This is a genomic window from Pantoea sp. VS1, from assembly GCF_002207995.1.
In the GTDB taxonomy this organism is placed as follows: Bacteria; Pseudomonadota; Gammaproteobacteria; order Enterobacterales; family Enterobacteriaceae; genus Pantoea; species Pantoea dispersa.
Map to the genome: position 1 here is coordinate 1 of NZ_NHZE01000057.1, position 57,671 is coordinate 57,671.

General features: G+C 57.9%; 45 protein-coding genes and 1 riboswitch (1 of these 46 running past the window's edge). Of the genes, 23 read left to right on the top strand and 22 right to left on the bottom strand.

What is annotated here, in order from left to right:
* Nucleotides 1-855 precede the first annotated feature (855 nt).
* On the bottom strand, nt 856-2,178 hold the full coding sequence (locus CBW22_RS21585) for an MFS transporter (RefSeq protein ID WP_088517834.1): 1,323 nt from the start codon (nt 2,176-2,178) through the stop codon (nt 856-858).
* Between the two features lie 401 nt (nt 2,179-2,579).
* Here CBW22_RS21585 and CBW22_RS21595 point away from each other — a divergent pair, with 401 nt between their 5' ends.
* From CBW22_RS21595 to CBW22_RS21610, 4 genes are all read left to right on the top strand, one after another.
* Entirely contained in the window at nt 2,580-4,424 is a 1,845-nt protein-coding gene (locus CBW22_RS21595) for an Ig-like domain-containing protein (protein ID WP_254919553.1), read from the top strand.
* Nucleotides 4,425-4,617: 193 nt separating this feature from the next.
* Nucleotides 4,618-6,939: an Ig-like domain-containing protein gene (locus CBW22_RS21600; RefSeq protein ID WP_088517837.1), complete on the top strand. Its 2,322-nt coding sequence runs from the start codon at nt 4,618-4,620 to the stop codon at nt 6,937-6,939.
* Between the two features lie 12 nt (nt 6,940-6,951).
* Nucleotides 6,952-8,757 (top strand): Ig-like domain-containing protein, encoded by a 1,806-nt coding sequence (locus CBW22_RS21605; protein WP_088517838.1) that lies wholly within the window; start codon nt 6,952-6,954, stop codon nt 8,755-8,757.
* Between the two features lie 192 nt (nt 8,758-8,949).
* A complete protein-coding gene (locus tag CBW22_RS21610) occupies nt 8,950-11,289 on the top strand; it encodes an Ig-like domain-containing protein (RefSeq protein WP_088517839.1) in 2,340 nt (779 codons plus the stop codon).
* A gap of 112 nt (nt 11,290-11,401) precedes the next feature.
* Here the strand turns inward: CBW22_RS21610 and exbD are convergent, their stop codons facing one another.
* Entirely contained in the window at nt 11,402-11,824 is a 423-nt protein-coding gene (gene exbD, locus CBW22_RS21615) for a TonB system transport protein ExbD (protein ID WP_021509588.1), read from the bottom strand.
* 5 nt (nt 11,825-11,829) lie between these two features.
* Nucleotides 11,830-12,558, bottom strand: coding sequence for a tol-pal system-associated acyl-CoA thioesterase (exbB, locus tag CBW22_RS21620; protein WP_031280126.1), 729 nt, complete (start codon nt 12,556-12,558; stop codon nt 11,830-11,832).
* A gap of 900 nt (nt 12,559-13,458) precedes the next feature.
* Between exbB and metC the strand changes: the two genes are divergently transcribed.
* Both metC and CBW22_RS21630 read left to right on the top strand, forming a co-directional pair.
* On the top strand, nt 13,459-14,649 hold the full coding sequence (metC, locus tag CBW22_RS21625; RefSeq protein ID WP_088517840.1) for a cystathionine beta-lyase: 1,191 nt from the start codon (nt 13,459-13,461) through the stop codon (nt 14,647-14,649).
* Between the two features lie 105 nt (nt 14,650-14,754).
* Nucleotides 14,755-15,414 (top strand): DedA family protein, encoded by a 660-nt coding sequence (locus CBW22_RS21630; RefSeq protein WP_021509591.1) that lies wholly within the window; start codon nt 14,755-14,757, stop codon nt 15,412-15,414.
* Between the two features lie 21 nt (nt 15,415-15,435).
* On the opposite strand, the gene CBW22_RS21635 is transcribed toward CBW22_RS21630, so the two are convergent.
* Nucleotides 15,436-16,353, bottom strand: coding sequence for an AraC family transcriptional regulator (locus CBW22_RS21635; protein WP_058771382.1), 918 nt, complete (start codon nt 16,351-16,353; stop codon nt 15,436-15,438).
* Between the two features lie 205 nt (nt 16,354-16,558).
* On the opposite strand from CBW22_RS21635, the gene dkgA reads away from it, so the two are divergent.
* Nucleotides 16,559-17,386 (top strand): 2,5-didehydrogluconate reductase DkgA, encoded by an 828-nt coding sequence (dkgA, locus tag CBW22_RS21640; protein WP_021509593.1) that lies wholly within the window; start codon nt 16,559-16,561, stop codon nt 17,384-17,386.
* A gap of 318 nt (nt 17,387-17,704) precedes the next feature.
* Here the strand turns inward: dkgA and ftsP are convergent, their stop codons facing one another.
* From ftsP to parC, 3 genes are all read right to left on the bottom strand, one after another.
* Entirely contained in the window at nt 17,705-19,132 is a 1,428-nt protein-coding gene (gene ftsP, locus CBW22_RS21645) for a cell division protein FtsP (protein WP_031280127.1), read from the bottom strand.
* A gap of 270 nt (nt 19,133-19,402) precedes the next feature.
* On the bottom strand, nt 19,403-20,140 hold the full coding sequence (locus CBW22_RS21650; RefSeq protein ID WP_058759788.1) for a 1-acylglycerol-3-phosphate O-acyltransferase: 738 nt from the start codon (nt 20,138-20,140) through the stop codon (nt 19,403-19,405).
* 38 nt (nt 20,141-20,178) lie between these two features.
* Nucleotides 20,179-22,452, bottom strand: a complete 2,274-nt coding sequence (gene parC / locus CBW22_RS21655; RefSeq protein ID WP_021509596.1) for a DNA topoisomerase IV subunit A — start codon at nt 22,450-22,452, stop codon at nt 20,179-20,181.
* Between the two features lie 408 nt (nt 22,453-22,860).
* Here parC and CBW22_RS21660 point away from each other — a divergent pair, with 408 nt between their 5' ends.
* From CBW22_RS21660 to CBW22_RS21685, 6 genes are all read left to right on the top strand, one after another.
* Complete coding sequence (locus CBW22_RS21660) at nt 22,861-24,420, top strand: BglG family transcription antiterminator (protein WP_088517841.1); 1,560 nt, start codon at nt 22,861-22,863, stop codon at nt 24,418-24,420.
* 17 nt (nt 24,421-24,437) lie between these two features.
* Complete coding sequence (locus CBW22_RS21665; RefSeq protein WP_010618474.1) at nt 24,438-24,908, top strand: PTS sugar transporter subunit IIA; 471 nt, start codon at nt 24,438-24,440, stop codon at nt 24,906-24,908.
* A gap of 23 nt (nt 24,909-24,931) precedes the next feature.
* A complete protein-coding gene (locus CBW22_RS21670) occupies nt 24,932-25,246 on the top strand; it encodes a PTS fructose transporter subunit IIB (RefSeq protein ID WP_021313325.1) in 315 nt (104 codons plus the stop codon).
* An 11-nt stretch (nt 25,247-25,257) separates the two neighbouring features.
* The gene (locus CBW22_RS21675; protein ID WP_058759786.1) at nt 25,258-26,349 is read left to right on the top strand and encodes a PTS fructose transporter subunit IIC; all 1,092 of its coding nucleotides are present in this window, start codon (nt 25,258-25,260) and stop codon (nt 26,347-26,349) included.
* Between the two features lie 9 nt (nt 26,350-26,358).
* Nucleotides 26,359-27,210, top strand: a complete 852-nt coding sequence (locus CBW22_RS21680; protein ID WP_058776532.1) for a class II fructose-bisphosphate aldolase — start codon at nt 26,359-26,361, stop codon at nt 27,208-27,210.
* Nucleotides 27,211-27,319: 109 nt separating this feature from the next.
* Nucleotides 27,320-28,183, top strand: a complete 864-nt coding sequence (locus CBW22_RS21685; RefSeq protein ID WP_021509600.1) for a ketose-bisphosphate aldolase — start codon at nt 27,320-27,322, stop codon at nt 28,181-28,183.
* Nucleotides 28,184-28,352: 169 nt separating this feature from the next.
* Here the strand turns inward: CBW22_RS21685 and CBW22_RS21690 are convergent, their stop codons facing one another.
* Entirely contained in the window at nt 28,353-29,117 is a 765-nt protein-coding gene (locus CBW22_RS21690) for a transporter substrate-binding domain-containing protein (RefSeq protein WP_088517842.1), read from the bottom strand.
* Nucleotides 29,118-29,279: 162 nt separating this feature from the next.
* On the opposite strand from CBW22_RS21690, the gene CBW22_RS21695 reads away from it, so the two are divergent.
* Both CBW22_RS21695 and CBW22_RS21700 read left to right on the top strand, forming a co-directional pair.
* On the top strand, nt 29,280-29,861 hold the full coding sequence (locus CBW22_RS21695; protein WP_010618479.1) for an NAD(P)H-dependent oxidoreductase: 582 nt from the start codon (nt 29,280-29,282) through the stop codon (nt 29,859-29,861).
* 36 nt (nt 29,862-29,897) lie between these two features.
* Nucleotides 29,898-30,206, top strand: a complete 309-nt coding sequence (locus CBW22_RS21700) for a putative quinol monooxygenase (protein WP_058759782.1) — start codon at nt 29,898-29,900, stop codon at nt 30,204-30,206.
* Between the two features lie 71 nt (nt 30,207-30,277).
* On the opposite strand, the gene CBW22_RS21705 is transcribed toward CBW22_RS21700, so the two are convergent.
* The 9 genes from CBW22_RS21705 to nudF form a co-directional block, all read right to left on the bottom strand.
* Nucleotides 30,278-33,400: an Ig-like domain-containing protein gene (locus CBW22_RS21705; protein ID WP_088517843.1), complete on the bottom strand. Its 3,123-nt coding sequence runs from the start codon at nt 33,398-33,400 to the stop codon at nt 30,278-30,280.
* 205 nt (nt 33,401-33,605) lie between these two features.
* Nucleotides 33,606-34,484, bottom strand: coding sequence for an OmpA family protein (locus CBW22_RS21710; protein ID WP_088517844.1), 879 nt, complete (start codon nt 34,482-34,484; stop codon nt 33,606-33,608).
* 47 nt (nt 34,485-34,531) lie between these two features.
* Nucleotides 34,532-36,655: an Ig-like domain-containing protein gene (locus CBW22_RS21715; RefSeq protein ID WP_088517845.1), complete on the bottom strand. Its 2,124-nt coding sequence runs from the start codon at nt 36,653-36,655 to the stop codon at nt 34,532-34,534.
* Between the two features lie 258 nt (nt 36,656-36,913).
* On the bottom strand, nt 36,914-37,813 hold the full coding sequence (locus tag CBW22_RS21720; RefSeq protein ID WP_058776526.1) for a LysR substrate-binding domain-containing protein: 900 nt from the start codon (nt 37,811-37,813) through the stop codon (nt 36,914-36,916).
* A gap of 272 nt (nt 37,814-38,085) precedes the next feature.
* The gene (gene parE / locus CBW22_RS21725) at nt 38,086-39,981 is read right to left on the bottom strand and encodes a DNA topoisomerase IV subunit B (RefSeq protein WP_021509608.1); all 1,896 of its coding nucleotides are present in this window, start codon (nt 39,979-39,981) and stop codon (nt 38,086-38,088) included.
* Between the two features lie 46 nt (nt 39,982-40,027).
* Nucleotides 40,028-40,609, bottom strand: coding sequence for an esterase YqiA (yqiA, locus tag CBW22_RS21730; RefSeq protein ID WP_058771368.1), 582 nt, complete (start codon nt 40,607-40,609; stop codon nt 40,028-40,030).
* Nucleotides 40,610-40,612: 3 nt separating this feature from the next.
* Complete coding sequence (gene cpdA, locus CBW22_RS21735) at nt 40,613-41,440, bottom strand: 3',5'-cyclic-AMP phosphodiesterase (RefSeq protein ID WP_088517846.1); 828 nt, start codon at nt 41,438-41,440, stop codon at nt 40,613-40,615.
* Between the two features lie 64 nt (nt 41,441-41,504).
* Nucleotides 41,505-41,930 carry a DUF1249 family protein gene (locus CBW22_RS21740; protein WP_021509611.1) on the bottom strand — a complete coding sequence of 142 codons (426 nt, stop codon included), beginning with the start codon at nt 41,928-41,930 and terminating at the stop codon, nt 41,505-41,507.
* Nucleotides 41,927-42,562 carry an ADP-ribose diphosphatase gene (nudF, locus tag CBW22_RS21745; RefSeq protein WP_021509612.1) on the bottom strand — a complete coding sequence of 212 codons (636 nt, stop codon included), beginning with the start codon at nt 42,560-42,562 and terminating at the stop codon, nt 41,927-41,929. The genes CBW22_RS21740 and nudF overlap by 4 nt, the downstream gene beginning before the upstream one ends.
* Before the next feature lie 213 nt (nt 42,563-42,775).
* Here nudF and tolC point away from each other — a divergent pair, with 213 nt between their 5' ends.
* The 3 genes from tolC to CBW22_RS21765 all read left to right on the top strand — a co-directional run bounded on the left by tolC (nt 42,776) and on the right by CBW22_RS21765 (nt 46,236).
* Nucleotides 42,776-44,248 (top strand): outer membrane channel protein TolC, encoded by a 1,473-nt coding sequence (tolC, locus tag CBW22_RS21755; RefSeq protein ID WP_021509613.1) that lies wholly within the window; start codon nt 42,776-42,778, stop codon nt 44,246-44,248.
* A gap of 141 nt (nt 44,249-44,389) precedes the next feature.
* Nucleotides 44,390-45,064 carry a DUF1190 family protein gene (locus CBW22_RS21760; RefSeq protein WP_088517847.1) on the top strand — a complete coding sequence of 225 codons (675 nt, stop codon included), beginning with the start codon at nt 44,390-44,392 and terminating at the stop codon, nt 45,062-45,064.
* Between the two features lie 8 nt (nt 45,065-45,072).
* Nucleotides 45,073-46,236: a glutathionylspermidine synthase family protein gene (locus CBW22_RS21765; protein WP_021509615.1), complete on the top strand. Its 1,164-nt coding sequence runs from the start codon at nt 45,073-45,075 to the stop codon at nt 46,234-46,236.
* Nucleotides 46,237-46,271: 35 nt separating this feature from the next.
* Here the strand turns inward: CBW22_RS21765 and ygiD are convergent, their stop codons facing one another.
* Nucleotides 46,272-47,042 carry a 4,5-DOPA dioxygenase extradiol gene (gene ygiD / locus CBW22_RS21770; RefSeq protein ID WP_390951346.1) on the bottom strand — a complete coding sequence of 257 codons (771 nt, stop codon included), beginning with the start codon at nt 47,040-47,042 and terminating at the stop codon, nt 46,272-46,274.
* A gap of 210 nt (nt 47,043-47,252) precedes the next feature.
* Here ygiD and zupT point away from each other — a divergent pair, with 210 nt between their 5' ends.
* A complete protein-coding gene (zupT, locus tag CBW22_RS21775) occupies nt 47,253-48,020 on the top strand; it encodes a zinc transporter ZupT (RefSeq protein ID WP_088517848.1) in 768 nt (255 codons plus the stop codon).
* 144 nt (nt 48,021-48,164) lie between these two features.
* Nucleotides 48,165-48,548: a cell wall hydrolase gene (locus tag CBW22_RS21780; protein ID WP_021509619.1), complete on the top strand. Its 384-nt coding sequence runs from the start codon at nt 48,165-48,167 to the stop codon at nt 48,546-48,548.
* A 53-nt stretch (nt 48,549-48,601) separates the two neighbouring features.
* Here the strand turns inward: CBW22_RS21780 and ribB are convergent, their stop codons facing one another.
* Nucleotides 48,602-49,258, bottom strand: coding sequence for a 3,4-dihydroxy-2-butanone-4-phosphate synthase (ribB, locus tag CBW22_RS21785; RefSeq protein ID WP_010618704.1), 657 nt, complete (start codon nt 49,256-49,258; stop codon nt 48,602-48,604).
* Between the two features lie 109 nt (nt 49,259-49,367).
* Nucleotides 49,368-49,517: riboswitch (FMN riboswitch) on the bottom strand.
* A gap of 171 nt (nt 49,518-49,688) precedes the next feature.
* Between ribB and ubiK the strand changes: the two genes are divergently transcribed.
* Entirely contained in the window at nt 49,689-49,994 is a 306-nt protein-coding gene (gene ubiK / locus CBW22_RS21790; protein WP_010618705.1) for a ubiquinone biosynthesis accessory factor UbiK, read from the top strand.
* 39 nt (nt 49,995-50,033) lie between these two features.
* Here the strand turns inward: ubiK and hldE are convergent, their stop codons facing one another.
* The 3 genes from hldE to CBW22_RS21805 form a co-directional block, all read right to left on the bottom strand.
* Nucleotides 50,034-51,458, bottom strand: coding sequence for a bifunctional D-glycero-beta-D-manno-heptose-7-phosphate kinase/D-glycero-beta-D-manno-heptose 1-phosphate adenylyltransferase HldE (gene hldE / locus CBW22_RS21795; RefSeq protein ID WP_021509620.1), 1,425 nt, complete (start codon nt 51,456-51,458; stop codon nt 50,034-50,036).
* A gap of 67 nt (nt 51,459-51,525) precedes the next feature.
* Nucleotides 51,526-54,384 (bottom strand): bifunctional [glutamate--ammonia ligase]-adenylyl-L-tyrosine phosphorylase/[glutamate--ammonia-ligase] adenylyltransferase, encoded by a 2,859-nt coding sequence (gene glnE / locus CBW22_RS21800; protein ID WP_088517849.1) that lies wholly within the window; start codon nt 54,382-54,384, stop codon nt 51,526-51,528.
* 33 nt (nt 54,385-54,417) lie between these two features.
* Entirely contained in the window at nt 54,418-55,728 is a 1,311-nt protein-coding gene (locus tag CBW22_RS21805; RefSeq protein WP_088517850.1) for a CYTH domain-containing protein, read from the bottom strand.
* A gap of 205 nt (nt 55,729-55,933) precedes the next feature.
* On the opposite strand from CBW22_RS21805, the gene CBW22_RS21810 reads away from it, so the two are divergent.
* Both CBW22_RS21810 and CBW22_RS21815 read left to right on the top strand, forming a co-directional pair.
* Nucleotides 55,934-56,557 (top strand): TIGR04211 family SH3 domain-containing protein, encoded by a 624-nt coding sequence (locus CBW22_RS21810; RefSeq protein ID WP_010618709.1) that lies wholly within the window; start codon nt 55,934-55,936, stop codon nt 56,555-56,557.
* Nucleotides 56,558-56,698: 141 nt separating this feature from the next.
* On the top strand, nt 56,699-57,671 hold the 5' portion of the coding sequence (locus CBW22_RS21815) for a multifunctional CCA addition/repair protein (RefSeq protein WP_021509623.1). It continues 260 nt past the right edge of the window; 973 of the gene's 1,233 nt are visible here — the first part of the coding sequence; its start codon is at nt 56,699-56,701; the stop codon falls past the right edge of the window.

Sequence of the window (57,671 nt, forward strand, 5' to 3'; positions counted from 1 at the left end):
GGTCTGCGAAACCGCACTGAACGGTTCCCTCTCCCGCATGCGGGAGAGGGTTAGGGTGAGGGCCAGCGGGCAGAGCAGGAGCTGGCTGGCACCCTCATCCCCCGCCTTCTCCCGCCAGCGGGAGAAGGGGCCGATCGCGCGGGTGTTGAGGTGAAGCGCAGGTCTGCAAACCCGCACCGAGCGGTTCCCTCTCCCGCGTGCGGGAGAGGGTCAGGGTGAGGGCCAGCACGCAGAGCAGGAGCTGGCTGGCCCCCTCATCCCCCGCCTTCTCCTGCCAGCGGGAGAAGGGGCCGACCGGGCGGGTGTTGAGGTGAAGCGCAGGTCTGCAAACCGCACCGAACGGTTCCCTCTCCCGCGTGCGGGAGAGGGTTAGGGTGAGGGCCATCGCGCAGAGCAGGAGCTGGCTGGCACCCTCATCCCCCGCCTTCTCCCGCCAGCGGGAGAAGGGGCCGATCGCGTGGGCGTTGAGGTGAAGTGCAGGTCTGCAAAACCGCACCGAGCGGTTCCCTCTCCCGCGTGCGGGAGAGGGTCAGGGTGAGGGCCATCGCGCAGAGCAGGAGCTCGCTGGCACCCTCATCCCCCGCCTTCTCCCGCCAGCGGGAGAAGGGACAGATCGCGCGGGTGTTGAGGTGAAGCAAAGGTTTGCAAAACCGCACCGAACGGTTCCCTATCCCGCGTGCGGGAGAGGGTTAGGGTGAGGGCCAGCGGGAGAAGGGGCCGATCGCGCGGGTGTTGAGGTGAAGCGCAGGTCTGCGAAACCGCTCTGAACGGTTCCCTCTCCCGCGCGCGGGAGAGGGTTAGGGTGAGGGCAAATGGGAAAAAGTTAAAGTGAGGACCAGCGCATACCAACTCTAACTACAGCGACGCGCCCACTACCGTTGCGCTGTGCCGCGCCTGGTACTGTTTCACCATGCGGCCAATCAGCAGCGAGCCCACCAGGCCGCACACCGCGGCAAACGACAGCCAGACGCCCGGCATCGCTTTATCGCCTGTAGCATGAATCAGATAGCTCGAAATCGCCGGCGTAAAACCACCAAACAGCGCGGTCGCCAGGCTGTAAGCCAGCGAAAAGCCCGAAGCACGCACTTCAGCCGGCATGATCTCCGCCAGATACACCACCATCGCGCCGTTATAGCTGGCGTACAGGAACGATAACCACAGCTCCGCTTCCACCAGGTGCGCGAAGGTCGGCGATCCCACCAGCCCGTGCAGCACCGGCCAGGTCGTCAGGATCATCAACACAGTAAAAGTAATCAGTAGCGGCCGTCGCCCAACGCGGTCCGACAGCGCGCCCATCACCGGCAGCCAGAACAGGTTGGAGATGCCGACAAACAGCGTCACGAGGAAGCTCTGTTTGTCACTCATCATCAGCACGGTTTTACCAAAGGTCGGGGTAAACGCGGTAATCATGTAGAACATCACCGTGGTGGTGACCACCATCAGCATGCCGGCCAGCACCAGCGCCCAGTTTTGTCCCACGGAACGCACAATCTGGCCCATCGACGGGTGTGATTTACGCTGGCTGAACGCTTCGGTCTCTTCCAGCATGCGGCGAATCCAGAACAGGAACGGCACAATCAGACAGCCGACCACAAACGGAATACGCCAGCCCCATTCGGTCACCGCGTCCTTCGCCAGCAGATGATTAAGCCCCAGCCCCAGCAGCGCGGCAAAGATTACCGCTACCTGCTGGCTGCCCGACTGCCAGCTGACGTAAAAGCCTTTGCGGCCTTTGGGGGCCACTTCAGACAGATAAACCGAAACGCCGCCCAGCTCCACGCCCGCCGAGAAGCCCTGAAGCAGGCGACCCAGCAGAATCAGAATCGGTGCCGCCGCGCCCAGCGTGGCGTAGCCTGGCACCAGTGCAATGGTCAGCGTACCGAGCGCCATCAGGCCGAGCGTCAGCAGCAGCCCTTTGCGCCGGCCGTGATGGTCAATGTAGGCCCCCAGTATAATCGCCCCGAGCGGACGCATCAGGAAGCCGGCGCCAAAGGTCATCAGCGTCAGCATCAGCGAGGCGAACGGATCGTCGCCCGGGAAAAAGGTTTTTGCAATGGCGGTGGCGTAGTAGCCAAACACCATAAAATCGTACATCTCAAGAAAGTTACCGCTGGTAACGCTAAAGATGGTTTTGGCACCGCCCTGCGATGACTTTTGTAAAGCGTGACTTGAGCTCATATCGTCCTTCCTGGTTTTTCTCCTGTTTTAGCCTGCCGGCGCGCGAATAGATGTGATCCTGTTCACCATTGCACTTTACAAAAGTACAAACAAAGGTAACAAACAGTTAACAAGACCGGTCCGATCAGCTTATGAGGAAAGTTAATAATTCTGGGCTTTCCAGGTGATATGTTCAGCACAGATTATCGACCTTACCAGTAGCATAAATTCAGCGATATCAAACCTCAGCAAGCAATATCATGAGCCTTATCCCGCTCTTTTTAATGCCTTTTTCATTAGCAAAACTTATTAAGATCAGTCTTAGAAACGAGACGATTCTGGTACATGACGCCATCCCCTCCCCCGTTATGCTGGGCAGGCAACGGTAATCACGCCGTTGTTGATTTTGGTGGAGAATACTTATGCTAACACCTCTCAGCTTTGACCCCTTTTCATCCATTAATACCTTGCGAGTGGGCACACCTTATCCGCTGCTGAGCGGCAGCCTGCCGGCGCAGGCCGGTGAAATCATTGAATTCATTATCAACGATCACCGCTACAGCACGCCGATTGCCGCCGACGGCAGCTGGTCATTTCAGCCGCCGTTCTCGCTGAGCGAAGGCAGCCACGACATGGTGGCGCGCATCGGCAACAGCGGTGAACCGCATCCGTTCTCTGTCGATGTCGCGCTCTCGGTGCCGGACAAACCGGCGATCACCGCGCTGTTTGACGACGTCGGCAGCGAAACCGGCCCGGTCGGGCGCGGTCACACCATTGATGACACCACGCCCAAAGTGCAGGGCTATGCGCTGCCGGGCAGCACGGTGCGGCTGTACGATCACGGCAGGCTGATTGGCAGCACCGTGGCCAGTAAAAGCGGCGAATGGTCGCTGGAGCCGCTGCTGGGCGCGGGCGGGCATCAGCTAACCGTCACCGCCACCGACGAGTTTGGTCGCGTCAGCGAACCCTCTGACCACTTCGACGTCACCGTGGTTGACAGCGGACCGGTGCCGCCAACCATCAGCTACGCCATTGACGATGTCGGCACCGTGCAGGGCCAGCTCGCCAGCGGTTCCACCACCGACGACTTCTCGCCGCTGATCGTGGGCCGCGCGGAGCCGAACAGCATCGTTTATCTGTTTGCGCAGAACGATCACGGCGGCATCGGCTATAAAGGCAGCGTCAAGACCGATGCCAACGGCGACTGGGTGATTCAGTCACGCGCGATGATCAGCGGTGACGGCATCTACACCTTCTATGCCTCCTACGAGAACAGCAAAGACGACTACCGCCCGGATTTCAGCCTTAATATGTCGGCGCTGGAAAATCTGCGTCCGGCTATCGACTGCGCGCGTGACGATACCGGCGCCCATACCGGCCAGGTGTACCATCGCGGTACCACCGACGATAAAACGCCGGTGCTGGAAGGTCGCGGTGCGCCGGGCAGCATCGTTGAGATTGAGTACAACCTGAGTAACAGCGGCTGGCACAGCGCGGGCAGCGTGATGGTCGATGCGCAGGGCAACTGGCAGTTCGCCGGCTTTGAACTGACCTATTTTGGCGAATGGGGTTTCCGCTCGCGCGGCGTGGCTGATGGCAAAGCCAGCGCGTGGAGCGATAAGTTCGAACTGCTGGTGATCCCCGGCGCGCCGCTGGAACCGACCATCGACTACGCCTGGGACAACGCGGGCCCGCTGCAGGGGCCGGTTTATCAGCACGACTCAACCGATGACACCACGCCCACGCTGCACGGCAGCGGCACGCCGGGCCAGGTGATTGAGATCGAATATGGCGTGCAGGGCGAAGGTCTGCGCCACGCCGGCAGCGTGCTGGTCGATGCCGACGGCAAATGGAGCTTCACCTCGCCGTATCTGCATCAGCCTGGCGTGTGGGAATATCAGGCGCGCGCCTCAACCGGCGAGATGAAGAGCAACTGGAGCAGTAAATTCGTGCTCGACGTCAGCCCGGACGCCGCGTTTGACCAGCAGGCGCAGGATGAAGCCCAGCCGGATGCGCTGACGCTGCACCAGCTGCTGAGCGAAGGCGGCAAGGGCCTGTTCATTGAGGATGACAGCACCCAGCTGCTGGTGAACGGCAAGCCGGGCGATAGCGTGCAGCTGCAGGATATTCTGCCGGCAGGTGAAGCGGTCGACGGCTGGACGCAGCAGACCGGCACGCTGACCATCGCCGGTACGCAATATCACGTCTGGAGCCACGGCGACGCCGAACTGCTGGTGCAGGACGGCGTGCAATTGCAACTGGTGTAACTCCCGATGCCGTGCGTGCAGCACGGCATCATCCTGCCCTCTTTCCCCGGTTTTTCACCTGCTCGGACTTTTCTCCCTTCGGGACAGGTCTCATACAGCGTTTTACGTCCTCTATTACAAAATGCGCCCTTTATAACAAGGCGCAGCGGCCCTCGCTGCAATGGACCCAACGTAAAATACAGGAATAATTTCCATGGAATTATTTGATTTCAAAGAGGTTAAGTACCTCGAGCGCGACACCAGCACCCCAACCTTTCTCGGTGAAATCAAGTCAGAAGCGGGCAAAGGCGGCCAGATAATGATTACCCTCGGCGACAGGAAATTCTTTGTCGACATCGATGCGAGCAACGGCAGCTGGAAGTGGACACCACCGGAAGCACTGGCCGATGGCGAATACAGCATCTCCTTTATGACCATCGACACCGCTGGCAACGTCAGTACGCCGACGCTGTGCACGCTGGTCATCGACACCACGCCGCCGGTCGCGCCGACCCTGCTTAACCTGTATGACGATCAGGGTGCCATTACCGGCAGCTTCGATGCAGGCAAAATGACTGACGACCGCCGCCCGACCCTGACCGGCATCGCCGAGAAAGGCACCGTGGTGTATCTGAAAGAGGGCAATACCGTGATCGGCAGCGCCAAAGCCGACGAGAAAACCGGCCTGTGGACGCTGGAGCCGACGGTGGATCTGGCGGATGGCCGTCACAACCTGACGCTGGTGGCGGCGGAAACTTTTGCGGATAAACTGCGCGAAGGTAAGCCCTCGGATGAATTCAGCATCATCATTGGTAAAGACGGCGACGTGCCGGGCGATCCAGGCGGCGTGGCCAAAATTATTGAGGCTATCGACAATGCTGGCAGCCTGAACGGCTCACTGAAAAGCGGCGGCATCACCGATGACACCACGCCAGAACTGCGCGGCAGCGCGCCGGAAGGCAGCGTGGTACGTATTCAGTACCGTAACGAGAAAGGTGAATGGATCGACGGCGGCAACGCGGTGATGAACGGAAACAGCTGGAGCTGGACGCCAAACCCGGCGCTGGCGGCCGGTAACTGGGAGTTCCGTGCCAACGCCGGCAGCGGCTGGACCGACGAATTCAAGCTGGATATCGATCTCGCGCCAGCGGCAAAAACGGAAATCACCCACGCTTACGATGACTTCGGCCCGTACACCGGCATGCTTGGCAACGGCGCCATCACCGACGACCGCACGCCAAACCTGCACGGCCGCGCCGAATCCAACAGCCTGGTGTATATCCACTATCGCAACGTATTAGGCGAATGGGATCTGCTGGACAGCGTGACTGCTGGCGCTGATGGCCGCTGGGAGTATGAGACGGATCGCGTGGCGGCAGGTGAATATCAATTTCAGGCTAGTAATTCATCTACACGGGATGTATCGCAGAAACCTTTCGATCTTAAAATAATTGTACCTAACAGTTTAACTCTTTCAGTTGAAAATGCATGGGATGATGTAGGTCAGGTAACAGGAAAATTAAAATCAGGCGATACTACTAATGACTCACAGCCCGATTTTTACGGTATCTATGAAGCAAATGCAAGTTTCTTTATCGTGTTAAAAAACACGAGTACAGGTGAGAGATTTAGTTATCCTGTCATGACAGATAATACTGGCAAATGGAAATTCACGCCTCCTAATGAACTTTCTAAAGGACAATGGACTGTTGACTTTAATGACAATCAATCGGCAAAACCTTTTGAGTTAAACATCACGAGTGAGATGGATAGATTTATAATCCAGGAAGATTTTAGTGAAGTACCTTTAGGAGTTATATCCTCACCAATATCCATAAATGGAGCGACACTTACAACCTACAGTGATGGAGCCTCCATAATAGACGAATCTGGCAAGCAAGTAAAAATAGGAAAGTCAGGAGGTACAACAACTGCAATGATAATCCTTGAACTTGACTATTATGCTAGCGAATTCTCATTTGACCTTCGAGGGATAGGAACTACGAATCCAGCATATATTCGTTTTTTCGGCCCGGATGGTGAAGAAATTCATAAGATTGATGCCAGGAATAACGGATGGAAAAAACATGAATTTATCGCAAAAGATACTCTCATAAGCAAGGTAAGCATTGCGGTTTACAGCGAGGAATCGGGAATTTATGTTGATAATATCCGTTACGTTGCAGCCGAGCCAAAATTAAATCAAAACAACCTTATTGATGAAAGTGAGCAAATCATTACCCAGGCACTTGATGGGATCGAAAAAGTTAATGATTTTGACCAGATCAATATCAGCGACATTTTGGCTAAGGGCAGCAAAAATCTTTTCATTGAAAATGACACAACCCAGCTGATGGTCAACGGCAACCAGGGCGATACCGTGCGCCTCGAAGACATCCTGCCGGAGGGCAGTGAGCAGAACGGCTGGGCTGAGCAGGCCGGCACCGTGACCATCGCCGGCACCCAGTACCACGTCTGGAGCAATGGCGACGCTGAGTTGCTGGTGCAGGACGGCGTGAAAACCGAGCTGGTGTAAGGGAGAGCCATCATGAATCAGATTCTTAATGCATCCTACCGCTACACCGACGACCCGCGCCGCGGCTACGGCGGCACCGCAGACCAGGCGCGTAACGGCTTCGCGGAAATCGCTATTGATGGCCAGCCGCCGTACACCGTCAAGGTCGACGCAGAGGGCCACTGGAGCTGGACACCTCCCGCCGACTGGACGCCGGGCGAGCACATCGTCTCGGTGCGCATGATTGACGCGGCCGGCAACATCGGTAATCCCACCCAGTTCATTCTGGTGGTCGACTACACGGCGCCGGACGCACCGCGCCTGCTCAATATGTACGATGACCAGGGCGACATCACCGGCAGCTTCGACGCCGGACGCATGACCGACGACCGTCGCCCTACCCTGACCGGCGTCGCCGAAAAGGGCACCGTGGTGTACCTCAAAGAGGGCGATACGGTGATCGGCAGCGCGCAGGCCGACGCCACCACCGGTATCTGGACGCTGGAGCCGGACGCCGACCTGAGCGACGGCACCCATCAGCTGACGCTGGTGGCGGTCGAAACCTTTAACGGCAAGCTGCGCGAGGGTGAACCGTCTGCGCCGTTTGAGCTGCTGATTGGCCGCGACGGTTCTGCCGCCACGGTGATTTCCCACGCGGTGGATGACGCTGGCCCGGTCACCGGCTCGCTGCTGAGCGGCGCGCTTACCGACGATGCCACGCCGCAGCTGCACGGCAGCGCCCCGGCGGGCAGCACGGTTTTCGTGCAGTACCGCAACGCCAACGGCGAATGGGTTGACGGCGGCGCGGCACAGATGGACGGCACCCGCTGGAGCTGGACACCACCGGCTGAGCTGGAGGCCGGCAGCTGGGAGTTCCGCGCCGGTCAGGAAGGCAGCTGGAGTGACAGCTTCGGGCTCGACATCGCCTTCGCCGGCAGCGACGCGCTGCATGCCACGCTGACCCACGCCACCGATGATTTCGGCCCGGTCACCGGCACGCTGCTGAGCGGCGCGCTCACCGATGACACCACGCCAACCCTTAGCGGGCGCGGCGAAGCCAACAGCACCGTGGTGGTGCGCTACGGCATTGCTGGCGAGTTCACCCATTCCGCAGTGGTGACGGTGGGCGCGGACAGCAACTGGAGCTTCACGCCGCCGGCGCTGGAGTACGGCATCTGGTCGTTTGCCGTGCAGGCACAGGGCGATAGCCAGTGGAGCGACACCTTTGAGCTCACCCTGATAACGGGCGGCCAGCACACACCGGAGATCCTCAGCGTGTACGACGACGTGGCGCTGTACATCGGCGAAGTCAGCAACGGCGGCATCACTAACGACCGCCAGCCGGAGCTGAGCGGCGTCGCTGAGGCTAATAGCGTGCTCAACGTCTACGACGGCAGCACGCTGATCGGCAGCGTGCAGGTCGGCGCAGACGGCAACTGGCGCTTTATCACGCCAGAGCTCAGCGACGACTCGCACAACCTCAGTGTGAGCTACGGTGCTTACGACGCTGGCCTGCCGGCGTACAGCATCGTCGTGGACGCCACGCCGCCGGGCGAGGTGGAAATCAACGCGCTCGCGCCGCTCGGCCTGACGCTCAGCGACGTGGTGGAAGCCGGTCAGCAGAGCCTGTTCATTGACGACGGCAAAACCCAGCTGCGCGTCAGCGGCCAGGCCGGCGACAGCGTGCAGCTCAGCGACATCCTGCCGGAAGGCGAAGCGGTCAGCGGCTGGACGCAGCAAACCGGTACCGTCACCATCGCCGGCACGCAGTACCACGTGTTCAGCCACGGCGACGCGGAACTGCTGGTGCAGGACGGCGTGAAAATCGAACTGGTGTAATCCCCCGATGCCGTGCGCGCAGCACGGCATTATCCTGCCTTTTTCCCCTGCTTTTTCTCTGCTCGGACTTTTCTCCCTTCGGGACGTGTCTCATACGGCGTGTTACGTCATCTATTAGAAAATACGCGCTCTATAACAAGGCGCGGCGGCCCTCGCTGCAATAAACCGACGACCAACACAGGAATATTTTCCATGGAATTGTTCAATTACGAAGAGGTGAAATACCTCGAGCGCGACACCAACACCCCCACGTTTTTTGGCAATGTAGATTCTGAAATCGGTAAGGGCGGTACCATGCTGATTACCGTCGGCAAAGAGACCTTTTCGGTGGATATCAACCCTGCCAACGGTTACTGGAGCTGGACACCTTCTACGCCGCTGGAGGATGGTTACTACAACATGTCTTTCCAGTCGGTTGATAAGGCGGGCAACGTCAGCACGCCAAGCCTGCGTACGCTGATTGTTGATACCACGCCACCGGCAGCACCGACGCTGCTGAACATGTATGACGATCAGGGCGACATCACCGGCAGTTTCGATTCAGGCAGAATCACCGACGACCGCCGTCCGACTCTGACCGGCATCGCGGAGAAAGGCGTGATTGTTTACCTGAAGGAAGGTGATACGGTTATCGGCAGCGCGAAGGCGGATGAAAATACCGGGATGTGGACGCTGGAACCAAACGTGGATCTGGCGGATGGCCGCCACAACCTGACGCTGGTGGCGGCGGAAACCTTCGCGCATAAGGTGCGTGAGGGTGAAAAGTCTGATGTGTTCAGCATTACCGTTGGTAAAGATGAGCTGCCACCGACTAATCCCGGTGAATCGGTTGAAATCACTCATGCACTGGATAACGTCGGAAGCGTGACCGGTTCACTGAAAAGCGGCGGACTGACAGACGACACCATGCCGGAACTGCATGGCACTGCAGCGGAAGGCAGTACGGTGCGCATCCAGTACCGCAATGCGCGAGGCGAGTGGGTTGACGGCGGCAACGCAGTGATGGACGGCACCCACTGGAGCTGGACGCCAAATCCGGCGCTGGGTGCCGGTAACTGGGAGTTCCGCGCCAACGCGGGCAGCGGCTGGAGTGACGAATTTACGCTGGATATTAATCTCTCCGCGTCAGCGCAGACAGAAATTACCCATGCCTGGGACGATTTTGGTTTATACACTGGGATGCTTGGCAATGGGGCCATCACGGATGACCAGACGTTAGATCTGCATGGCCGCGCGGAGTCGAACAGCGTCGTTTACATTCACAATCGTAATACGCTGGGCACCTGGCAGTTACTGGGCAGCGTTATCGCGGGTGCAGATGGTCGCTGGCAATTTGAAGCGCCTCGTCTGAGCTCCGGCAAATATGAATTTCAGGCGGACTCCTCAGCCACGCGCGATAGCAGCGGCAAACCGTTTGAACTGACCATTGCGGCATCAGGCAGCATCGTTCCGGAAATTCATTCAGCCTGGGACGATGCTGGTCTTTATCATGGCGTGATTAAAAATGGCGGTTTCACCGACGATACCACCCCCACCCTGTCAGGAAAGGCTGAAGCGAACAGTATCGTTATTATTGAATTTACGGATAACACTGTTACGCATACTGCGTCGGTGCAAGCTGATTACAAAGGAAACTGGTCTTATACGCCGGGACAGCTTGAAATTGGCACCTGGACGTTTTCGTCTCAAACCCAGGGAAGTAGTGGAAAGGGTGGTGATTATATTATCAACATTGAGAATAGGGAATATAACCATTCTGGTTGTAATTTTGACTTTATTCCTGCTGATTTAAACGAATATCTCCCTCCTTATGTTAACTCTGTTGGGAAAAAATTTATCGCGAACACAAGCTATGAATTTGACGATGGATTCTTTCTGAAGGCTTCAGGTGTTGTCAGATTAGCTAATGAGTACATGTTTGAAGGTAGTTGTTTAGAAATAGGTGAAGGTGCCAAAGTTGAGCTCACTGTACCCGTATCAAAAACATTTGAATTTGATTATTTTGGTGGAAGATCCGGTTCATACATAACAATTTCATTTTATGACGAAGAAGGTCGACAGGTAGATTTGCAGAGCGTAAGGGTACCTAATTTAGGACCATATCATAAAGAGTTCTCATTTGAAGATAAAACGATAACTTCCGTCATAATTGAAGTTCATGGCAGTACCCAACTTTATTTCGATAATTTCATCTGGAATCAAGAAGCCGTTTCTGTTAATAACATAGAAGACGGCGTATTATCTGTACTCGATTTGGATACGGATAATCTTCTCAAAGAGTTTTCAATTGAAGATATTCTTTCCAAAGGCCAGAAAGATCTCTTCATCGACGACGGCAAAACCCAGCTGCTGGTCAACGGCAATCAGGGCGATACTGTGCGTCTGGAAGATATCCTGCCTGAAGGCAGCGAGCAGAAGGGCTGGACTGAGCAAACCGGCACCGTGACCATCGCTGGCAGCCAGTACCACGTGTTCAGCCACGGCGACGCGGAACTGCTGGTGCAGGACGGCGTAACGGTGAATCTGGTTTAACCGCGGTTCGCCACCGCTCGTGACATGGCGGCCTGCTCGGGCCGCCACAATAAAAAAGGTCGTCATGAATGACGACCCTACAGATATGGTGGCTGGGTTTACGCCGGTGAAACTATTTCTTCACCGTCTCCATGCCCATCAAACCAATCTTCAGATAACCTGCTTCACGCAGCTGATCCATCACCGACATCAGCGTTTCATAATCGACTGATTTGTCCGCCTGGAAGAAGATGGTGGTCTCTTTGTTACCTTCGGTTTGCGCGGTGAGCGCATTAACCAGCGTCTCTTTGGTCACCGCATCGTTACCGATGTAAATCTGCTTATCCGCTTTGATCGACAGATAAACCGGCTTCTCCGGACGCGGCTGCGGCGCGCTGGTGGAAGCAGGCAGATTGACGCGCACATCCACCGTGGCGAGCGGCGCGGCGACCATGAAGATGATCAGCAGCACCAGCATGACGTCGATAAACGGCGTCACGTTGATTTCGTGCATTTCGCCATCGCCGACCGCATCATCGTTTAAACGCATCGCCATAATACTTATCCTACGCGCAGTTTCTGGGCCGCCGCCGGACGGTTAACTTCTTTTGCGGTATCGACGTTGCCGAGATCCAGATCGCGGCTCTGCAGCAGCAGTACCTGCGCCGCCACGTCGCCCAGTGAGGCTTTGTAGCTGGCAATCATGCGGGCGAAGACGTTATAGATAACCACCGCCGGAATTGCCGCCACCAGGCCAATCGCCGTCGCCAGCAGCGCTTCCGCGATGCCCGGTGCCACCACCGCGAGGTTAGTGGTCTGGGTTTTCGCGATACCGATAAAGCTGTTCATGATGCCCCACACGGTGCCGAACAGACCGATAAACGGCGCGACGGAACCGATGGTGGCGAGGAAGCCGTTACCGCGACCGGCATGGCGGCTGAAGCCCGCAACGCGACGCTCAAGGCGGAAGCTGGTGCGCTCTTTAATACCGTCGAGGTCTTCGCTGCCGGCGGAGAGTTCCAGTTCGTTACGCGTGTCGGCGAGCAGCACGGCGCTGTGGCTGTTGGCTTTGAAGTTTTCGGCAGCGCGATACGCGTCATTCAGTGAGCGCGCTTCGCCCAGCGCCAGCTGTTCGCGCTTCAGGCGACGTTTCGCCCCGCTCAGCTCCGCGTATTTGCCAAAGAAAATCGCCCAGGTGACGACCGAGGCCAGCAACAGGCCGATCATCACAATTTTTACCACGATATCGGCATGCTGATACATGCCCCAAACGGAGAGGTCCGTTTGCATCAAGTCACTGGCTACCACGCTGCGTCTCCGACTTCTGTTGCACCGTTCACGATTGAAGCGCGGATCATAGCAAAAAAACCGACCGAAGTGATAGTGGTTCTCATTACTATTTACAAAGCTGTAACCCGCTGAATTGATACGGCGCAATGTTTAGCGCGATAAATCGCGCCGCTACGGTTTGGTGCGGTTTGCGGAATGGAGCAACAGGCACGGTTGCGCGATGAATCGCGCCGCTACGGTTTGGTGCGGTCTTTGGGATGGAGCAACAGGCACGGTTGCGCGATAAATCGCGCCGCTACGGTTGGGTGCGGCTTGCGGAATAGAGCAACAGGCATAGTTGCGCGATAAATCGCGCCGCTACGGTTGGGTGCGGCTTGCGGAATAGAGCAACAGGCACGGTTGCTCGATAAATCGCGCCACTACGGTTGGGTGCGATTTGCGGAATGGAGCAACTGGCACGGTTGCGTGATAAATCGCGCCGCTACGGTTCGGTGCGGCTTGTGGAATGGAGCAACAGGCAAGGTTGCGCGATGAATCGCGCCGCTACGGTTTGGTGCGGTCTTTGGGATGGAGCAACAGGCACGGTTGCGCGATAAATCGCGCCGCTACGGTTGGGTGCGGTGTGCGGAATAGAGCAACAGGCACGGTTGCGCGATAAATCGCGCCGCTACGGTTGGGTGCGGTTTGCGGAATTGAGCAACTGGCGCGGACTAACATCCCGCACGGGTCGTAGCGGCGCAATTTATTGCGCTTTGCTTTTCCGCCGCTTAATAAAAGCCACAACCAGCCTCTTTCCGCGATTGTGCTGGCGTCACTCTGATATTCGGCAAACGGGCTCAACCCCGCGCCGCGATTCGTGGTAAGTTGGATGCTTTGTGAGACGTGTCAGGAAAGGCAGTGATGGCAACGAAAAAAATTGATACCCGGCTTGTCACCGCGGGACGCAGCAAACGTTACACTCAGGGCTCGGTTAACAGCGTTATTCAGCGCGCATCCTCACTGGTTTTTGACTCCGTCGCGGACAAACAACGCGCCACCGCCGGACGCGCCAGCGGTGAACTTTTTTATGGCCGGCGCGGCACCCTCACCCATTTTTCCTTCCAGGATGCGATGACCGAACTGGAAGGCGGCGCCGGCTGCGTGCTCTATCCGTGCGGTGCGGCCGCGGTCGCCAATGCCATCCTCGCGTTTGTCACCAGCGGCGATCACATTCTGGTCAGCGGCGCGGTGTACGAACCCACCCAGGATTTCTGCACCAAAATTCTCGCGAAGCTTAACGTCACCACCACCTGGTTTGATCACTGCATCGGCAGTGAAATCGGCCAGCTGGTGCAGCCGAATACCCGCGTGGTGTTCCTCGAATCACCTGCTTCCATCACCATGGAAGTGCAGGATATTCCGGCGATTGTCGCGGCGGTGCGCGCCAAAGCGCCAGACGCGGTGATCATGATTGATAATACCTGGGCGGCGGGCGTGCTGTTTAACGCGCTGGAGCATGGCATAGACATTTCTATCCAGGCTGGCACCAAATACATCATCGGCCACAGCGATGCGATGATCGGCACTGCGGTGGCCAACGAACGCTGCTGGGCGCAGCTGCGCGAAAACTCCTACCTGATGGGTCAGATGGTGGATGCGGACACCGCGTACATGGCCAGCCGCGGCCTGCGCACGCTGGCTACGCGTCTGCGTCAGCACGAAGAAAGCGGTCTGCGCGTGGCCGAATGGCTGGCGGCGCAGCCGGAAGTGGCGCGCGTCAACCATCCGGCGCTGGCACAGTGCAAAGGCCACGAGTTCTGGCGGCGCGACTTCAGCGGCAGCAGCGGGCTGTTCTCATTCATCCTGCATGAAAAACTCACCCCGGCGCAGCTGGCAAATTATCTCGATCGCTTCCACCATTTCAGTATGGCCTACTCGTGGGGCGGCTTTGAATCGCTGATTCTGGCGAACCAGCCGGAAGAGCTGGCGGCAATTCGTCCGGCGGGCGGCGTGGATTTTGACGGCACGCTGGTGCGTCTGCATATCGGTCTCGAGCACGTTGACGATCTGCTGGATGACCTGAAAGCCGGTTTTGCCCGCCTGAAAGCGTAAAAAGATAAACCAAACTTAAACCATCCGGTGCGGCGTAGCGGAGATCAACGATTACGCCGTCCCGGACGGTTAAAATACAAGCCTTGTGACTCGATGGGATAGCTGATGGGTGTTTTACATGAGATTGTCCAGGCGCTGTGGCATCAGGATTTTGCCGCGCTGGCCAATCCGGATGTAGTGTGGATTGTCTACGGCGTGATGTTTCTGACGCTGTTCCTGGAAAACGGTTTGCTGCCTGCCTCGTTCCTGCCCGGCGACAGCCTGCTGCTGCTGGCAGGCGCGATGATCGCCAAAGGCGTGATGGATTTTGTGCCGACCATGGTGATTCTGACCACCGCTGCCAGCCTCGGCTGCTGGCTGAGCTATCTGCAGGGGCGCTGGCTTGGTAATACTAAAATCGTCAAAAGCTGGCTGATGCATTTGCCAGCGCAGTACCATCAGCGCGCCTGGCACCTGTTCAACCGCCACGGCCTGATGGCACTGCTGGTTGGCCGCTTTCTGGCCTTTGTGCGTACGCTGCTGCCCACCATGGCGGGCATTTCGGGTTTGCAGAACGGGCGTTTTCAGTTCTTCAACTGGCTGAGTGGCGCACTGTGGGTCGGGATTGTAGTGGCGATGGGCTACGGCATCAGCCAGGTGCCGTTTATCAAGCGCCACGAAGATCAGGTGATGGCGATCCTGATGGTGCTGCCTATTGTGCTGCTGTTTCTCGGCCTCGGCGGCAGCATTGTGGTGATCTGGAAAAAGCGGCGCCAGAAAGCCTGACCTCTGTAAAGCGCCGCCGCTTCAGGCGGCGTCAAACGGCTGCAGCGCCCCGGTCTGACGCGCGCGGCTCGCCTCTTCTCCCGGCGTCACGCCAAAGTACCGTTTAAACTCCCGCGAAAACTGTGACGGGCTTTCATAGCCAACGCGCACGGCGGCGGCGCTGGCCTTCAGCCCATCCTGCAGCATCATTAACCGCGCCTGATGCAGCCGGTAACGCTTGAGATACTGTAGCGGCGACGTCTGGGTCACCGCCTTAAAGTTATGGTGAAACGCCGAGACGCTCATGTTGACCTCTGCCGCCAGCATTTCCACGCTCAGGCTTTCGGCAAAGTGGTTCTCGATGCGGCGCAGCGCCCGGGCCACCTGGCTGAACTGCGTCTGGCGATTGACCAGCGACAGCAGCGCACCGCCAATCGGCCCGGTCAGTACGTAATAGATGATTTCACGCACCAGCTGCGGGCCGAGCACGCGGGCATCACGCGGTTTATCCATCACATCCAGCAGCCGTTCCGCGGCGCACAGCATCTCCTCGCTCAGGAACGCAGAGTGAATGCCGGAGGTTTGCGGCTGCGGCTGAAACTGCTCGTCATCGCCAATGCTTAACAGCAGATCCTGCAAACTGGCCGGATCCACGGTGAGACTCATGCCGGCCAGCGGCTGCTGCGGCGTGGCGTCAGTTTCGCACTCCACCGGCAGCGTGACCGTGAGCATCAGATATTTGGTGGCGTCGTAGCGAAACACCGTGCTGCCGAGGTAGCCGGTTTTGTGTCCCTGAAACAGGATCACGATGCCCGCCGGATACAACATCGGCGTACGCGGCAGCGGTTCCTCTGCGTAGATCAACCGCACGTTTTCCACCGCACACAGCGGCTTTTGTGGCTCGCGCATCAGCGTGATCACGCGCTGCGCCAGCTGGCGGCAAAGGGCATCGTTCGGCATGGCACTCTCTCGGGCAGCAAAAAACGCAGTGTGCCGCATTGCTGCATAAAGCTCCAGATGGCTGGAGAATCAGGCAAGATTTTTGCAGGATTGCACCGGGCGAAAGTGCCGTTCGGTTGCCACAATGATCCTCAGGTCAGGTTTGTTGACTAGACTTAAGCACATCGTTTCTACGGTAAGTCACTGCAACCGATAAGGAGTCACTATGGCAGAGCAACCCCGGATTAAACTGCACGACGGCAACATGATGCCGCAACTCGGCCTTGGCGTCTGGCAGGCCAGCATTGATGAAGCGCGCAATGCGGTGCTGGAAGCGCTGAAGGTCGGCTATCGCTCCATCGATACCGCCGCCGCGTATAAAAATGAAGAGGCGATTGGCCAGGCGCTGCAGGAAACCGACGTGGCGCGCGATGAGATCTTTATCACCACCAAGCTGTGGAATGATGACCAGCAGAATGTTGAGCAGGCGATGGAGACCAGCCTGAAAAAGCTGCAGCTGGAGCAGGTGGATCTCTATCTGATGCACTGGCCGTGTCCGCAGAAAGACCACTACGTCGATGCGTGGAAGAAAATGGTGGAACTGCAACAGCAGGGCCTGGCGAAAAGCATCGGCGTGTGTAACTTCCATGAAGCGCACCTCAAGCGGCTGATTGATGAAACCGGCGTGTCGCCGGTGGTGAATCAGATTGAACTGCATCCGATGCTGCAGCAGCGCACGCTGCATGCGTGGAATGCGCTGCATCAGATTCAGACCGAGTCGTGGAGCCCGCTTGCGCAGGGCGGCGAAGGCGTGTTTGATCAGGAGATCATTCGCGAGCTGGCGAAGAAGTACAGTAAGACGCCGGCGCAGATTGTGATTCGCTGGCATCTGGACAGCGGCCTGGTGGTAATTCCGAAGTCGGTAACGCCGGCACGCATTCAGGAGAACTTCCAGGTGTTTGATTTCCGGCTGGATAAGTCAGAAGTGAGCGAGATCGCGAAGCTGGATAAAGGCAAGCGGCTGGGACCGGATCCGGAAGAGTTTAATGGGTGACGTGGGTTAAGGATGCGATGGGTGAAGGGTGCGGTTTGCCCCCTCACCCCGGCCCTCTCCCGCACGCGGGAGAGGGAGATGTCCGCGCGAGTTTGAAGCGGTTTGCCAGTGGGTAATACTGTGCAACCAGGCCCCCTCACCCCGGCCCTCTCCCGCGCGCGGGAGAGGGAGTTGTCCGGGCGAGTTTGAAACAATGAAATGGCTTTAAAATCTCTTTAAACCAAAAGGTTAAGTGGGTCTTTCAATTTACAATTCGCTCAACACGGTTCCCTCTCCCGCGCGCGGGAGAGGGTTAGGGTGAGGGAACAGCAACGCACCTCACCCGACCGGATTCACCACCATCTGCCCTGCCGTGCCGCGATCGGCGAGCTCCAGCGTCTGGCTGTAATAGACAAACGGGAAATGCTCTGACGAACTCTGCGGGAAACTCACCAGCAGTTCGACATCGCCATCCACCCAGACCGTATCTTTCCAGCCGCGATCTTCTCCCATCGACTGCGCGCCGTTGACGCTCTTAATCAGGAACATCACGCCCTGAATATGCAGCGACTGCGGTCGGTCGGCGTGAATGATCCAGCGCTCAAAGGTGCCCTGCTGCACCGTCGTATCGATGCGATTCATGTCCCACAGCACACCGTTAATGCCCGGTGTGCCGTCGCCGAGACGGAATTCACGCGTGCGCACCGCCACGCCATCCAGAATCTGATCCGCCAACAGGCGCATCGGCAGGTTGTCGGTCACCAGCGGCAGCAGGCCGGTTGGACGCAGCGTCAGCACCAGCGTATTGGTCAAAATCGATGACGGCTCAAACAGCCCGCGCAGACGATCCATAATGCCTGCCGCCGTGCCTGCGGTGATCGACACTTCATCGCCCTGCGACATATCCACCAGCACTTCACGGCGTTCGCCCGGTGCGAGCGACAGCGTTTGTACCGCTACCGGCGCGGGCAGGAAGCCCTGATCGCTGGCGATCACCGTAAACGGCCGGTTGTCGCTAAAGCTGAGATCGAAACGGCGTGCATTGGCCGCATTCAGCAGGCGCAAACGCACCCAGCCGCGCGACACTTCGACATACGGATTTTGCACGCCGTTAACCAGCAGCGTATCGCCGAGAAACCCGCCGTCGGACGGTGGGTTATAAACCGGCGTGGCAAAGTTATCGAGGCGCTTGTCCTGAATAATCAGCGGGAAATCATCGACGCCGTAATGCTTCGGCAGCGGCAGCGCTTTGCTGATGTCATCTTCAATCAGCCACATGCCTGCCAGGCCGTTATAGACGTGCGGTGCCATGCGATTCGGCGTGTTGGCGTGATACCACAGCGTGGCTGCGCCCTGACGAATCGGCAGCACCGGCGCCCAGTCTACGCCGGCGGACATCATGCGCGGCGCACCGCCCATCAGCGCGCCCGGCACCTGCAAACCGCTGACGGTCATCGCCACTGGTTCATTGAGGCGGTTGCTGTAGATCAGTTTGACATCGTCGCCGCTGTAAACGCGCACCGTCGGGCCGAGGTACAGGCCGTTAATGCCCCATACCGGCACTTTGTTGCTGTTGCCGTTAAAGGACCAGTGGCTGCGCTGCAGCGTAAGGAACAGCGGCTGACCGCGGCGTGATTCGATCAGCGGCGGCACCGGCAAAGGCACATCACCCAGTGGCGCGGCGGCGCGGGCGGCGTAAGGCATAACGCTGGAAGCCAGCGCCATACCGGCAGAAAGCTGAATAAACTGACGTCTGCTGCAAGACATAAAACTTCAGACCTTTTGAGCGTGGCGTGAAGACGCCGTGTCCATGTTGTTATTTTTAATCGTGTTGTGAAGCGCCCGACCGGCGCGGCTGTGTGTTTGGGTCAGGTCAATGCGCATCCGGGACCCGGTGCGCATGAATGCGCATCCTGCAAACGGCGGAACCCGGTGCGCATGAATGCGCACCCTACAAACAGCGGGGCCCGTCACGCATCAAAGCGCACCCGACAGCTCGAGCCATAGCGCGCTGCGGGTGAGCCATTTTTTTGCCGGCTAGATTTTACCGTTTTTTTCGCGTTCGGCGACTTCAGCGTTCAACTCTTCCAGCTTAGCAGACATTAATTCACGGCAGTGGGTCGCCAGTTTACGTACCGACGTGGTTTCAAACTGCGTGGTATCCACCGGCGGCAGCATTTCCACGATCACTAAGCCATTGTTCCAGCGATTCAGTTTGATTTTGCCGTGGGTGTTAGAGACCACCACCGGGATGATCGGCACGCCCGCCGCCACCGCCGCATGGAACGCGCCGGTCTTGAACGGCAGCAGACCGCGTCCGCGGCTGCGCGTCCCTTCCGGGAACATCCAGAAGGAAATTTTCTTCTTTTTAAACTGCGCCACCAGCTCGCCGATGGTGCCGTGCGCTTTGGCGCGATTGTCGCGGTCAATCAGCAGGTTACCGGTCAGCCAGTAGAGCTGGCCGAAGAACGGGATCCACAGCAGGCTTTTCTTGCCCACCGTGACCGTGGTCGGCTGCACGATATTGGCAGCGGTGATCATGTCGTAGTTGTTCTGATGGTTAGCGATGTAAATCGCGTTACCGTAGCTTTCGGCATCCGCCGGTTTACGCAGTTCGACTTTGACGCCAAACACCGTCGACAGACGACCAAACATGTGACCAAAGGTCGCCACGTGGCGCGGATTACGCGGTGAAAACAGACACCAGATGCTGCCAAACACACAAACCAGAATCGAATAAATCACAACGATCAACGTGCGTAAAATTAGTAACATAGCTTCCTCAAATGTGGCAGTCCTTCGCCTTTTCAGTCTTACTCTTCGCTATTCGCGTCACTTTTTGGCCGCGCTGGCGCATTCACTTCCACGCTATCGATCCGCTGTAGTCCGCGCGATACGCTACCGCGACGGCCGCGCTCAGCACGCACTTTCTGCAGATCTTCATCACGCATGATCAGCTTACGCTTGCCGACATAGATAGTGATGGAACTGCCCGGCGGCAGAATCAGCAGCCACTGCAGCTTGTCCACGCCCGCGGCGGCGTCCGCGGACGGAATCGAGATAATCTTGTTGCCCTTGCCTTTCGACATCTGCGGCAGATCGGCCACCGGGAACATCAGCATACGGCCGGCCTGAGTGATGGCCAGCAGCATGTCGTCGCCAGAGTGCACCGCCAGCGGCGTCATCACTTTGGCGTTTTCCGGCAGCGTCAGCAGCGCTTTACCGGCGCGGTTGCGCGACACCAGATCGGCAAAGGTACAGATGAAGCCGTAGCCGGCATCGGAGGCCATCAGCAGCTTCTGATCATCCGCTTCCATCAGCACCTGCTCAATCACCGCGCCCGGCGGTGGCGTCAGCTTACCGGTGAGCGGCTCGCCCTGCCCGCGCGCCGACGGCAGCGAGGTCGGATCCAGCGTATAGCTGCGGCCGGTGGAGTCAATAAACGCCACCGGCTGGTTGCTCTTGCCGCGCGCGGCGGCACGGTAGCTGTCGCCCGCTTTGTAGCTTAATCCTGCCGGATCGATATCGTGACCTTTGGCGCTGCGCACCCAGCCCATCTGCGACAGCACAATGGTGACCGGCTCAGCGCTCACCAGTTCGTTCTCGCTCAGCGCTTTCGCTTCTTCACGTTCATGCAGCGGCGAGCGGCGATCGTCGCCGTAGGTCTGGCTATCGGCCAGCAGTTCTTTCTTCAGCAGGTTACTCATTTTGCGATCAGAGGCGAGGATCGCCTGCAGCTGATCGCGCTCTTTTTCCAGCTCGGCCTGTTCACCGCGAATTTTCATCTCTTCCAGTTTGGCGAGATGGCGCAGTTTCAGTTCCAGAATCGCTTCGGCCTGGGTTTCGCTGATGTCAAAGCGCGACATCAGCACCGGTTTCGGCTCATCCTCGCTGCGGATGATGTGAATCACCTCATCAATATTGAGGAACGCCACCAGCAAACCTTCGAGGATATGCAGACGACGCAGCACGCGTTCCAGGCGATGATTGAGACGGCGTGTCACGGTATCGCGGCGGTACACCAGCCATTCCGAGAGGATCTCCAGCAGGTTTTTCACCGCCGGACGATTATCCAAACCGATCATGTTGAGGTTAACGCGGTAGCTCTTCTCCAGGTCGGTGGTGGCAAACAGGTGGTTCATTACCTGATCGAGATCCACCCGGTTGGAGCGCGGCACAATCACCAGCCGCGTCGGGTTTTCGTGATCCGATTCATCGCGCAGATCCTCCACCATCGGCAGCTTTTTATTGCGCATCTGGCTGGCGATCTGCTCCAGCACGCGCGCGCCCGACACCTGGTGCGGCAGCGCGGTGATCACCACCTCGCCGTCCTCTTTTTTCCATACCGCACGCTGGCGGATCGAACCACGGCCGTTCTGGTAGATTTTGCGGATCTCGTCGCGCGGCGTGATGATCTCGGCTTCGGTCGGGAAGTCCGGCCCCTGCACGATCTCCAGCAGCTCATCCAGCGTGGTGTTGGGCTTGTCGATCAGGCGCACCGCGGCTTCGGCCACTTCGCGCAGGTTGTGCGGCGGAATGTCGGTCGCCATACCCACGGCGATGCCGGTGGTGCCGTTGAGCAGGATGTTCGGCAGGCGCGCCGGCAGCATTTTCGGCTCCTGCAGCGTGCCGTCGAAGTTCGGGATGTAATCCACCGTGCCCTGCCCCAGTTCGCTGAGCAGCACTTCGGCATATTTCGACAGGCGCGATTCGGTGTAACGCATCGCCGCAAAGGATTTCGGATCGTCCGGCGCACCCCAGTTGCCCTGACCATCCACCAGCGGATAACGGTAGGAGAACGGCTGCGCCATCAGCACCATGGCTTCGTAGCAGGCGCTGTCGCCGTGCGGATGGTATTTACCCAGCACGTCACCCACGGTACGCGCCGATTTCTTGAATTTTGCGCTGGCGTTAAGCCCCAGCTCGGACATGGCATAAACAATGCGGCGCTGCACCGGCTTGAGACCGTCACCGATGTACGGCAGCGCACGGTCCATGATCACGTACATGGAGTAGTTCAGGTACGCGTTTTCAGTAAACTTGTGCAGGGCAAGACGCTCTGCGCCATCCTGTGTCATTTCACTCATTAAGCTGGCATCCTCACTTCGTGGCCCGCAACGGCGGGTCATCCGGCGGTCATTTGGCGAGGATAGTACCTTATTCGTGGGATTTAGTCACAGGGAAGCCGTTGAGGACAGAAAGAATCTCCCGGCCTTAAATAACGTGACGCCGGTTGGAAAAATAAAAAGGATTGGGAGCATCATCACACTTATTTAGCGCGTTATTGTGTGAGCAGACTCGCATTTAATTCCCCGTCACCGCGGTGTATTAATGCTGTCCGCCTGACGGGACAACATTTAGTATTGTTGCTGCCGCCATCCTTTCCTAAATTCATACTCCATACGACACACCTTTTTCGCGACGGCTTGCTGGCAATGAAATAAATGCCACAAGGAAAAATCCCATTAGGTTTTACCAAAATAAAGGGTGACCGAATGCAAATACTGACTTCGCGACAACACCGGTTAGTGAAATTGCTGTTGCAACAGGCGGCACCGCAGCCGATTGGTCAGCTGGCGTTACAGCTCGGTGTCTCCGGAAAGACCATTCAGCGCGACCTGCAGTGGCTGGAGAGCTGGCTCAGCAACTGGGCGCTGACGCTGGAGAAAACCCCTGGCCGCGGTGTGCGGCTGCGGGTTGAGGATATGCAGCAGCGTTTGCAGCTGGAGCAGCAGCTGAACGGCGACGAGGCCGGCGACGCGCTCAGTCATAACAGCCGGCGGATAAAAATCGCCTCCCAGCTCCTGAGCGATGCGCCGCGTGCCACGTCAATCAGCAAGCTGTCCGAGCGCTACTTTATCAGCCACGCCTCGATTGTGAACGACCTGAAAGTGATTGAAGAGTGGTTGCAGCCGCTGGGATTAACGCTGCAGCGCGGCCCGGGCGGTACGCATATAGAGGGCCATGAGCAGGCGCTGCGTCAGGCGATGGTGTCACTGATCAACGATGTGATGCAGCAACAGGTCGCCGGTACGCCGCTGCTGCCGCGGCTCGATCCCGGCAGCCAGCAGGCGCTGGTGCACTATTTTGGCGAAGAGGATGTGGCCTTTGTGCAGACGCTGCTGCAACAGATGGAGCAGCAGCTGAGTTATCCGCTGGGCGATGCCTGGTATCTCAATCTGTGCACGCACATCCTGATCATGATGCACCGCATGGCGCAGGGCAACGCGCTGGCGCTGGACATTCTCACCACCGCGCACGATCTGGATCAGTCGATTCTCACCATTGCCCGGCAGATGGTGGGGCGCATTGAGCAGCGCATCGGCTGTGCATTGCCGGCCGATGAAGTCGGCTTTATTTATCAATATATCGTCTCCTCCGGCATTGTGGTGGAAGAGCGTGGCGATCAGGTGACGCTGCATAATCAATTTTCCACTGCCGAGTCGGTTAAAATAACCTGCGAATTAATTGATCGTTTCTCGGCGTTTATTCAGCAGGACTTATCTCAGGACCGTTTATTATTTGACGGTTTACTGGTGCATATAAAGCCATTATTAAACCGGCTTAAATATCACATTCATATTCGCAATCCGCTGCTGGATGATATTAAACAGGAAATGAAAGAGATATTTTCCCTGACTCAGCAGGCAATGCAACTGACCGCGCGCACCTTCGCTCTGTCGCCGGTGGCTGAGGATGAGATTGGTTATCTGTGCGTCCATTTCCAGGCGGCACTGGAGCGGCAGATCGCCCACAAACGCATCCTGGTGGTGTGCTCCAGCGGAGTGGGTACCTCGCACCTGCTCAAGAGCCGCATATTACGCGCTTTTCCGGACTGGGAAATTGCCGGCGTGGTGTCAGCCAGCAATCAGGCGGCGTTTTGTCAGCACCACGCGGTGGATTTGGTGATCACCACCATTCATCTCGACGCCGGTGCCATTCCGGCCGTGTATGTCAGCGCTTTTTTTAATGATGACGATATCCGGCGGGTCACTGACGCCATGATTGGCAGCCAGCTGCCCAACGGCACGCCCTGCGCGTTGGCCGCACACTGATTGAATGAGGAGCAACCATGGACATTTCCCGCATTCTGACGCCGCGCCGCGTTAACCTGGCGCTTAGCGCCACCAGTAAAGAAGAGGCGATCAACGAACTCACCGATCTGCTGGTGAGCGACGGCGCCATCAGCGATCGCGCCGCGTTTATTGCCGATGTCTGGCTGCGTGAAGCGGAAGGCTCGACCGGCTTCGAAAACCATATCGCGATTCCGCACGGCAAATCGTCGGCGGTCAAACAAACCACGCTCGCCATTGGCCGCACCCAGCAGGATATTCCGTGGGAAACGCTGGATGGCAGCCAGGTGCGCTGCATTATCCTGTTCGCCGTGCGGCTGGAAGATCAGAACACCACCCATATTCGCCTGTTGTCGCAGGTGGCCAGCGCGCTGGCCGATGATGAGGTGATAGCCCGACTGCTGGCGGAGAATGACCCCGGCAATATCATCCGGCTGTTTAGTCAGTACGCCGAAACCGACCTCTGTTAACACCCAACACCTTGAGGTGCCACATGAATATCGTCTGTGTAGCGGCCTGCACCGCAGGCATCGCGCATACCTACATTGCGCGCGAAAAACTGATTAAGGGGGCCCACGCGCTGGGCCACACCATCCACGTTGAAACCCAGGGCACCATCGGCACTGAAACGCCGCTGACGCGTGAGCAGATTGACGCCGCTGACGTGGTGATCCTCGCGGTTGACGTCAAGATCAACGGCGAAGAGCGCTTTCAGGGCAAACCCATCGTGCGAGTGAAAACCGAAGTGGTGATCAAGTCACCGGTGAAATTCCTCGAAAAAGTGGCGGATTCACTGGCGCGCGCCTGAGGAGATCGATCATGAGCGATCACAAACGTCAGTACGGCCAGGAGATCAAAGGCCACCTGCTCACCGGCATCTCATGGATGATCCCGCTGATCGTCGCCGCCGGCATCTGCATCGCGCTCGGCCAGGTGATTGGCGGGCCGGACGTCGGCAAGCAGACCGGCAGCATTGCGTGGATGCTGAACCAGATCGGCGGCTGGGGCATGGGGCTGATTGTGCCGCTGATCAGCGCCGCCATCGCCTACTCGATTGCCGATCGTCCCGGCTTTGCGCCTGGCCTGATCGTCGGCTTTATCTGCGGCCAGATCGGCACCGGCTTTATCGGCGGGATTCTGGGCGGTTTCCTCGTCGGCTACACCGTGCTGCTGCTGCGCCGGGTGATCAGGCTGCCGCAGTCGATGCAGGGGCTGATGCCGATCATGGTACTGCCGCTGCTCAGCACCATCATCGCCGGGCTGCTGATGATGACCTTTATCGGCCAGCCCATCGTCTGGCTGCAAAAGACGCTGATTCATCTGCTGGAATCCATGCAGGGCGGCTCCAAATTCGTGATGGGCGCCATCCTCGGCGCGATGGCTACCTTCGACTTTGGCGGGCCGATCAATAAGACCATGTCGCTGTTCGCCGACGGCATGCTGGTCGACGGCATTTACGGTCCGGAAGCGGTGAAGTTTGTCGGCTCCATCATTCCGCCGTTCGGCATCACCCTCTCTTATCTGCTGACGCGCCACAAATACACCAAAGCAGAGAAAGAGGCGCTGAAAGCCGCCTTCCCGATGGGCATCTGCATGATTACCGAAGGCGTGATTCCGATTGCGGCACGCGACCTGCTGCGCGTGGTGGCCAGCTGCGTGGTGGCCTCAGCGCTGGCCGGCGGACTGATTATGGTGTGGGGCGTGGAAGCGCCGGTGCCACACGGTGGCATGTTCGTGGTGCCGCTGTTCACCAAACCGTGGCTGTTCTGCCTGGCGCTCGGCATCGGCACCGTGGTGTGCGGCGTGATGCTGTCGGTGATGAAAAAACCGGTCACACAGCAGGATGAAGAGTTCGATGACGTGGAAGCACCCGGCGTCCGCGATGAAGAGATCAAATTCACTCTGGAATAAGGAGCCCGCATGTTTGCCATGATGAATGACCTGATTCAGGCCGCCTTCCAGCACAAGTACGCGGTGCTGGCGATCAACTGCTTCAACCTCGAAACCGCCCGCGCGGCGATTCAGGCGGCGGAACAGCAGCGCGCGCCGCTGATCCTCAACGTGTATCAGGGACACAGCGCGCATTTTCCGCCAGCGGTGGCGGCGCCGCTGGTGCAGGCGCTGGCGGCTCAGGCTGCGGTGCCGGTGGCGCTGGCGCTCGACCACGGCAAAGCCTTTCCGCTGATTGGTCAGGCGTTTCGCGCCGGCTTTACCGGGCTGATGATTGACGCATCGGCCGAGCCGCTGGCGGACAATATTCGTCAGACCGCAGCGGTAGTGAAGATGGCGCATACCGCTGGTGTGTGCGTTGAAGGCGAGCTGGGGCATATCGCCGATGCGCCCACATATGAACTGGCCGATGCCGCCGTGAAGATGACGCGGGTAGAAGACGTGCTGCCGTTTATTGAGCAGACCGGCATCGACCTGCTGGCGATTTCGGTCGGTACCGCGCACGGGCTTTATCCACCGGGCGTAAAGCCGAAGATCGACTTCGAACGGCTGCAACAGCTGCACGCGGTGACAACGCGGCCGCTGGCGCTGCACGGCGGCTCGGGCACCCCGGCGGAGGATATACGCCGCGTCAGCGCCTGTGGCGTCGCCAAGATCAACGTCGGCGCTGCGGTGTTCGACGCCGGTAAGCACGCGGTGCAGCAGGCGCTGCGCCAGCACCCGCAGGCTGAGCTGGCCGATGTGCTGGCGCTGATGGAGTCCGCCTGTCGCGAAGTGGTTATTGAATATCTGAGCTGGTCAGGGTCGGCAAACCGCTACTGACGGCGCGCACGCCCCGATCGCGGCGCAATTTCCAACTGTTTCTTTTTATCCCTCATCGGGTCGGCGCGTGCGCCGGCTCTGGTAAAACTCACGCTAAGGAAACATAAACATGTTGATTTCAATGAAAGAGATGCTGGCCCCGACCCGTGAACATCGCTTCGCCATCGGCGCATTTAACGTCGCTGACAGCTGCTTTATCCGGGCCGTGGTGGAAGAAGCCGAAGCCACCAATACGCCCGCCATTATTTCTATCCATCCGAGTGAACTGGAATTTGTCACCGATGAATTTTTTGGTTACGTGCGCGAACGCACCTTAAAAAGCCGCGTGCCGTTCACTATTCACCTTGATCATGGCGCTTCAATTGCGCAGGTGCTGCGCGCTATTCAGTGCGGCTTTACCTCGGTAATGATTGACGGCTCGCTGCTGCCGTACGAAGAGAACGTGGCGCTGACCAAAGAGGTGGTGAAGCTGGCGCACGCGGTGGGCGTGTCGGTGGAAGGCGAACTCGGCACCATCGGCGATACCGGCACCACAGTGGAAGGTGGCGTGAGCAAGGTGATTTACACCGAACCGGCGCAGGCGGAAGATTTTGTGCAGCGCACCGGCGTCGATACGCTGGCAGTGGCGATTGGTACCGCGCACGGCATCTATCCCAAAGATATGAAACCGGAGCTGCAGATGCACATTCTGAAGGATATCTCTCAGCGCGTAGATATTCCGCTGGTGCTGCACGGCGGTTCGGCCAATCCGGACGCGGAGATTGCCGAGGCGGTGACGCTGGGCGTAGGCAAGATCAATATCTCCAGCGACATGAAGTTCGCCTATTTCGCCCGACTGCGCGAGATCCTCGCGCGGGAGAGCTGGTGGGATCCGAATGTGATTTATCCGGATGCCATCGCCGCTGCGAAAGCGGTGATTCGCTACAAGATGAATCTGTTCGGCGGGTTAGGTAAAGCCGGGTTGTATCGTTGATTTCAAAACCATAAATATGGCCGCTACGGAAGTGCAGGGTGTCAGTAGCCCATGCCGTAGCGGCGCGGTTTATCGCGCGTATTCACCCGCCGCACTGCTGCTGATTGCGCAATAAATTGCGCCGCTACAGGACGGTAACGCCTGTCGCGATACGATTTATCGCTAACGATTACTTCACCACGCCCAGCCACTGTCTGGCGATCTGCGCATATTCGCCGGTGGCGGTGCTGAGGTGCAGCCACTGATCGACATACAGCTTCCAGCTCATATCATCACGCGGAATCATGTAAGCCTTCTCGCCATACTGCATCGGCTGCTGCGGATTAATGGCGCACAGCGACGGATAGTGCTGCTGCTGGAACAGCGCTTCGGAAGCATCGGTGATCATCACGTCGGCTTTGTTATCCACCAGCTGCTGGAAAATCCCGGTGTTCTCCGCCAGCTGCAGGCTGGCCCGCGGCAGATGACTGTGCACAAACGCTTCGTTGGTGCCACCAGCCGGCTCGATTACCCGCACCTGCGGCTGGTTGATCTGCTCAACCATCTGGTACTTCGCTTTATCCGCGCAGCGCACCAGCGGAATTTTGCCATCGACGCCCAGCGGCTGCGCGAACCAGGCAATCTGCTGACGTTTAAGCGTCACGGAGACACCGCCCAGCGCGATATCACACTGTTTCGCCACGAAATCCTCACTCAGGGTTTTCCACGTGGTTGGTACCCACTGCACCTTTGCGCCGAGGCTGGCGGCCAGCGACTGCGCCATGCTGATATCCAGCCCTTCATACTGGCCGTCGCTGCGCAGAAAGGTGTAAGGCTTGTAATCGCCGGTGGTGCAGATCTTCAATGTTTTGCTCTGGCGAACGTCATCAAGGTGGGATTGCGCCTGAGCCGCGCCGGCCACCAGAAGTAAGGCACTCAGTATCACAGTTTTCATGGTGTGTTCTTTTTAAGTGGATGTTGGTTTGCGTGCGGATTGTTGCATAAGTGACGGCATTATTGCTTTGAGAGCAAAAGTCTTGTGATCAATCACGCATTTTTTTGCCCCACGCGCGCGCGTAGAGTGGGCGGCATCTATGAGAAACGGAGCGAATTATCCATGAGCAAGATTTTGATTATCGACGGCGGCAAGACCTTTGCCCATTCCAAAGGCGAACTGAACCATACCCTGACCGAAGTGGCGGCCAGCCAGCTGCGCGATCTGGGCCATGAGGTTCAGGTGACCGTTGCCGATAGCGACTACAACGTGGCGGACGAAGTGCAGAAATACCTCGACAGCGACGTGGTGATTTATCAGATGCCGGGCTGGTGGATGGGCGAGCCGTGGACGGTGAAAAAGTACATCGATGAGGTGTTTACTCTGGGCCACGGCGCGCTGTACGCCAGCGATGGCCGTTCGCGCAGCGATGCCAGCAAAAAATACGGTTCCGGCGGCCTGATTCAGGGCAAAAAATACATGCTGTCGCTGACCTGGAACGCGCCGCTGGAAGCCTTTACCGATCCTGACCAGTTCTTCGAAGGCGTCGGCGTGGACGGCCTGTACCTGCACTTCCATAAAGCCAATCAGTTCCTCGGTATGGAAAGTCTGCCGACCTTTATCTGTAACGACGTGATTAAACAGCCGGACGTGCCGCGCGATATCGCACGTTATCGGACTCATCTCAGCCAGATCTTTGCTTAACTGTAAGCACACCGGGAAAAAACAGAAGGAAGCGTTATGTTAACTGTGGTTGCAGAAATTTGCGTTAAGCCGGGCCGCCGTCAGGAGGTGCTGGAGGCGATTAATAAACTGATCCCTGTCGTGCTGGAAGAAGAGGGTTGCCATCAGTACGATGCGCTGGTCGATCACCAGGCGCAGGTGCCGTGGAAGCAGAACTCGCCAGACTCGATCTTTATGCTCGAGCAGTGGGAATCGCTGCGCCATCTGGAGCAGCATCAGCAGATGCCGCACATGGATGCGCACCGCGCCACCATCAAAGATGACGTGGTAGACGTGAAAATTCTGGTGCTGGAACCGACCGCCTGATTTTTCCGCTGCAGGCATAAAAAAAGCCCCGGTTTTGCGACCGGGGCTTTTGTTTAGCGACTAATCAATGATCAGTGCTGTTCGTTGTGCAGGTTCTGCACCAGCAGTTCCGCATCACCGTTGCTGTAGACGTTGTACTCGTTGCCACCGACGGTGACGGTACCGGCCGCCTGCTGCCAGGAGCTGGCATCTTCACCGGCTGGCAGGATGTCTTCCAGCGTCAGCGCCTCGCCCTGCTTGGCATTCACCACCAGCTGTGACTTGCCGTTGTCGATGAACAGGGAGTCCTGGCCCTGCGCCATGATGTCGTTGAGCGACATGCTCATCAGCCCTTCTACATCCGTGGCACCGGCAGCGAAGATCGAGTTGATCTCTGGCGGCGGCGGCGGAGTGACGTCGACGTTGGTCGAAACGGTTTTGTCGATGACCAGTTCATTACCGGCCGCATCGCGTATCGTAACGTTGAAGTCATAATCGCCTTCTGCCAGTTTGTCAGACTCATAGCGCCACACGCCGTTTTGCACCACGGTAGAGCCGATCAGCTCAGTACGCGCTTCGTCGGCCCAAATCATCACGATAGAACCGTCTTCTGACCCCTTGCCTTTGAAGATCAGGGTGTCGTCGTTGGTGTCCGGCCGCACATGGGTTTCAGTGCCGGTTTTATCCGCAAACACGCCTTCGAAGTTAGCATCAACGCCACCTTCAACTAGCTCCGGCTTGGTGGTATCCACGTCAAAGTTAATGGCGGCTTCTTTGTCGCCTTTCACACCGGACTGGCTCACCGGCTGTACTTCAACCTTATGGTTGCCTTCGCCCAGTTCTGGCAGCTCATAGCTCCACTTGCCATCCTTAACTTCAACCACGACAGGTTCCTTATCGTCGATATAGATAATGACCTGCGACAGATCCGGTGACGTGCCCTTCAGGGTTGGCTGTTTGTCATCGGTGACCATGCCGTCTTTGATCTCACCGGTGATAGGTCCGATGTTATCCTCCAGTACGTACGAGCCTTCCATTGAGCCTGGCTTTTTGGTGTCAATGATCAGATCGATTGGATCGGATGGGTTGGACACGTTGCCAGCCGGATCGGTGATTTCGATAATCACTTCGTAGTTACCGTCATCGATTGGGTTTTCAGGCTTCACTTCCCATTTGCCGTCTTCGCCGACAATGCCGGTGCCGATCACCACTTTATTACCGGTACCGTCTTCGATGATGACTTCCACTTTATCGCCCGGAGTGCCGCCGTCGCCGCCGAAGCCTGGACGGTTGTCATCAATGGGCTTACCTGGTTCAACCGGACCGGTATTCTCACCTTCGTTATCGACAATCGTCGGTGGTTTTGGCTGATCCGGAGGCGTAACATCGATAATCACGTTGATAGGATCAGAGGTCGGAGACTCTTTGCCGGTGGCCGGATCTTTGGCGATCAGTTCAATATCGTGTGAACCCTCTGTCAGCTCTGGCAATTCAATTTCCCACTTGCCATCTTTAACGATTACGGTTGCCACCTGCTCGCCATCAACGATCACGGAAATGATGTCGCCATTGTTGCCTTCACCGCGCAGCACTGGCGTGATGTCGTTGGTGGAATCACCTGGCTGCAGTACGCGCTCTTCATCGCCGTTGTTGGCGACCATCTCATCCAGCACCGGTGCTGGCAGAATATTGCTGTCGACAACCAGTTTGAACGGATCGGTTTTCTCAGAGACGGTGCCGCCTTTGCTGATGGAATCCACAACCAGCGAGTGCTCGCCCTCACCCAGCTCAACTTCCAGTTTCCAGTCACCGCGCTGGTCCACCACGGTTGAACCGATCAGTTTATCGCCGTCCCACACGCGCACGATCACGCCCGCATCTCCCTTGCCCGACAGGGTTGGGGTTTTGTCATCGGTAATGTCACCTGACTTCAGCGGACCGGTAACGCGGCCTTCGTCATCCATCACCTCATTCAGTGATGGCGCGCCCGGCACGGAGGAGTCCAGCGTCAGTGCGAAGTTGTCAGAGCGCGGGCTCTCGGCACCGAAGCGATCGGTGTAACTAGCGCTGAACACGTGGGTGCCGTCGGTGGTCAGTTCCGGCGTGAAGCTCCAGCGGCCATCGGCACCGGCTTTTACGCTGCCAATCACGTTGGAGCGAATATCGTAGATTTTGACTACGCTGTCCGGCTGAGCAACACCGTACAGGGTTGGGGTTTTGTCATTGGTGTAGTTGCCTGGCGTCAGATAGGTATCTGCGCTGCCTTCATTATCGATCACGCGCATAATCTGCGGCGCTTCTGGTGCAGAAGTGTCGATATTGTAGATTAGCGGAGTTGATGGTCCCCAGTTGCCCGCGCGGTCCAGATAACGAATGCCGGCAACGTGTAAACCCTCTTTCAGCTCCGGCGAATCAAACTGCCATTTGCCGCTGGCATCAGCACGAGTGGTGTAAACTGTATCATCAATTACTATCTGTACTAATGCATTGGGTTCCGCGTTTGTACCGCCGATCGTAATTACTTTTGTGTTGATGGTTTTAACGGGTTTACCAGTTAACGCAGCCGCGTCCACAGAGGCTGATTCTGCTGGCGTTTCAGATACCGCTTCGTTCACTGCCTGAGTGACCACACCGTCGGCAATCGTCAGGTTGAAAGCATCAGAAATTGGGCTTTCATGGCCAACCTTATCTTTCGCCATCACGGTCAGTTTGTGCTCGCCGTCTGCCAGCTCCGGCGTGATGCTCCATGCACCCATTTTGTCTGCTACGACGGAACCGATCTCTTCACCGTTATCGTACAGGGTAACAATCGTGCCAGGCTCGGCCACACCGGACAGCGCCGGCGTTTTATCGCTGGTAGCGTCACCCGGCGTCAGATAGTGATCTTCCGCCGCATTATCAATTACACGCCAGATTTCCGGTTTCGCCGGAGGCGTCGTATCCATATCGAGAATGAAGATAGCCGGGTCACTCGGGTTGGTCGCTTTATCAATCGATACCAGCTGAATAACATGGGTGCCGTCTAACCAGCTGGTTTCCGGGTCGAATGACCATTTGCCGTCCTCGCTGATATCAACGATGTGCACTTTACCATCGATTGTAATCTCCAGCTTGCCGCCGTTGGCATCGCCTACGCTTTTATCAATCCATTTATAAAACTGATCTTTGGTCGAGATAACGCGGGCGTTCTCTAATTTACCTTGAATATTAGCCATGATGTGCATTCCTTTTACGTTAAATAATGTTTCGGGATTTCCAGCCGAATACAGGTTTAATTTCGCTTTTTATGTCCGCAGACAATACGAGAAACGTCTTAATCGATTAAGTTATATAAACCTCTAATAACTTTATCGAGGCACAGTGCCTCACACCTCATCAATATGAGATGTGAGAATGCGCTGCTAAAATAATTAAATCAGATCACTTATTTTCTACACTAATAATAACCCGGCGCTCGCTGGCATAGCATGCTTTCTGCTCCTGCGGGTTGCCTGAACACTGGGTATTGACCTGAGATTCCCCCATGCTCTGCGCGGTGATATTGGCCGCATTCATTCCCTGGGCGATCAGCAGTGCTTTCACCGCCTCGGCGCGACGCTGGCCGAGCGCCATATTGCTGCTGTCGCTACCAATAGGATCGGTAAAGCCGGTGACGATGATGTGGCGTTGAGCGGCATTTTCCTTTTTCAGCATGCCGGCAAAGCTGCTGAGTGCTTCGCGCCCCTGTGCGGAGATGTCGTTGCTGTTGGCACTGCCAAAGCGGAATAGCAGGTCAGATGAAAACGCATAGTTATCATAAGCTTCAGCCGTTCCTTCCTGACAGCGCTGTACCGACGATGCGCGCGACAGCAAATGAGCCTGCCGTTTGGTGCTCAGTAACTCCTGCTGCGCCTGCTGCTGGCTGACCACCAGCGGACGACCGCTGTCATCAAGGTTAGCGCGAATGTAGTAGGTTTTACCGGCAGCCAGTTTATCACTCCACGATTGCGCGCGTTTACCCTGATAATCTGGCGCATCGTTGACATAACTGCCCAGCGAATGGGTTCCCGGCGCAACACAAAACACCGTATAGCCACCGGCCAGTAACGACGTCTGAAATTCACCGTCGACATAAATATTCGCCGGTTTTTCTCCGGTTAGTGAAGCCGGACGATAATAAACCACCCGCGCCTGCTCTGCCGATACCGGCGATAAACTGCGCCATGCGGCACCAAATGAATTTTGCGCCTGGGTTGAAAAAGTCGTTAATACTGGCGCACACACCAGTGAAGCTAAAAGTAATTTTTTTGCAATTTTCATTTAAGTTTCACAGGTGCAATAAATTGCACCTGTATGCTCCAGATAAATTAGAATTGTTCGATTTCGTTCTGTAAGAACAGCGCATCTGATTGGGAATTATTTTCAGCCATCACACCACTCTGGCTTTCCTGATTATTCCAGTCATTAAACGCATCGTTATTAAGCTGCAGTAACTCCGCATTAATCGGCTGCGGCTGATCGTCGGCCTCATTGAACAGTTCATGATTGTCCAGCGAAAGCAGAGCCGAAAGATCGAGACCGGCCAGCTCAAGCGCATTAATCTCTGGCGGCGGCGGTGGAATGGTGTCGACTTCCACTTCATAAATGTCCGTTTTGCCGGTCACTTCGCCATCGCTGGAGAACACGCCGCGCAGCTGATAGATATCATCCGCCAGATCCGTCGTCGTCAGCTCCCATTTGCCGTCAGCACCAATCGTGGTAGTGAAGCTGTAGCTGTTCTCGAGACCGACAATGTAGATGGTAACCAGCTCGCCTGGCACGCCTTTACCGGACACAATGATGCTCGGATCGTTCATCGCGCCGCCGTTTTCGATTGGCGTACGCACGCCGGCGTCGTTATTGTCTTTAAAGATATGCTCAATCACGCCAGAAACCGGAACGTCCGGATCGGGCAGGCCATCGACAGGTTCAGGATCGACCGGCACTTGCGTGTCGCCTTCAAACCCAATCGTGACCTTGTCAGAGGCCGGTGATTCGTTACCGGCCGGATCGCGTACCACGATTTCCAGCTCGTGCTCGCCCGGTTGCAGATTGTTTTCTGGCGTGAAGGTCCACTTGCCGTCTTCTACAATCACCGAACCAATGGGCTTGCCGTTGTCGATAATCACCACGATATCGCCGTCGTTGCCGCTGCCTTCCAGCGTCGGACGCAGATCTTTTGTGGTGGAACCGTCTTCCAGCGGATTACCTTCGCTGTCTTTAATCACGCCGATGCCCGGATTTTCCGGCGCCACGGTGTCCACATCAACGATGAACGGATCGGATGGCAGCGATTTGTTCCCCACCTGATCGACCACCACGATGCTCAGCTCGTGTCGCCCATCCTGCAGCGCCGGAGCCGTAAAGGTCCAGTTGCCTTCGGCGTCTACCCTGGCGGTGCCCAGCTTCACGCCATCGTTCCAGATTTCTACCGTCGAGCCCGCTTCAGCTTTACCGGTCAGCGTCGGCGTATTGTCTTTCGTCACGCCGCCTTTTTCGATCAGCACCGGCGGATCCTGCATATCGTCCATCACGCTGCCAATAGTGCCTTTAGCTGGCGCCGTCAGATCGATGATGAATTCCCACGGATCGCTCTCTTCACCCACCACGCCTTCGGCGTTACGCTCGGCGGTAACGATGCTGTGATTGCCAGCCGCCAGCGGTTTTTCCGGCGTAAAGGTCCAGTTACCCTCGTCATCCACCAGCACTTCACCCAGCAGCGTCTCACCATCCCATATTTCAATGGTGTTGCCCGGCGTGCCGGTGCCGTTGAAGGTGGGCATGGTGTCATCGGTGCGGCCGCCGTTAGCCACCGAACCGGTTACGTCACCGATATCATCAATCACATCGCTGATCGTGGGCTTGCTGATATCGCCGCCGCCGCTGCCACCGCCGCCTTCACCTTTGCCGCTGTGGCTGCCGTCGTTATTGTCGTAATGGTGTTTCGCCGCGACATAGCCAAGACCCGCCGCCGCCGCGATAGCCGCCAGACCGCCGAGCGCAATCAGCGCCGGCGACCATTCAAAGCCGCTGGCCAGCGCGTAACCGGAATTATCATCAACGCTGCCTTCACCCAGCGCCAGCGCGGTGGTTTCGCCGTCGGCCAGCGCGGCCGCTTCGTGGTCGGCATTGCCGTCCGTCGCGACGTAAGCGTGCATTTCGCCGTCTTCCGCTTTACCCACTAAGGTGCCGGATTTAGCGAAGAAATCTTCGATAATCAGATCCGGTTTGCTGGCGTCTGAGCCTTCCAGCATCACCAGCAGGTTTTTCCCTGCGCGTTTAACGGTGATGTTTTCAGGCGCGGTGCCGTCCTGATTCTGCGTCAGCAGATATTTACCGTTGGTAATTGCCTGAATCTTCACTGCTTTGCCGTCTTTACCGGCGCGCAGCACTTCCGCTTTGGTTATGGTTTTCTTATCGATAACCGCCACACTTACGGGTGAAACGTTCATGATTCTTCCTTCCGTCGATTAATTTTGACTGCGCGTTTGCAGGCAAGCGCCGCAATCTCCCTGGCTCTGCCCTTGGGTGGGCTCAAAGTTGCGACATAATCCGGAAAGAGATAAATCCGAGACATAAGAAATGTCCCGTTAGGAAAAAATTCTTAAATGGGCGGCCGAAAGATAGCTAAATCATTAACCGATTGAATTAAAGCGTTTTTATCGATGAGGGCAGAACATAACAGGAAAGGTTATTCAAACAGAACCGGACTATAACAGATGATTTTCCTGAATTTTTTCCCGTAAAAAATCCAGAAAACAGGTGATGCGGGAACTGAGCGACTGGTTGCGATAGTACACCGCGTGAATCGGCAGGCGCAGTTCGCGCGTGTCATTTTCCAGCACCTGTACCAGCCGGCCGCTGGCGCGATCCTCGCGGCTGACAAAATCCGATAGCCGCACAATGCCCTGGCCGGCCAGCGCCAGCTGGCGCAGGGTTTCGCCGCTCGACGCGCAAAGCGTGGGTTTGATGCGCAAAAACTCGCCTTCACGCTGCCATACCGGCCAGACGTTGTGCGCGTCCAGCTGGCTGAATCCCAGCAGCTGGTGCGTCAGCAGATCTTCCACGCTCTGCGGCGCGCCGGCTTTTTCCAGATAGGCCGGACTGGCCAGCAGGCGAATCGCGCTGCTGCCCAGCACGCGGGCGCGCAGCGTGGAGTCGCGCAGTTCGCCAATGCGAATAGCGATATCGGTTTGCTGCTCAAGCAGGTCGATGACAATGTCATCGGTGTTCAGCTCCAGCTGAATTTGCGGATAGCGCGCGCAAAATTCGGCAACCAGCGGCACGATAACATGCAGGGTAAACGGTGTATTGGCGTTGACGCGCAGCCGTCCGGAGGGAATGTCGCGCCGCTGCGCGATATGCTCTTCGGCCTGCTCCACCGACGCGAGGATTTGCCGCGCGTGATCGAGAAAAATCAGCCCCTCTTCGGTCAGCGCCAGGCGACGCGTAGTGCGGTGCAGCAGTGTGGTTTGCAGTTTGCTTTCGAGGCGGCTCAGCGCCCGGCTGATGCCGGAGCTGGTTTGATCCAGCTGTTCCGCTGCGGCGGTAATCGAACCGGTGTCCACCACCGCGACCCAGGCGCGTAACTCTTCCAGTGTGATTTTCACTCTTCCTACCTCAGCGCATTGCTACTTCGAGACCGGTCTTAGCCTCGTTCTCACGGCTGCTGAGGTAGATTGCTCCACGTTCAGCAGCGGCAGGATACCACAATGCAGCAAAACGCAGGGATTATCGCTGACCCGGGGCAGCAGGCGGCATAGGGGTGCCGCGCCCAGCGCGGTTTATATTAACGGGCATGCGGCGATGGGACAGATCGGGACGGGTAGCGATCGCACGCGTAGCCGGCATAAAAAAGGGACGCCGCAGCGTCCCGTTTGCATCACACTTCGAGGTCCGCGAGGTCGCCTTTTTCCTGCAGCCAGTTGCGGCGGTCTTCCGAGCGTTTCTTCGCCAGCAGCATGTCCATCATCCGTAACGTCTGCTCGACGTCTTCTTCGTCGACCGTCAGTTGCACCAGACGACGGGTGTTGGGATCGAGCGTGGTTTCGCGCAGCTGCAGCGGGTTCATCTCACCCAGACCTTTAAAGCGCTGCACGTTCGGCTTGCCTTTTTTCCGCTTCAGCTGCTCCAGCACGCCCTCTTTTTCGTCTTCATCGAGCGCGTAATACACCTCTTTACCGAGGTCGATGCGGTACAGCGGCGGCATCGCCACATAGACGTGGCCCTGCTGCACCAGCGAGCGGAAGTGTCTCACAAACAGCGCGCACAGCAGCGTGGCAATGTGCAGGCCGTCGGAGTCCGCATCGGCGAGGATACAGATTTTGCCGTAGCGCAGCTGGCTGAGATCTTCACTGTCCGGATCGATACCTATCGCCACCGAAATATCGTGCACTTCCTGCGACGCCAGCACTTCGTCCGACGACACTTCCCAGGTGTTGAGGATCTTGCCTTTCAGCGGCATGATCGCCTGATATTCGCGGTCGCGCGCCTGCTTGGCGGAGCCGCCCGCAGAATCCCCTTCCACCAGGAACAGTTCGGTTTTATTCAGATCCTGCGCGGTACAGTCGGCCAGCTTGCCCGGCAGCGCCGGTCCGCTGGTCAGCTTTTTACGCACCACCTTTTTCGCCGCGCGCATACGACGCTGTGCGCTGGAGATCGCCAGCTCGGCCAGCATTTCGGCGGCCTGCACGTTCTGGTTGAGCCACAGGCTGAAGGCATCTTTCACTACCGCCGAGACAAACGCCGCGCACTGGCGTGAGGAGAGACGCTCTTTGGTCTGTCCGGCAAACTGCGGATCCTGCATTTTGACCGACAGCACGTAGGCGCAGCGATCCCAGATATCCTCCGCCGACAGCTTCACGCCGCGCGGCAGAATATTGCGGTATTCACAGAATTCGCGCATCGCGTCGAGCAAGCCCTGACGCAGGCCGTTAACGTGCGTTCCGCCCTGCATGGTTGGGATCAGGTTGACGTAGCTTTCGGTCAGCAGCTCGCCGCCCTCCGGCAGCCACAGCAGCGCCCAGTCGACTGCCTCCACATCACCGGCAAAGCTGCCGACAAACGGTTTTTCCGGCAGCGTTGGCAGGCCGTTCACCGCTTCGCTCAGGTAATCCGTCAGGCCATCCTGATACAGCCAGGTTTGCTCGGTATCGTTCACCTTGTCTTTAAAGACAATTTCGACGCCCGGGCACAGCACCGCTTTGGCTTTCAGCAGGTGCTTGAGGCGGGAGACGGAGAAGCGCGGGCTGTCGAAGAAGCTTTCGTCTGGCCAGAAGTGAACGCTGGTGCCGGTGTTACGTTTGCCGACCGTACCAATCACCGCCAGATCCTGCACTTTATCGCCATTTTCGAAGGCGATCTGGTAAATCTCACCGTTGCGGCGCACCGTGACTTCCACACGCTTCGACAGGGCGTTCACCACCGAAATCCCCACGCCGTGCAGGCCGCCGGAGAACTGGTAATTTTTGTTGGAGAATTTACCGCCGGCGTGCAGGCGACAGAGAATCAGTTCGACCGCTGGCACGCCCTCTTCCGGGTGGATATCGACGGGCATACCACGGCCATCATCGATCACTTCCAGCGACTGATCGGCGTGCAGGATGACTTCCACGCGTTTGGCGTGACCGGCCAGCGCCTCATCGACGCTGTTATCGATCACTTCCTGGCCCAGATGGTTAGGGCGTGTGGTATCGGTGTACATGCCCGGACGGCGACGTACCGGTTCGAGGCCGGTTAAAACCTCAATGGCGTCAGCATTATAGCTAGATTGGCTCATCGTAACAGTCTGATTAGCAATAGGAAAATGGGCCCATCCCGCAGCATCAGGGAGTATTCAGTCCCAGAAAATCAATCATCTGCGCAAAATGGCGTTCGAATCCGATATAGGCATGATTGCCGCCCTCTTCTACCGTCTGACGGCACGCGCTGTAGTAATCCAGCGCCTGGCGATAGTCGAGCACTTCATCGCCGGTTTGTTGCAGCAGCCAGAGTAGATCGGGCGCTTCCAGAGGGTCAATCTGCATCACTTTCAGATCGTAAATGTGGCGAGACTCTAACACATATTGCTGGCCGGTGTAGGGATTCCGGTTTTCACCCAGATAATCCACCAGCAGTTCAAATGGCCGCACCGCCGGATTCACCACCACCGCCGGCAGCATGAAACACTGCGACAGCCAGGTGGCAAAATAGCCACCGAGCGATGACCCCACCAGCCCGAGCGGTTCCCCGGCATACTGCATCACCAGCTCTTCAAGCAGCGCTGCAGCCTCAGCGGGAAAAGTCGGCAGCTGCGGCACCAGCACCTCAATGTGCGGATGCTGCGCCTGACACCACTGCTGTAACTGCGTCGCTTTAGCCGACTGCGGTGAGCTGTTGAATCCGTGCAGATAAATCAGCGCCGCCATGGTTTAGTAGCCCTCGGAATCCAGGTCCGGACGGAACAGATCGCTCTGCAGACGATTCACTTCGGTGTGCAGCGTGCCATCCGCCTGCAGCGTCAGCCAGCGCCAGCCGGGCGCTACGGTATCAATGGTGAAGTTGGTGCAGTGCGGTTTGAACTGGACGCAGGTCGAAGGCGACGCCAGTACGCGGCGGCCGTGCCAGTCGAGATCCAGCTCCTGATGAATGTGGCCGCACACCAGGTGGCGCGCCAGCGGGAAGTTTTGCAGCACCGCATCCAGCTGATGCGGATTGCGCAGGCTGTGCTGATCAAGCCAGGTACAGCCGGAGGCCAGCGGATGATGGTGCAGCAGCACCAGCGTGTAGCGATCGGGGAACTGACGCAGCGTGCGGTCCAGCCACTCCAGCTGATAGTCGCTCAGCATGCCGTGCGGCACGCCAAAAACCTGGCTGTCCAGCAGCACCAGCTGCCAGTGCTCGCCGAGCAGCACATGCTTGTCCGCGGCGATGCCGGCCTGCGCCAGCGTATCCACCATCGCTGGCTGAAAATCGTGATTGCCCGGCAGCCAGACGCACGGCTTCGGCAGACGTGCAATGCCCGCAACAAAATGCTGATAAGCTTCGACGGTGTGATCCTGGGCGAGATCGCCGGTGGCGATAATCAGATCGTAATCGCGCTGTTGCGCCGCGATGGCGTCCAGCACCGCATCAAAACTCGACCAGGTATTCACTCCAAGCAGCGATTGATGTTTTCCCGCGAAAAGATGGGTATCCGTAATTTGTAAAATCCTGATCTCGGACCCATTTGCCGCAGGAAGAGTTAGCAGGCTATCCAAAGCGTTTCCTTTCTCTCCACGCTATCGTTGCGTTATATACCCGTGCGGATTCAGGGTATCGCTATCAGCACACCGGCACGGCCATCGCGCCGTGCGCCAGGCAATACCGCAACCAGTCGGCAAGGAACTGGTTAATCTGATGTTTTTCATCGCGCTGATGCAATTTTTTATTAGGATAATCATAGCGCGCTTTGAAGCGATAGATCTGCTGAGTGGAACACACTTCAGCCACCATCGCATCATGGTAGAGCCGCACCGACATGGACGGCAGGCTCCAGTAGCTCACTGCGGGTGCCACCTGGCGGATCTCCACCAGCGTGGTGTAGCGCGTCGACTCTTCAATAGTCAGCTGATAACTGGCGCCGTTCACCTGATACATCACCGACGCACCTGCCTCGTCACTGCGCGGCAGCAGGCGGCGCAGCTGAGCGAAATTGGTTTCGCACAGACGCATCATTTCGGGGAAATCAGGGGTATAGCGCTGTTTCATGTTGGCTTCCACTCTTCTCTTAGTTTCTCATGGTGCAACGCCAGCCATTGCAGAGCGATGACAGATGCCGCGTTATCAATAATCCCCTCTTCCACCCAGCGATAAGCCTGTTCGCGGCTTACCACATGCACAAGAATATCCTCATTCTCTTCCTCCAGCCCGTGATTTCCCTCTGCCTGGCTGGCATCCACTTCGCCCACCAGCACCGACAAACGCTCAGAGGTTCCGCCGGGGCTGGCTAAGTAATTCACTATCGGTTTGACGCGGCCAACCTTGAGGCCAGCCTCTTCGACCGCTTCACGACGCACCACATCTTCCGGCGTTTCGCCCGGTTCAATAATGCCGGCCACCATCTCCAGCAGCCAGGGCGTGGCGCTGGAATCATAGGCCGGAATGCGGATCTGTTCGATCAGCACTACTTCGTCGCGCAGGGGATCATAGGGTAGCAGCACGGCAGCGTGTCCGCGCTCAAAAACTTCGCGCACCACTTCACCGCTCATGTCGCCATTGAAACGGCGGTGGCGGAAGCGGTAACTGACGATGGAAAAAAAACCATCGTAGCGAGTATCGCGTGCAATAATTTCTACATCGTTTTTTGTGAAAGTCACAGGGGATTTTTTTTCACCCGCCATCATCTGGTTCCTTATGCAGATTGGGATGGAGCGAAGAAAAGCCAACCCTTGTGCTCCGTCCGAGTGGTTCTTTCTGAATTATTTACGTAAATTAGGGGGAGAAGGCACGTTCAGCCAACTTATCTCTGACGCCGCCTCTGTAGAATCGGCGATTATTTTTTGGCTTACCTGCAGCACACTCTCTGTGCATTTGCTGCAACACAAGGAATGCAAATGAAAAAACTGCTCCCACTTTTTATTGGACTGAGCCTGGGCGGTTTCAGCCTTGCCAGCCAGGCAGAAAACCTGTTGCAGGTCTACCAGCAGGCGCGCCTCAGCAACCCGGATCTGCGTGCTTCAGCCGCCGATCGCGACGCTGCTTTTGAGAAAATTAACGAAGCGCGTAGCCCGTTGCTGCCGCAGCTGGGTCTGGGTGCAGATTATACCTATAACAGCGGCTATCGCGACAACAGCGGTCTCCATTCCAACACGACCAGCGCCTCGCTGCAATTAACGCAAACGATTTTCGATATGTCGAAATGGCGTGCGCTGACGCTGCAGGAAAAAACGGCCGGCATTCAGGACGTTACTTATCAGGTAGCCCAGCAGGATCTGATCCTGAACACCGCAACCGCCTATTTCAACGTGCTGAAGGCCATTGATACGCTCTCTTACACTGAAGCGCAGAAACAGTCGATCTACCGCGAGCTGGATCAGACCACCCAGCGTTTTAACGTCGGTCTGGTGGCCATCACCGATGTGCAGAACGCCCGTGCTCAATACGACAGCGTGCTGGCCAACGAAGTGACCGCGCGTAACGACCTGGATAACGCGGTGGAATCGCTGCGTCAGATCACCGGCATGGATTATCTGTCGCTGGCGTCACTGAATATCGATCGTTTCAAAACGGCGCGTCCGGAAGCGGTATCCAATTTGCTGAAACAGGCTGAGAGCCGTAACCTCAACCTGCTGTCTGCTCGTCTGAGCCAGGATCTGGCGCGTGAGCAGATTCGCTCCGCCGAGTCCGGCCACATGCCGACGCTGGATCTGACCGCTTCTACCGGTCTGTCGAACAGCAAATACGGCGGCAGCCGCGCTAATCAGAGCGCTGGTACCACCGATTCGATCACCGGCTCCAACCAGGTTGGCCTGAGCTTCTCACTGCCCCTGTACAGCGGCGGTTCAGTGACCTCGCAGGTGAAACAGGCGCAGTATAACTTCGTCGCCGCCAGCGAGCAGCTGGAAGGCGCGCATCGTAGCGCGATCCAGACCGTTCGTTCTTCGTTCAACAACGTGAACGCTTCGATCAGCAGCATCGACGCTTACAAACAGTCGGTAATCTCGGCGCAGAGCTCATTAGATGCCTCGGAAGCCGGTTATCAGGTGGGTACGCGTACCATCGTTGATGTGTTAGACGCGACGACTACGCTGTTTAACGCTAAACAGCAGCTGTCGAATGCGCGTTACAGCTACCTGATTAACCAGCTGAACATCAAATATGCGCTGGGCACGCTGAACGAGCAGGATCTGCAGCAGCTGAACAGTACGCTGGGCAAAGAAGTGACGACCTCGCCAGAAGTGGTCGCGCCGGAAAACAGCCAGCAGGCTGCGCGCGTGGATAACGGCCCGAAAGCGACCTCCGCTTCCGCCGCCGCTCAGGCCCGTCCGGCCGCGGCACGTAACAGCGCCAATCCTTTCGCTAATTAAGCCTTCAAGGGGCCGCTTGCGGCCCCTTTCGCATTCAAACGTATAACAACGTAAAGATCCCCTTGCCACCCGGCTTCCCGCTTCATTTTCCACCACTCATCACCTATCCTAAGCCCCACCTTTGGGCACAGGATGAAGATAATGAAACGGACAAAAAATATTCGTCATGCCGCTTTCCGTAAAAGCTGGCAGGCACGCCATTTAACGCCGGTCGCACTGGCGGTCACCGCCGTGTTTATGCTGGCAGGCTGCGAACAGAGCGATGAAACGGTTTCGATGTACCAGAACGCCGATGATTGTGCGAAAGCCAATCCGGGCCAGAGCGCCCAGTGCACCACCGCTTACAACAACGCGCTGAAAGAGGCTGAGCGCACCGCGCCAAAATACGCCACGCGTGAAGATTGCGTCGCGGAATTCGGCGAAAACCAGTGTCAGCAAACCCCGGCACAGGCGGGCGTCGGTACCATGGCGAACAACGCTGAAGCGCAGCAGAGCGGCAGCTTCTGGATGCCTCTGATGGCCGGCTACATGATGGGTCGTCTGATGGGCGGCGGTGCCGGCTTTGCGCAGCAGCCACTGTTCTCGCCAAAAACCCCTAACAGCCCGGCTAACGGCCAGTTTGTTGATGCTTCCGGTAAGAACTACGGTGCGGCCACTTCGGGCCGGACGGTAAACGTGCCGAAAACCGCGCTGGCGCCAAAACCGGCCACTACGTCCACCATCACCCGTGGCGGCTTTGGTGAGACGGTAGCCAAACAGAACACCATGCAGCGCAGCAGTGCCACCAGCACCGGCAGCCGCTCGCTGGGAGGCTAAGCCCGCGCATGCAACGTATTGCTATCAGCGAACGTCCGAACTGGCGCGAAAAGGCGACCGAGTACGGCTTTCAGTTTCACACCATGTATGGCGAACCCTACTGGTGCGAAGACGCTTATTACCAGTTTACGCTGGCGCAAATTGAACAGCTGGAAGCGGCCACCGCAGAACTGCACCAGATGTGCCTGCAGGCGGTAGAAAAAGTGGTGAACAGCGAAGCGCTGCTCACCCGTTTCTGCATTCCGAAACACACCTGGGATTTTGTGCGCGAATCCTGGCAGCAGCGTCAGCCGTCGCTCTATTCACGCCTCGATCTGGCGTGGGATGGCACAGGCGAGATCAAGCTGCTGGAGAACAACGCCGATACGCCAACCTCGCTGTACGAAGCGGCGTTTTTCCAGTGGATCTGGCTGGAGGATCAGCTCAACGCCGGCAACCTGCCGCAGGGCAGCGATCAATTCAACAGCCTGCAGGAGCAGTTGATTGAGCGCTTCGCCACGCTGCACCAGCAGCACGGTTTTAACTGGCTGCACTTTGCCTGCTGTCGCGATACGGAAGAGGATCGCGCCACGGTACAGTATCTGCAGGATTGCGCCACTGAAGCCGGTCTGCCGAGTGAATTTCTCTACATTGATGAGATCGGGCTGGGCGAAAAAGGTCAGTTTACCGATCAGCACGATCAGGTGATCAGCAACCTGTTCAAGCTCTATCCGTGGGAATTCATGCTGCGCGAGATGTTCTCGACCAAGCTGGCCGATGCTGGCGTGCGCTGGCTGGAGCCGGCGTGGAAAAGCATTCTCTCTAACAAAGCGCTGCTACCGCTGCTGTGGGAGATGTTCCCCAACCATCCTAACCTGCTGCCCGCCTGGTTTGCCGACGATGCCAGCGCGCCGCAGATGGAAAAATATGTGGTTAAACCGCTGTTTTCCCGCGAAGGTGCCAATATCACCATCGTGGAAAACGGTCAGGAAATCGCGCGCGCCGACGGTCCTTATGGCGAAGAAGGCATGATCGTCCAGCAGTTCTGGCCGCTGCCGAAGTTTGGCGACAGCTATACGCTGATTGGCAGCTGGCTGATTGACGATCAGCCTGCCGGTATCGGTCTGCGGGAAGATCGTGCGCTGATCACGCAGGATCTGTCGCGTTTCTATCCGCATACCTTTATTGAGTAACGCACGTGCCGCCCGGGCTGCGGGCGGCACAGGTGTCAGCCAACCTGCACTGACAGCATACTGATCGAACCCATCTCCATGCCTTCCACCGGGATGCTCACCGCCTCACCTTCAGCTCGCGCGCCGAGAATATACAGCAGCGGCAGATAGTGCTCCGGCGTCGGGTTAGCCAGCTGCGCGCCTTCATGCTGCTGATAATTCACCAGCGGATGCTGCGCCGCCTCGCCCTCGTAGCCCAGATTATCGCGCACAAACTGGTTGAAACTCTCCGCCCACGGATAAGCGCTTTCCGCGCCCTGCCAGCGAATCATGCGCAGGTTATGCACCACGTTGCCACTGGCCACCAGCATCACGCCTTCGTCACGCAGCGCCGCCAGTTTACGTCCCAGCGCAAAATGCCACGCCGCCGGCTGGGTGCCATCAATACTGAGCTGAATCAGCGGAATGTCCGCCTGTGGATACATCTTCGCCAGCACGCCCCACGAGCCGTGATCAAAGCCCCACTGCTGATCGGCCTGCACCGCCACCGGCGCCAGCAGATCGATAACGCGCTGCGCCAGCGCAGGCGAACCTGGCGCCGGATAGCGCACGTCGAACAGCGCCTGCGGGAAGCCTCCAAAATCATGGATGGTGCGCGGATTGCTCATCGCCGTCACCGCCGTGCCGCGCGTGTACCAGTGCGCCGAGATGGCGAGAATAGCGCGCGGACGCGGCAGGGTTTCGCCCAGCTGCTGCCATACGCGGGTATAACGGTTGTCTTCTAATACGTTCATCGGGCTGCCGTGGCCGAGAAACAGAGCGGGCATGCGGGTCATTATTCATCCTCTGGCGTCGGGATCGCGTTAATGACTGTCACGATACGCGCTTTCGCCAGGGGAAAAACGCTGATAAGCGTGATGATGTTTATCAGCAAATTTGAACAAGATTTTGCCGACATAACTTTACGCTAAATAACTCGATATTTTATGGGGTTAACTATATTGTAACTGGTAATCATTATCATTAAGGAGCCCATCATGTCAGTACCTCTGCTGCTAACCATCCTGGCTGGCGGTGCCACCTTCGTCGGCGCGATATTTGGCGTGCTCGGTCAAAAGCCGTCGAACCGCGTACTGGCCTTTGCGCTCGGCTTTGCCGCCGGCATCATGTTGCTGATTTCCCTGATGGAGATGCTGCCCGCCGCGCTGCATGCGGAAGGCATGTCGCCGGTGCTTGGCTACGGCATGTTCATGCTCGGCTTACTGGGTTATTTCGCCATGGATCGCCTGCTGCCGCACCAGCATCCGCAGGATCTGATGGCCGTCAATCGCCGCCCCACCAACCTGAAACGTACCGCGATCCTGCTGACGCTCGGTATCAGCCTGCATAACTTTCCCGAAGGCATTGCCACCTTTGTCACCGCCAGCAGCGATATGGAGCTGGGGCTGGGCATCGCGCTGGCCGTCGCGATCCACAATATTCCGGAAGGACTGGCGGTGGCCGGACCGATGTACGCCGCCACCGGCTCGAAAGCCAAAGCGCTGTTCTGGGCCTGCCTGTCCGGCATGGCGGAGATTCTTGGCGGCATTATCGCCTTTCTGCTGCTGGGGCCGGCGGTCTCACCGGTGATGATTGCGACGATTATGGCGGCGGTGGCGGGCATTATGGTGGCGCTGTCTGTGGATGAACTGATGCCGCTGGCGCGCGAAATCGACCCGCATAACAACCCCAGCTACGGCGTACTGTGCGGCATGACGGTGATGGGCCTGAGCCTGACGTTGCTGCAAACCAGCGGGGTAGGCTGACGCGAGATTCGTCTCATTCACCACCACTTCGACCTTAACTATCAACGACTTAGGATTGTTAAGGCGTAGTCGAGACGGGTCTTGTTAACACCCGACGGCGGGCTCATTACACTCCACGCGACTCTTAGAAAGCAGTGGAGTGTTATGTTAATTCAGGGAGCCATTTTATGCCTGGCGATGAATATCTATCATGAAGCGCGCGGCGAACCGGTGAAGGGACAGATTGCCGTCGGCACTGTCACCATGAACCGGGCTAACTGGGACGTCAAAGAGATCTGTCCGGTGGTGTACGCACCCAAACAGTTCTCCTGGACGTCTCTGCACAAACATCCCCATCGCCATCCGCCGCAGCATGACAAAAGCTGGCAGCGCGCGCAGCGCCTGGCCCAGCGGATTGTCGAGGGTAAGCTGGCGGATGTGACAAAAGGCGCGACCTTCTTTCATGCGCACAGCGCCAGACCGGCGTGGCGCCACGCCTTCCAGCGTACCGTGGTGATAGGCAATCACGTTTTTTACGCCAGCCGTTAATCATAAAAAAAGGCCGGATGCATCACATCCGGCCTTATTTATTTCACGTCGGCTTAACTGGCCTGACGGGTTTCATGCTGGCGGCGCCAGGCCACCAGGTCTTCAATGGTCACCACCGGCATGGCGTGCTGCTTCGCAAACGCAATTACTTCCGGCGCGTGCGCCATGCTGCCGTCATCATTGGTCAGTTCGCACAGCACACCCGCAGGTTTGAAGCCCGCCAGCGTCACCAGATCGAGCGTCGCTTCGGTGTGGCCGCCGCGCGCCAGCACGCCGCCGTCGCGCGCGCGCAGCGGGAATACGTGGCCGGGACGATTCAGATCGGACGGTTTAGCGTCATCGGCAATCGCCGCGCGGATGGTGGTAATACGGTCGGAGGCCGATACGCCGGTCGTCACGCCGCTGGCCGCTTCAATAGTCACGGTAAAACCGGTGCCGTAAGAGCTGGTGTTGTTCTCTACCATCATTGGCAGATCCAGCTGCTGGCGGCGCGCTTCGTTAATGCACAGGCAGACAATGCCGCTGCCGTGACGAATGCTCAGCGCCATCTGTTCCACGGTCATGGTTTCGGCGGCGAAGATCATATCGCCTTCGTTTTCGCGATTTTCATCGTCCAGCACCATCACGCCGCGCCCGTTGCGCAGCGCATCGATGGCGCGTTCTACACGCTGTTCCGGCGTGCCAAATTCAGAAAGAAGCGTCTGATTCATGGTAAAAAAACCTTATTAATAAAATATGAGTTACCAGAACCAGGGCGAGCTTAGGAGTGCGTAGAAAACACATGGCAAAAACGTGACGCGGGCGCAGCCCGGCTGATGTCGTTACCCTCTCCCATCCGGACTTTAACCGTCGGCCCCGGAATTACACCGGATCTGCTGACCTTTCACTTTACAGCGAAAGCGCTCGCGGGCTTTCAGCCGAAGCTGATTTACCGCCGGTGGGGAATTTCGCCCCGCCCTGAGAATAAGCGAAATTACTATAGCGCCAATCACCTGGTCGGGCAATCAACAAAAGTGCAAATGCTTTTGCACTTCATGCGTTGCGGATTTCGGGTTTAACCTTTTCGTTTCTGGCATTACACTTAATGCTTGATGAGTCGGAACACGCGCTGTTATCAGCCACCGTAACCAGGAAACAACCATGATCGACACGAAAAAAATTGAACAACTGGCGCGCCAGGTGCACGAAGCGATGCCAAAAGGTATTCGCGACTTTGGCGACGATGTGGAAAAGAAAATTCGTCAGGTATTGCAGGCGCAGTTAACCCGCATGGATCTGGTTAATCGTGAAGAGTTTGACGTGCAGACCCAGGTGCTGCTGCGCACGCGTGAAAAACTGGCGGCGCTGGAGCAGCGTCTGGCGAAGCTGGAGAGTGAAAGTCCGGCGGCCCCGGCTCCGGCGGTGATCACGCCAGATCCGGCAGGCAAAATCGATACGCCCCAGTAAAGTTTATGCGGCGGGAGTTCGCTCCCGCCGGCTACGTGTTTACTGATTGCGAATGGTTTTGATGATGTTGGTGGTGGAGATACCGTCTTCAAAGTTCAGCACGCGCACGTCACCGCCGTTGGCCCACACCTCTTTACTGCCCGCGATATCTTCCGGCTTATAATCACCGCCTTTCACCAGCAGATCCGGCAGCACTTCGGCAATCAGCCGCTGTGGCGTATCCTCTTCAAACAGCACCACCCAGTCTACGGCCTCCAGCGCACCCAGCACGATCATGCGGTTTTCCTGCGGGTTTACCGGGCGGGTTTCGCCCTTAAGACGTTTGGTGGAAGCATCGCTGTTGACCGCCACGATCAGACGATCGCCCAGTTTGCGCGCGTTGGCCAGATAAGAGACATGGCCGGCATGCAGAATGTCGAACACGCCGTTGGTCATCACTACTTTCTCACCGCGCTGGCGCGCCTGCGCCACCGCCACTTTCAGCTCGGCTTCGGTCATCACGCCAAAACCGCTGTCCGGCCGCGCGTGAATCGCATTCTCCAGCTCCACGGTACTGACGGTTGAAGTCCCGAGCTTGCCGACCACCACGCCAGCCGCAGCATTGGCGAGGAAGCAGGCATCCTCCAGACTTTCACCGGCAGCCAGCACTGCGGCCAGCACGCCGATCACCGTATCGCCGGCACCGGTCACGTCATACACTTCCTGCGCCTGGGTAGGCAAATGCAGCGGCGCTTTGCCCGGCTGCAGCAGGGTCATCCCGTTTTCCGAACGCGTCACCAGCAGCGCGGAGAGATCGTAATCGGCAATCAGCTGCATACCGCGGCTGACAATCTCCTCTTCGCTTTTGCACTTACCCACCACCGCTTCGAACTCGGACAGGTTGGGTGTCAGCAGCGTCGCGCCGCGATAGCGTTCAAAATCGGTACCTTTCGGGTCGATCAGTACCGGCACCTGCGCCGCACGCGCCAGCTGAATCATGGTCTGCACGCTGCTCAGCGCGCCTTTGGCATAATCAGACAGCACCAGCGCGCCCGCCTGTGCCAGCGACTGACGCAGGCGATCGTGAATCGGCTGTGGATCGACCTGCTCAAAGCCCTCTTCAAAGTCGAGGCGAATCAGCTGCTGGTTGCGCGACAGCACGCGCAGTTTGGTGATGGTCGGATGGCTATCAAGGGCGACGAAATCGCACTCAACCTTCACCTGCGCCAGCGTTTCGCGCAAAACGCGCGCAGCATCATCTGCACCGGTCAGGCCGATAAGGCGCGAGTCCGCACCGAGTGCAGCGATATTCATCGCCACGTTGGCCGCGCCGCCCGGACGCTCTTCAATGGTATCCACTTTAACCACCGGCACCGGGGCTTCCGGTGAGATCCGGCTGGTCGGGCCGTACCAGTAGCGGTCTAACATCACATCGCCGACAACCAGCACAGCGGCCTTGCCAAACGCGGGCAGTGTTACTTTCATGCAGAGACTCCAGACTTCAACGTTCAGTCAAAATAATGCGCGGATAATAGCATAGAAGCCGCCAGGCTCACTGCTCCGTGTCATCCGCGTCGCTCGCGGCCAGCCAGCGCTGCCAGCTGGCGTTCACCACGGCGCGTTCGTCAGCGAACGATGCCGGATCGACATGACCCGGCAGTTCCTGCAGCGCCAGATGGTGCAGCGCATCGCGCAGCGTGACGTAAGCGTGCGTCAGCGCCTGCGCTTCCTCATCAGCCATGATGCCGTGGCGCGCCATCAGTTCGAAAATGCGCACGTTATCCGACCAGCGCGTCAGCGCCGGCTGGCTGGCGGCGTAACCTAAGACCAGATACTGCGCGATGAATTCAATATCGGTGATACCGCCCTCATCGGTTTTAATCTCCCAGCGGCCTTTGTGCTTGTTACTGAGGTGCGCACGCATTTTCTCACGCATCTCACGCACTTCAGTTTGCAGCTTCGCGCCTTCACGCGGCAGGCACAGAATACCGCGCCGAATCGCATCGAAGCGTTCACACAGCGCCGGTTCGCCAAACACGATGCGCGCGCGCACCAGCGCCTGATGTTCCCACGTCCAGGCTTCATGGCGCTGATAGTCGTCAAAGGCAGCAAAGGTGCTGACCAGCATGCCGGCCGCGCCAGAGGGGCGCAGGCGCGCGTCCACCTCATACAAAATGCCGGACGAGGTGCGGGTGCTGAACAGATGCATGACGCGCTGGGCGAGACGCAGGTAAAACTGGCGCCCGTCAATGACGCGTTCACCGTCGGTTTCGGCATCGTCCGGACAGTCATGCAGAAACACCAGATCGAGATCCGAGCTGTAACCCAGTTCCCAGCCGCCCAGTTTGCCGTAGCCGACCACGGCAAAGCCGCGCTCGCTGTCGCTGGTGAGGTGCGAAGGGCGACCATAGCGCTGCACCATCATCTGCCACGCCTGCTGCACCACCGATTCAATGATCGCTTCCGCCAGCCAGGTTAAGTGATCGCTCACTTTCATCACCGGCAGGGTTCCGGCGATGTCGGCGGCGGCGATACGCAGATGCTGTGCCTGCTTGAACTGGCGCAGCGCTTCCAGCTGCTGCTCTTCATCATCGGTGGGAATGCGCAGCAGATACTGGCGCAGTTCGTCACGATAGGCGTCAGTGGCGGTGGGCTGATACAGCGTGGCCGGATCGAGCAGTTCATCCAGCAGCAGCGGATAGCGCGCCAGCTGGCTGGCAATCATCGGCGAAGCGCCACACAGGCGAATCAGATGGCGCAGCGCGCCGTGATATTCGGTCAGCAACTCGAGATAGGTGCTGCGCGTTAATACGCCAAGCAGCAGCGGTGTCAGGCGCGCCAGCACCACATCGGCGTCGTCACGCGCGCACACTTCGCTTAGCAGGCGCGGCATTAATTGATCGAGCGCCAGCCGGCCGCGCGGGCCGATAGTGCGGCGACTGACATCCTGACGGAAATCATTCAGCGCCCGATACAGCGCATGGCGCTGTTCCGCCTGCAGCTGCGGTACCACCGGCAGCAAATCGCTCTCTTCCAGCGCGTCCTGCCACAGGCTGGCAAACTCCGCCAGCTGCGGCTGATCGTCGACATCCGGCGCATCATCGCCTATCAGCTCGTCGAAAATGTGGCGCACGCCGGCCATGTGCTGTTCCAGCTGTGCCAGCAGCGTCGCCCAGTCCGCCATGCCCATCGCCCAGGCCAGGCGCTGGCGGTCGAGCGGATTTTCCGGCAGCGTCTGTGTCTGTTCATCGTTGATGCTCTGCAGCAGATTCTCCAGCCGGCGTAAAAACAGGTAGGCGGCGCGCAGATGGTCAACCTGCTCCGGCGTTAACAGTGCCAGCTCACCGATGGCCTGCAGCGTGGGCAGCAGCGAACGCAGCTGAAGTGAGCGCTCACGTCCACCTCGAATCAGCTGAAACACCTGGACGATGAATTCGGTTTCGCGAATGCCGCCGGCGCCGAGTTTGATGTTGTCCTTCAGGCCGCGCCGCCGTACTTCGCGGGCAATCATGCCTTTCATGTTACGCAGCGACTGAATCACGCTGAAATCAATATAGCGGCGATAGACGAACGGGCGCAGCATCTGCTGCAGCTCCTGGCTCCAGTGGCCGCCATCGTCGCCCATCAGGCGCGCTTTCACCATCGCGTAGCGCTCCCAGTCACGGCCCTGCTCCTGGTAGTAATCCTCCAGCGCGGCAAAGCTCAGCACCAGCGGGCCGCTGTCGCCGAACGGGCGCAGGCGCATATCCACGCGATAAACAAAGCCATCGACGGTAGGTTGATCCAGCACCTTGATCAGGCGCTGCCCCATGCGGGTAAAGAACTGCGCGTTGTCGAGTTCGCGCCGGCCGCCGCGGGTGACGCCGTTTTCCGGCCAGGCAAAGATCAGGTCAATATCGGAAGAGAAGTTGAGTTCACCACCGCCCAGCTTGCCCATGCCAAGAATCAGCATCGGCTGCGCTTCGCCGGCGGCGTTGCACGGCGTACCGAAATCGCGGCAGCAATCCTGCCACACCCAGTCGCGCGCGGCGGTAATCAGCACTTCCGCCAGCGTGCTGAGCTGCGTCAGGCTCTGCCCGGTGCTGGCCTGCTCCAGCGCCTGCATCCACGCGATGCGCACCAGCATATGACGACGGAACAGGCGCAGTTCGCGCATCAGGGAGGCTTCGTTATCCACCGGCTGCAACGCCGCTGCCAGCCAGGCCGCATAGTGCTGCCACTCTTCGGGCTGCGGCGGTTGCTGCTGCAGCTGTTGCCACCACGCCGGATGCTGCTGCAGGTTGTCCACGATAAAGTCACTAAAGGTCAGCGCGCCAGCCTGCTGCGGGGTGATCGCCGTCAGCGGCAGGCCCAGACGTTCTGCCACGCTGGCGAGCTGCGCCTGCATCAGCGTCGGTAACGGTAACGACATCTTCCCTCCCTGATGATTGATGGTGCCGTAGCCTTAGCGTTTCGCACCGTTATTCAGCCAGAACGGCGGTTGACGGATCGCCAGATTGACCAGCTGAATCAGACCGCGCTCCTGTTTTTCACGAATGGCGTGCTGCAACTCCTGCCAGCCCGCCAGCCACTGGCTGACCTCTTCAGCCGGATATGCACCTGCCAGCAGGTGCACCGCCAGCAACTGGCGGTTCAGGCGCGTGGCTTTGTCCTGAAATTCATTAAACAGCTGCACGTCGACGAAGGTTTCACGCAGATCCGCGCCGATGCGCCCCAGCATGATGTCGCTGAAGCGTTTAAACGAGCCCTGCAGCTTACTTTTGTTCTTCTCGTCCAGCCACGGCTGCCACTGCGACTCCACCAGCCAGTGAGTAAGTGCTAACTGGGCTTCAACCGAGGTTGGTGAGAAGCAGACGGTTTCCGCGCTGGCCTCGCTGTCCGCCAGCAGCTCTTCCAGCCGGGTCAGCTTCTGACGCAGTTCGCTGTTGGCCTTGCGCGGCACCAGCGTGCCAAACAGGGAAAACGCCTGACGCAGCGTTTCCAGCGCTTCAATTACCCGTGCCCGGGCATCTTCGTTACCGCGCAGCCAGACCTCTTCGTGGTACTGCCAGTGGCCGAGCGCCGCGCTCATGGCGTGAACCATGCCCTGCTCCACCGTGGCTTTGGCGGCAATTTTCTGCAGCGGCAACGCGCGCAATGGTCGCGGCGCGTTGCCCTGCGCCAGCTGATAACCGCGTGCCGCTTTGCTCAGGCTGCCAAGGCGCAGGCCGCCCGTGGCGATCAGCGCGCTGGCGAAGGTCAGCATATCGCTGCGCGCTCCGCGCTTAAGCTCCAGCTCCACTTCATACAGCGGCTCGCTCAGCTCCCCTGCGGCAACGCTGCCGCAATCGAAAGCCACTTCAATTTCGCTGTCGCCAACGCTCACCAGCCAGGTTTCACGCTGGAAATGGGTGCTGAACAGCGGCTGCAAACGCGACTGAAGCGCGGCAATATCGGTCCCCTGCGGCCAGATCTCTGCCGGCAGGCGGGCAATGTCCAGCTGCGGCTCGCTGAGGTCGACGTTGTATTCCGGACGCTGATGCAGGCCGCCCAGCGTTTTGCCGGCGGTTTTTAGCGTCATTTCATAGCGCTGATCCACGCCGCGAATCCGCAGGCCCATATCCCAGCGGCGCAGCTGGTTGTCATCGGTTTCGTAATAGATGTTGGTCAGCTCACGCGCGGCGTGATGCTGATGTGGCCAGGCGGCAAGCGTCTGCGCCAGTTTTTCGGCGGCTTGCGGGGTGGCAATGAACTTTAATTCGATTTCGATGGTCATAATTTTTTATTCAATACGCTGCTGGCACTTACGAGTTTAATCTGGCGAAGAGTAATGCACCGCAAGCCTGCTGTCTCTGCTTTCTTGTGCTTTTACGACCCTTTTCGCACCGCATTGAGACCAGGATAGTTCTCATTCAGATTTATGCGAAGCGACTCCAGACTGTGCCGGTAAATTTACGCCCATCATGAAAAAACGATATCGAATGAAAAAAATCACACTTGCCGCTCTCTCTTTGCTGGCTTTCAGCGCCATCGCACCGGCCCACGCGGCCGATGAAAAACGTTACATCTCCGACGAATTATCCACCTGGGTACGCAGCGGCCCTGGCGATCAGTATCGCCTGGTTGGCAAGCTGAATGCCGGGGAGGAAGTCACGCTGCTGCAAACCAATAATGACTCGCAGTACGCGCAAATCCGCGATGCAGAAGGCAAAACTAACTGGATCCCGCTGTCGCAGCTCAGCGCTTCCCCCAGCCTGCGCACCCGCGTGCCGCAGCTGGAGCAGCAGGTCAAAGAGCTGACCGACAAACTGGCGAACATTGATAACAGCTGGAATCAGCGTACGTCAGAGATGCAGAACAAGGTGGCCAACAGCGACGGCACCATCAACGGCCTGAAAGAAGAGAATCAGAAGCTGCGCAACGAGCTGATTGTGGCGCAGAAGAAGGTCAGCGCCGCTAACGTTCAGCTGGATGACAAACAGCGCACCATCATCATGCAGTGGTTTATGTATGGCGGCGGCGTGCTCGGCGTGGGTCTGCTGCTCGGTCTGCTGCTGCCGCACATGGTGCCGCGCCGCAAGAAAAACGATCGCTGGATGAATTAAAGCCGCCACGCCATTTGTGGTTTGCCTGAAGGGGATCGTAAGATGCCCCTTTTGGCATGCCCGCTTTTTCGCCAAAGTATGCAACAATAACGTAACAAGCGTGCGCGGCACGCAAAAGTGGATTGCCTCTGGAGTGGTTGAGTGAAGACGTTTCTGGTCGGTGGCGCAGTGCGTGATGCCTTACTGCGTTTGCCGGTAAAAGATAGAGATTGGGTGGTGGTGGGCGCAACGCCCGACAGCATGCTGGCGCAGGGCTATCAGCAGGTGGGCCGGGATTTTCCGGTTTTTTTACATCCTGAAAGCCGCGAAGAGTATGCGCTGGCGCGCACCGAGCGCAAAAGCGGCAACGGTTATACCGGCTTCGTGACCCAGTTCGCGCCGGACGTGACGCTGGAGCAGGATTTACAGCGTCGCGATCTGACCATCAATGCCATCGCGCAGGCCGCTGACGGCACGCTGATCGACCCTTATCACGGCCAGCAGGATTTGCAGCAGCGCACCCTGCGTCACGTGTCGGCAGCTTTTAATGAAGATCCGCTGCGCGTGCTGCGCGTGGCGCGTTTTGCTGCCCGTTTCGCCCACCTCAATTTCCGCGTGGCACCCGAAACCCAGGCGCTAATGCGCGAGATGGCGCACAGCGGTGAACTGGCGCACCTCACCGCAGAGCGGGTGTGGAAAGAGACGGAAAAAGCGCTGCTGACGCGCAATCCTCAGGTCTATTTCCAGCTGCTGCGCGACTGCGATGCATTGCAGGTGCTGTTCCCGGAAATCGACAACCTGTACGGCATTCCGGCCCCCGTTAAGTGGCATCCGGAGATCGATACCGGCGTCCACGCGCTGATGACGCTGACCATGGCCGCAGCGCTCTCCGACCAGCTTGACGTGCGCTTCGCCACGCTGTTTCACGATGTGGGTAAAGCGCTGACGCCGCCAGAGAAGTGGCCGAGCCATCATGGTCACGGCCCGGCCGGTGTACCGATTGTTGAAGCGCTGTGCCAGCGGCTGCGCGTGCCGAACCAGGTGCGCGATCTGGCCCTGGTGGTGACGGAGTTTCACGATGTGGTGCACACCATTGAACGCCAGCCGGCTGACGCGCTGGTGGCGCTGTTTGACC

Bases quoted from the DNA above. Each gene is read 5' to 3' on its own strand.
- CBW22_RS21585 (WP_088517834.1), bottom strand. From the start codon at position 2,178: ATGAGCTCAAGTCACGCTTTACAAAAGTCATCGCAGGGCGGTGCCAAA.
- CBW22_RS21595 (WP_254919553.1), top strand. From the start codon at position 2,580: ATGCTAACACCTCTCAGCTTTGACCCCTTTTCATCCATTAATACCTTG.
- CBW22_RS21600 (WP_088517837.1), top strand. From the start codon at position 4,618: ATGGAATTATTTGATTTCAAAGAGGTTAAGTACCTCGAGCGCGACACC.
- CBW22_RS21605 (WP_088517838.1), top strand. From the start codon at position 6,952: ATGAATCAGATTCTTAATGCATCCTACCGCTACACCGACGACCCGCGC.
- CBW22_RS21610 (WP_088517839.1), top strand. From the start codon at position 8,950: ATGGAATTGTTCAATTACGAAGAGGTGAAATACCTCGAGCGCGACACC.
- exbD (WP_021509588.1), bottom strand. From the start codon at position 11,824: ATGGCGATGCGTTTAAACGATGATGCGGTCGGCGATGGCGAAATGCAC.
- exbB (WP_031280126.1), bottom strand. From the start codon at position 12,558: ATGCAAACGGACCTCTCCGTTTGGGGCATGTATCAGCATGCCGATATC.
- metC (WP_088517840.1), top strand. From the start codon at position 13,459: ATGGCAACGAAAAAAATTGATACCCGGCTTGTCACCGCGGGACGCAGC.
- CBW22_RS21630 (WP_021509591.1), top strand. From the start codon at position 14,755: ATGGGTGTTTTACATGAGATTGTCCAGGCGCTGTGGCATCAGGATTTT.
- CBW22_RS21635 (WP_058771382.1), bottom strand. From the start codon at position 16,353: ATGCCGAACGATGCCCTTTGCCGCCAGCTGGCGCAGCGCGTGATCACG.
- dkgA (WP_021509593.1), top strand. From the start codon at position 16,559: ATGGCAGAGCAACCCCGGATTAAACTGCACGACGGCAACATGATGCCG.
- ftsP (WP_031280127.1), bottom strand. From the start codon at position 19,132: ATGTCTTGCAGCAGACGTCAGTTTATTCAGCTTTCTGCCGGTATGGCG.
- CBW22_RS21650 (WP_058759788.1), bottom strand. From the start codon at position 20,140: ATGTTACTAATTTTACGCACGTTGATCGTTGTGATTTATTCGATTCTG.
- parC (WP_021509596.1), bottom strand. From the start codon at position 22,452: ATGAGTGAAATGACACAGGATGGCGCAGAGCGTCTTGCCCTGCACAAG.
- CBW22_RS21660 (WP_088517841.1), top strand. From the start codon at position 22,861: ATGCAAATACTGACTTCGCGACAACACCGGTTAGTGAAATTGCTGTTG.
- CBW22_RS21665 (WP_010618474.1), top strand. From the start codon at position 24,438: ATGGACATTTCCCGCATTCTGACGCCGCGCCGCGTTAACCTGGCGCTT.
- CBW22_RS21670 (WP_021313325.1), top strand. From the start codon at position 24,932: ATGAATATCGTCTGTGTAGCGGCCTGCACCGCAGGCATCGCGCATACC.
- CBW22_RS21675 (WP_058759786.1), top strand. From the start codon at position 25,258: ATGAGCGATCACAAACGTCAGTACGGCCAGGAGATCAAAGGCCACCTG.
- CBW22_RS21680 (WP_058776532.1), top strand. From the start codon at position 26,359: ATGTTTGCCATGATGAATGACCTGATTCAGGCCGCCTTCCAGCACAAG.
- CBW22_RS21685 (WP_021509600.1), top strand. From the start codon at position 27,320: ATGTTGATTTCAATGAAAGAGATGCTGGCCCCGACCCGTGAACATCGC.
- CBW22_RS21690 (WP_088517842.1), bottom strand. From the start codon at position 29,117: ATGAAAACTGTGATACTGAGTGCCTTACTTCTGGTGGCCGGCGCGGCT.
- CBW22_RS21695 (WP_010618479.1), top strand. From the start codon at position 29,280: ATGAGCAAGATTTTGATTATCGACGGCGGCAAGACCTTTGCCCATTCC.
- CBW22_RS21700 (WP_058759782.1), top strand. From the start codon at position 29,898: ATGTTAACTGTGGTTGCAGAAATTTGCGTTAAGCCGGGCCGCCGTCAG.
- CBW22_RS21705 (WP_088517843.1), bottom strand. From the start codon at position 33,400: ATGGCTAATATTCAAGGTAAATTAGAGAACGCCCGCGTTATCTCGACC.
- CBW22_RS21710 (WP_088517844.1), bottom strand. From the start codon at position 34,484: ATGAAAATTGCAAAAAAATTACTTTTAGCTTCACTGGTGTGTGCGCCA.
- CBW22_RS21715 (WP_088517845.1), bottom strand. From the start codon at position 36,655: ATGAACGTTTCACCCGTAAGTGTGGCGGTTATCGATAAGAAAACCATA.
- parE (WP_021509608.1), bottom strand. From the start codon at position 39,981: ATGAGCCAATCTAGCTATAATGCTGACGCCATTGAGGTTTTAACCGGC.
- yqiA (WP_058771368.1), bottom strand. From the start codon at position 40,609: ATGGCGGCGCTGATTTATCTGCACGGATTCAACAGCTCACCGCAGTCG.
- CBW22_RS21740 (WP_021509611.1), bottom strand. From the start codon at position 41,930: ATGAAACAGCGCTATACCCCTGATTTCCCCGAAATGATGCGTCTGTGC.
- nudF (WP_021509612.1), bottom strand. From the start codon at position 42,562: ATGGCGGGTGAAAAAAAATCCCCTGTGACTTTCACAAAAAACGATGTA.
- tolC (WP_021509613.1), top strand. From the start codon at position 42,776: ATGAAAAAACTGCTCCCACTTTTTATTGGACTGAGCCTGGGCGGTTTC.
- CBW22_RS21760 (WP_088517847.1), top strand. From the start codon at position 44,390: ATGAAACGGACAAAAAATATTCGTCATGCCGCTTTCCGTAAAAGCTGG.
- CBW22_RS21765 (WP_021509615.1), top strand. From the start codon at position 45,073: ATGCAACGTATTGCTATCAGCGAACGTCCGAACTGGCGCGAAAAGGCG.
- ygiD (WP_390951346.1), bottom strand. From the start codon at position 47,042: ATGCCCGCTCTGTTTCTCGGCCACGGCAGCCCGATGAACGTATTAGAA.
- zupT (WP_088517848.1), top strand. From the start codon at position 47,253: ATGTCAGTACCTCTGCTGCTAACCATCCTGGCTGGCGGTGCCACCTTC.
- CBW22_RS21780 (WP_021509619.1), top strand. From the start codon at position 48,165: ATGTTAATTCAGGGAGCCATTTTATGCCTGGCGATGAATATCTATCAT.
- ribB (WP_010618704.1), bottom strand. From the start codon at position 49,258: ATGAATCAGACGCTTCTTTCTGAATTTGGCACGCCGGAACAGCGTGTA.
- ubiK (WP_010618705.1), top strand. From the start codon at position 49,689: ATGATCGACACGAAAAAAATTGAACAACTGGCGCGCCAGGTGCACGAA.
- hldE (WP_021509620.1), bottom strand. From the start codon at position 51,458: ATGAAAGTAACACTGCCCGCGTTTGGCAAGGCCGCTGTGCTGGTTGTC.
- glnE (WP_088517849.1), bottom strand. From the start codon at position 54,384: ATGTCGTTACCGTTACCGACGCTGATGCAGGCGCAGCTCGCCAGCGTG.
- CBW22_RS21805 (WP_088517850.1), bottom strand. From the start codon at position 55,728: ATGACCATCGAAATCGAATTAAAGTTCATTGCCACCCCGCAAGCCGCC.
- CBW22_RS21810 (WP_010618709.1), top strand. From the start codon at position 55,934: ATGAAAAAAATCACACTTGCCGCTCTCTCTTTGCTGGCTTTCAGCGCC.